At 62.1% G+C, this 57,671-nt stretch carries 19 protein-coding genes (2 of these 19 cut by a window edge); 8 read left to right on the top strand and 11 right to left on the bottom strand.

Annotation, left to right across the window (positions count from 1 at the left end):
- Positions 1–777, top strand: the 3' portion of a protein-coding gene (locus ACIF4X_RS04640) for an NADP-dependent oxidoreductase (RefSeq protein WP_397481137.1). The gene continues 222 nt to the left of window position 1, outside the view; only the last 777 of its 999 coding nucleotides appear in the window; the start codon falls outside the window, past its left edge; its stop codon occupies positions 775–777.
- A 541-nt stretch (positions 778–1,318) separates the two neighbouring features.
- On the opposite strand, the gene ACIF4X_RS04645 is transcribed toward ACIF4X_RS04640, so the two are convergent.
- Both ACIF4X_RS04645 and ACIF4X_RS04650 read right to left on the bottom strand, forming a co-directional pair.
- A complete protein-coding gene (locus tag ACIF4X_RS04645; protein WP_397481138.1) occupies positions 1,319–3,445 on the bottom strand; it encodes a TonB-dependent siderophore receptor in 2,127 nt (708 codons plus the stop codon).
- Between the two features lie 165 nt (positions 3,446–3,610).
- Positions 3,611–4,195 (bottom strand): TetR/AcrR family transcriptional regulator, encoded by a 585-nt coding sequence (locus tag ACIF4X_RS04650; RefSeq protein ID WP_397481139.1) that lies wholly within the window; start codon positions 4,193–4,195, stop codon positions 3,611–3,613.
- A gap of 212 nt (positions 4,196–4,407) precedes the next feature.
- Between ACIF4X_RS04650 and ACIF4X_RS04655 the strand changes: the two genes are divergently transcribed.
- The 4 genes from ACIF4X_RS04655 to ACIF4X_RS04670 all read left to right on the top strand — a co-directional run bounded on the left by ACIF4X_RS04655 (position 4,408) and on the right by ACIF4X_RS04670 (position 10,724).
- Positions 4,408–5,085, top strand: coding sequence for a type 1 glutamine amidotransferase domain-containing protein (locus ACIF4X_RS04655; protein ID WP_397481140.1), 678 nt, complete (start codon positions 4,408–4,410; stop codon positions 5,083–5,085).
- Positions 5,086–5,189: 104 nt separating this feature from the next.
- Positions 5,190–6,314 (top strand): alkene reductase, encoded by a 1,125-nt coding sequence (locus ACIF4X_RS04660; RefSeq protein ID WP_397481141.1) that lies wholly within the window; start codon positions 5,190–5,192, stop codon positions 6,312–6,314.
- Between the two features lie 280 nt (positions 6,315–6,594).
- Positions 6,595–8,133: a cryptochrome/photolyase family protein gene (locus ACIF4X_RS04665; RefSeq protein ID WP_397481142.1), complete on the top strand. Its 1,539-nt coding sequence runs from the start codon at positions 6,595–6,597 to the stop codon at positions 8,131–8,133.
- Between the two features lie 128 nt (positions 8,134–8,261).
- The gene (locus tag ACIF4X_RS04670; RefSeq protein ID WP_397481143.1) at positions 8,262–10,724 is read left to right on the top strand and encodes a PAS domain-containing protein; all 2,463 of its coding nucleotides are present in this window, start codon (positions 8,262–8,264) and stop codon (positions 10,722–10,724) included.
- On the opposite strand, the gene ACIF4X_RS04675 is transcribed toward ACIF4X_RS04670, so the two are convergent.
- Positions 10,686–12,233 (bottom strand): diguanylate cyclase, encoded by a 1,548-nt coding sequence (locus tag ACIF4X_RS04675; protein ID WP_397481144.1) that lies wholly within the window; start codon positions 12,231–12,233, stop codon positions 10,686–10,688. The two genes, ACIF4X_RS04670 and ACIF4X_RS04675, sit on opposite strands and share 39 nt — an antisense overlap.
- 266 nt (positions 12,234–12,499) lie before the next feature.
- On the opposite strand from ACIF4X_RS04675, the gene ACIF4X_RS04680 reads away from it, so the two are divergent.
- Both ACIF4X_RS04680 and ACIF4X_RS04685 read left to right on the top strand, forming a co-directional pair.
- On the top strand, positions 12,500–13,756 hold the full coding sequence (locus tag ACIF4X_RS04680; RefSeq protein WP_397481189.1) for an MFS transporter: 1,257 nt from the start codon (positions 12,500–12,502) through the stop codon (positions 13,754–13,756).
- 179 nt (positions 13,757–13,935) lie between these two features.
- Positions 13,936–14,958, top strand: a complete 1,023-nt coding sequence (locus ACIF4X_RS04685) for an alpha/beta hydrolase (protein ID WP_397481145.1) — start codon at positions 13,936–13,938, stop codon at positions 14,956–14,958.
- An 86-nt stretch (positions 14,959–15,044) separates the two neighbouring features.
- Here ACIF4X_RS04685 and ycaC read toward each other — a convergent pair whose 3' ends face one another.
- The gene (ycaC, locus tag ACIF4X_RS04690; protein WP_397481146.1) at positions 15,045–15,677 is read right to left on the bottom strand and encodes an isochorismate family cysteine hydrolase YcaC; all 633 of its coding nucleotides are present in this window, start codon (positions 15,675–15,677) and stop codon (positions 15,045–15,047) included.
- A 319-nt stretch (positions 15,678–15,996) separates the two neighbouring features.
- Between ycaC and ACIF4X_RS04695 the strand changes: the two genes are divergently transcribed.
- Positions 15,997–16,743 (top strand): helix-turn-helix transcriptional regulator, encoded by a 747-nt coding sequence (locus ACIF4X_RS04695; protein ID WP_397481147.1) that lies wholly within the window; start codon positions 15,997–15,999, stop codon positions 16,741–16,743.
- A 201-nt stretch (positions 16,744–16,944) separates the two neighbouring features.
- Here ACIF4X_RS04695 and ACIF4X_RS04700 read toward each other — a convergent pair whose 3' ends face one another.
- From ACIF4X_RS04700 to ACIF4X_RS04730, 7 genes are all read right to left on the bottom strand, one after another.
- Complete coding sequence (locus tag ACIF4X_RS04700; RefSeq protein ID WP_397481148.1) at positions 16,945–17,226, bottom strand: DUF6124 family protein; 282 nt, start codon at positions 17,224–17,226, stop codon at positions 16,945–16,947.
- A gap of 59 nt (positions 17,227–17,285) precedes the next feature.
- Positions 17,286–17,651, bottom strand: coding sequence for a DUF6124 family protein (locus ACIF4X_RS04705; RefSeq protein WP_397481149.1), 366 nt, complete (start codon positions 17,649–17,651; stop codon positions 17,286–17,288).
- Positions 17,652–18,242: 591 nt separating this feature from the next.
- Complete coding sequence (locus ACIF4X_RS04710; protein ID WP_397481150.1) at positions 18,243–20,201, bottom strand: MacB family efflux pump subunit; 1,959 nt, start codon at positions 20,199–20,201, stop codon at positions 18,243–18,245.
- A gap of 2 nt (positions 20,202–20,203) precedes the next feature.
- Positions 20,204–21,352, bottom strand: coding sequence for a macrolide transporter subunit MacA (gene macA / locus ACIF4X_RS04715; protein WP_095118444.1), 1,149 nt, complete (start codon positions 21,350–21,352; stop codon positions 20,204–20,206).
- A gap of 66 nt (positions 21,353–21,418) precedes the next feature.
- Positions 21,419–39,265 (bottom strand): non-ribosomal peptide synthase/polyketide synthase, encoded by a 17,847-nt coding sequence (locus ACIF4X_RS04720; RefSeq protein ID WP_397481151.1) that lies wholly within the window; start codon positions 39,263–39,265, stop codon positions 21,419–21,421.
- Positions 39,262–52,278, bottom strand: a complete 13,017-nt coding sequence (locus ACIF4X_RS04725; RefSeq protein ID WP_397481152.1) for an amino acid adenylation domain-containing protein — start codon at positions 52,276–52,278, stop codon at positions 39,262–39,264. Before ACIF4X_RS04725 ends, ACIF4X_RS04720 begins: the two co-directional genes overlap by 4 nt.
- A gap of 246 nt (positions 52,279–52,524) precedes the next feature.
- A protein-coding gene (locus ACIF4X_RS04730) for an amino acid adenylation domain-containing protein (RefSeq protein ID WP_397481153.1) crosses the window boundary here: on the bottom strand, positions 52,525–57,671 show its 3' portion. 1,264 nt of this gene lie beyond the right edge of the window; the window shows 5,147 of its 6,411 coding nt (coding positions 1,265–6,411); its start codon lies beyond the right edge, outside the window — the gene reads right to left on this strand; the stop codon is at positions 52,525–52,527.

A 57,671-nucleotide genomic window follows, 5' to 3' on the forward strand; every position in this document is an offset into this window, starting at 1 on the left:
GCAGCAGTCAAGGGTTTCAAGCCCGGCGACGCGGTGTATGCGCGCGTGCCCGAACAGCGAATCGGCACGTTCGCCGAGCGAATCGCCGTCGACCAAAACGCGGTGGCCTTGAAGCCCTCCAATCTCAACATGGAGCAAGCCGCCGCTATCCCTTTGGTTGCCCTGACAGCCTGGCAAGCGCTGGTCGACATCGCCCGTTTGCAAAAGGGCCAAAAGATCTTGATTCACGCCGGTTCCGGCGGTGTCGGCACCATCGCCATTCAACTGGCCAAACACCTCGGTGCTTTTGTCGCGACCACCACCAGCACCGCGAATGTCGAGTGGGTTAAAGCGTTGGGCGCTGACGTGGTGATTGATTACAAGCACCAGCAATTCGAGCATGAACTGCGCGAATACGACGTGGTGCTGAACAGCCTTGGCGCTGACGTTCTGGAGAACTCGCTCAAGGTACTCAAACCGGGCGGCCAGCTGATTTCCATTTCAGGCCCGCCAACCGCAGAGTTCGCCAAGGCGCAAGGATTAGCCTGGCCACTGCGGCAAGTCATGCGTTTGTTGAGCCTGAGTATTCGGCGCAAGGCGCGCAAGCAGGATGTCCGTTACAGCTTTCTGTTCATGCGGGCGAACGGTGCACAACTGCAAGAAATCGCCACCCTCATCGAGGCCGGCCACATCACGCCGGTGCTGGACCGCACCTTCGCCTTCGAGTCAGCGGGCCAAGCCCTGACTTACGTCGAACAGGGCCGTGCGAAAGGCAAGGTAATCGTGCAGATCAAATAGTTGCCTGCCTGTAATCATCTGGCGAAAGAACCATGGATAACGTTGTCTGCGACACCGACAAGCCCCCCGCCGACGAACCGCAAGACACGGAGAACAAACACCCTCCTGAACCCGCGAACCACGTGACACCCGACCCCAAGCAGCACAAGGCAATACTTGGCGTTGTTCCGATCGTATGGCGGCCCTTGATGCTTGAGCCCTAAGTGTTCAACGCGCATGGGTGAGATGATGGTGGCGAGTTTGCTGGAAAGCTTTGCCGGCAAGACGCCGCAGGGTTGTGTCACTGGCTAAGTGGCGGGTGCCGAAACAGCTGCCCTCACCCTAGCCCTCTCCCCCAGGAGAGGGAACCGATTGGGGGATATTGGCGATAAGCGCCGACCTGCAATAGCTCCTGTGAATGCAATACCGCCAAGCATTGCGGATGGACCCGTAATCGACGCGAGCTGTCAGGTCGATGCATAACGCAAGACACCTCGGTCGGCTCCCTCTCCCCCGGGAGAGGGCTGGGGTGAGGGGCCGCCGTTGTAGCGTCGAGCTCGGCTTACAAGGTGTAGGAAATCCCCACCTGCACCGTTCTCGGCGCACCCGGATAGGCGTAGACATTACCGAACGCGCCCTCTTCATAATCCCGATCAAACAGATTCTTCACGTCAAGATTGAGCCGCACCTTCTCGTTGACCTTATAGAAGCCGAGTAAATCGACAACCGTGTAGCTGTCCATCGAGAACGCGGTATTGGCGGTTTGCCCGGCGCGTTCGTCGACATACTTGAGTCCGGTGCCCAGGCCCAGGCCTTTGAGCGCACCGTCCTGAAACTCGTAGACGTTGAGCAGGCTGAAGCTGTTTTGCGGAATATTCATCAGACGCGTGCCCGAGCGGATCACGTTGTCCTTGGTCACTTCGGCATCCACGTAGGCGTAGCCGCCGATAACGCGCCATTCTGGCGTGAGGTTGCCGGCGACGTTCAGATCGAAACCACGGCTGCGCACCTCCCCGGCTGCCACACTGAAGATCGAGTCCACCGGGTCGGTGGTCAGCACGTTGCGTTTTTCGATCTGATAGATCGCCGCATCGACGCTCAACTGATGATCCAGCGCTTCCCACTTGATGCCCATTTCATAGGACTTGCCTTTCTCCGGCGCAAAGCCTCCGCCCACTCGGCTCGCGCCGGTGTTGGGCTTGAACGAGCGCGCAGTGTCCGCATAAACCGCCAGCGTGTCGGTCAGGTCGTAGGTCACGCCGAGGCGCGGGGTCACCGCGTTGTCGCTGGCCTGCCAGTTTTTGCCGCCCGGCACGTAGGTTTCATAGTCGTGTTCGAAACGCTCGAAACGCGCCCCGGCCAGAACCTTCAGGCGCTCGGTCAACGCCACCTGATCCTGCACGAACGCGGCGTAGGTCTTGAGGTTTTCCTTGTCGTGGGTCGGCGTGCGGGTCAGTGCCGGGCGCGGCTGGCCGTAGACCGGATCGAAGATGTCGATCGGGTAGGCGCCGACCGCGCCGCTGGAGCGCTGAATGATCGACTTGTAGTCGTAATCTTCGTATTCGATACCGGTCAGCAAGGTGTGCTGCAAGCCACCGGTGCTGAAATGCCCGGTCAGATTGAGCTGAGTGTCCTTATCGGTCCACTCCAGTTTGCGGTAGTTGAAGTTACGCCCCAGGGTTCGACCGTCAGCGGCAATGCCGTTGGCTTCGATCGCATTGCCCTCAAGCGAGCCGTCGAGCCACTGAAAACCTCCGCCCAGCGTCCAGTCATCATTGAGCAGATGTTCGAAGCGCAGTTGCGCCATGTTGTTGTCGTTGTGCAATTTGCCGGCGTCTTTTTCGCCGAAAAACGTGTCGCGCGAGGCGGTGCCTATCTGCTTGGCGTAACGCGTCACGCCGCGATCCAGAGGATGATTGTTGCGCATGAAATCACCCTCGAAGATCACCCGGGTGGTATCGCTGGCCTGCCAGGTCAGCACTGGCGTGATGCCGTAGCGTTCGGTCTCGACGTGATCGCGGAAGGTATCGCCGCCCTCGCCCACCACGTTCAATCGATAGGCCAGGCGCCCCTCTTCGTCCAGTGGGCCCGAGGCGTCCAGCGTGCCGCGCTTCATGCCTTGATCATTCAACTGACTGCCGAGGGTGACCGTGCGCTCGGCCAACGGCTGCTTGGAAACAACGTTGAAGGTGCCGCCGGGATCGCCACGGCCGTACAGCATCGTCGCCGGCCCGCGCAGCACTTCCAGACGCTCAATGGTGTTGGCGTCGGGCATGTTCGGGTAGCCGCGATTGATCGGGAAACCGTTGCGGTAGAACTCGCCGGTGGTGAAGCCGCGCACGGTGAATGTGGTCAGGCCCTGCCCGCCGAAATTGTTCGCCCGACCGACGCCGCCGGCATAATCCAGCGCGTCTTGCAGACGGGTGGCGCCGAGGTCTTCGATCGCATCCTTGGTCACTACGCTGATCGATTGCGGGGTTTCATGAATCGAGGTGTCGGTACGGGTGGCACTGGCCGAACGTGTCGCGCGATAACCCTGCACCGGGCCGTCGGCCCGTTCGTAATCCGCCGTGCCGACCACGTCGGTTGCGTCCAGTTCAAGTGCTGCGGATGTTGAATCGGCCTGTTCGGCCCATGAGGAAGAAGACAACGCTTGCAGCACACACACGGAAAGCAGAGTACGACGCATGAAATGAGAACCTTACGAATAGGCCAGAACGAAGGGCAAAACCGCCAGCAAAGCGCCGGCGATGGTATACCAAGCGTTCCGTTATTGAAACTTATTCCCATTCGTATGTTTAACCGACCGAATGCCGGCAGGCAGGTCACCTATTACGTCGCACAAAAACCCGGTTCAAACGTGCAAAAGCTGTTTCGTCATCGCCATCGAGGTCTCCAGCGATTGCCCGGTACGCTGCAATTTGTTCAGCAAACTGGCGCCCAACCAGAGCTGATACAGGGTTTCCGCCAGATGTCGGGCATCACCCTGAGGCAGGCTGTTTTCGGCCTGGCCCTGCTCGATGCACAGGCTGATACGCGCCACCACTTGCTCGGCACCATCGCGCAAGGTGAGGCGCATCGACTCCGACAGATCAGCCACTTCGGCGCTGAGCTTGACCACCAGACACTCATCGCCGTGGCCTTCGAGAGTGCAGCGGTTCTGCCAGCCCTGCCAGTAATCCATCAGCCGCTCATAGGCGCTCAGCCCCGGCAGCGTCAGGCGTCGCTCCATGTCGGCGAGGTAGCCGACGAAGTAATCCGCCAGCAATGCCTGGCCGTACAACTCTTTGGATTTGAAGTAATGATAGAACGAACCCTTGGGCACACCGGCGGTTTGCAGGATTTCGTTGAGGCCGACACTGGTGAAGCCCTTCTCGGCCATCATCCGGTGGCCGGTGTCGAGCAGGTGTTGGCGGGTGTCGTCGTAGGTCGCTTTCATGGGGCGCAAGTTACCAGGCAATAGACCAGTCGTATATTGGGAGGAACGGAAGTTTGCCACACCTGTCGATGAAAAACCGCAGGATAAAAAATTACTAGACGACTGGTCTAATTGGAATCTATGCTGCGCCCCGACAAACGTTTTCTGACCGGTGTGGCCGATGTGCGAATCCTTCGCCCAATCGAAGACACCTGATCGACTCAAGGTGCTCTATGAAAATCCTGATGGTTTTGACTTCCCACGATCAACTCGGCAACACCGGCAAGAAAACCGGCTTCTGGCTGGAGGAGTTCGCCGCGCCCTACTACGCCTTCAAGGACGCTGGCGCCGAGGTCACGCTGGTTTCGCCGGCCGGTGGTCAGCCGCCGCTGGACCCGAAAAGCGATGAGCCCGATGCCCAGACGGCCGAGACCGATCGTTTCCGCAAGGACCCGACCGCACAGCAGGCACTCGCCAACACCGGGCGCTTGGCCGATGTCAGCGCCGATGATTTCGATGCGGTGTTTTACCCGGGCGGCCACGGCCCGCTGTGGGACCTGGCCGAAGACAAGCAGTCGATCGCGTTGATCGAAGCGTTTGACCGCGCTAACAAGCCCCACGGTTTTGTCTGCCATGCGCCGGGTGTGTTGCGTCACGCCCTCACCGCTGACGGCAAACCGCTGGTCCAGCATCGCCAGGTCACTGGTTTCACCAACGCCGAAGAAGAGGCCGTTGGCCTGACGGACGTGGTGCCGTTCCTGATCGAGGACGAATTCCAGCGCCTCGGCGGTTATTACTCGAAAGTCGCTGACTGGCAGGTTCATGTGGTCGCCGATGGGCAACTGGTCACAGGCCAGAACCCTGCCAGCTCCGCCGCTGTCGCCGAGAAACTGCTGAAGATGCTGGGCTAAAACCCACGCACACCCCTTCCAGACGCCGGGTGCTTCTTGCCCGGCGTTATTTTTTCACCCAATCAATAGTCGACTGGTCTAATAAACCAGGAACAAGGTCACTCATGAACAACAACCCTTTCTTTACCCCCGCCAAACTCGGCCATCACACCCTGAAAAACCGTATCGTCCTGCCGCCCCTCACCCGCCAGCGCAGCACCCAGCCGGGCAATATCGCCAATGAGCTGATGGCCGAGTATTACCAACAGCGCGCCGGCGCCGGGTTGCTGGTCACCGAAGGCACGCAGATCGAACCCCGTGGCCAGGGTTATGCGTGGACGCCGGGCATTCATACGCCTGAGCAAATCGCCGGATGGCGCAAAGTCACCGAGGCGGTGCATGCCGTGGACGGGGTGATTTTCGCCCAGTTGTGGCACGTCGGCCGCGTCTCCCACACCGCATTGCAACCCGACGGCGCGGCGCCGGTTTCGGCCTCCGCCGTGGCTACAGACCGGGTCAGCGTGTTTATCGAAACCGCACCCGGCGCCGGTGAACTGGTTCCGCCGTCGGCACCTCGTGCGCTGAGCACCGATGAAGTTCAGGAACTGGTGCAGCTTTATATCCAGGCCGCACGCAACGCCATGGACGCGGGTTTCGATGGCATCGAATTGCACTGCGCCAACGGTTATCTGGTCAACCAGTTCATCTCGGCTCACAGCAACCTGCGCGACGATCAGTACGGTGGTTCGCTGCACAATCGCCTGCGCTTTCTCAAGGAAGTGGTCGCCGGCGTCGCCGAGTGCATCGGCAAGGAAAAAGTCGGCGTGCGTTTTGCCCCGTTGTTCACCACCACCGATGAAGCACGCACCTACCTGGGCATGGTCGAGGAAGATCCGCACACCACCTATATCGAAGCGATCAAAGTGCTACAGGACGTGGGCATTGCCTATCTGTCCATCGCCGAAGCCGACTGGGACAACGCGCCAGCGATGCCACAAACGTTCCGTCAGGCTGTGCGCGACACTTTCAGCGGAGCGATCATTTATGCCGGGCGCTACACCGCGCAATCCGGTGCGCAACTGCTCGCTTCCGGGCTGGCAGACTTCGTCGCTTTCGGCCGCCTGTTCATGGCCAACCCCGATCTGCCGGCGCGGATTGCCAATGACTGGCCGTTGAATGCGTTGAACCCGGCGACGGTGTATGGCGGCAACGCCGAAGGCTATACCGACTACCCCGTTTATCCCGGCTAACTCCCTCCCCGCAGCGTAAAGCGCTTCCGAAACAGCGGGAGCGTTCATCCGAGTCGGAGTGCAAGCCCTTGTGGGAGCGAACCTGCTCGCGAAAGCGGCGGGTCAGTCACCCACAATGTTGAATGTGACGACGCCTTCGCGAGCAGGCTCGCTCCCACAGGGGGATGTGAATATTCACCGCACAAAAACCTATACAAAAACTAAAATACGTACAACTATCTGGACTTAACATTTAAACGTCCACGCGGCAGCCTGCTGCTCACTACGCTGAATCCGTGAAATGAACAAAACCCATCGGCTGTGCCTCGTTCTGGGCGACCAGTTATCGTTTGATCTGGCTTCATTGGCAGGTCTGGATCGCGAACATGATCGTGTGCTGCTGGTCGAGGTCATGGAAGAAGCCAGCCACGTTGCTCATCATCCGCAAAAAATCGCCTTGATCTTCAGCGCCATGCGTCACTTCGCTCAGGCACTGAAAGACCTGGGCATCCCTGTGCAGTACGTGACCCTCGACGATCCGCAGAACAGCGGCTCGGTGCCCGGCGAATTAAAGCGCTGGCAGGCGTTGCTGCAGGCGAACGAGGTGCACCTGACCGAATGCGGCGACTGGCGTCTTGAGCAATCACTGAAGGACTGTGGTGTGCCGATCCACTGGCACGCCGACAACCGCTTCCTGTGCAGCCGCGACGAATTCCGCGCTTGGGCCGCTGGCAAAAAGCAGTTGCGCATGGAGTTCTTCTATCGCGAAATGCGCCGCAAAAGCGGCCTGCTGCTCAATGGTGACGGCACGCCGGTCGGCGGCGCGTGGAACTTTGATGCCGACAATCGCGAAGCCCTGCCCAAATCCGTGAAGGCGCCCTACCCGGCTGGTTTTACTAACGATGCAATCACCCTCGAAGTCCTCGCACTGGTCAAGCAACGCTTCGCCAGTCACTACGGCAGTCTGGATGACTTCAACTATCCGGTGACCCACGCCGATGCCCAGACACTGTGGGCGTATTTTATCGACTACGGGCTGGCGGGCTTCGGCGATTATCAGGACGCCATGGCCAGCGACGAACCGTTTCTGTTCCATGCCCGCATCAGCGCGGCGCTCAATATTGGCTTGCTGGATCTACGCCAACTCTGCAGTGATGTGGAGTCTGCCTACTGGTCCGGCAGTATTGCCCTGAATGCCGCCGAAGGCTTCATCCGGCAACTGATCGGCTGGCGTGAATACGTCCGTGGCGTCTACTGGCTGCACATGCCGGAGTACGCCGAGGGCAATGCCTTCGGTAATACGCGGCGCTTGCCTGAGTTTTACTGGACCGGCACAACGCAGATGAACTGCATGCGCCAAGCCATTGGCCAGAGCCTGAAACACGCCTACGCCCATCACATTCAGCGCCTGATGGTGACGGGCAATTTCGCCCTGCTCGCCGGCATCGCGCCGAGTCAGATCTGTGAGTGGTATCTGGCCATTTACATGGACGCGTTCGACTGGGTCGAGCTGCCTAATACCCTCGGCATGGTCATGCACGCCGATGGCGGGTACCTCGGCTCCAAGCCTTATTGCGCCAGCGGCCAGTACATCAACCGGATGTCCGACTACTGTCGCGACTGTGCTTACTCGGTGCGCGAAACTACGGCTGACAACGCTTGCCCGTTCAATGCCTTGTACTGGCATTTTCTGATGCGCCACGGTGACCTTCTGCGCGGCAATCAGCGCATGGGCATGATGTACAAAAACCTTGATCGCATGCCGCAGGAAAAACAGCAGGCTTTGTGGCAACGCGGGCAAGGGCTGCTCGACAGACTGGATCGCGGCGAGTCGCTATGAAAACGCGTAAGCCCTTGGCTCGTGTGCAACTTAACCATGACGCCCCGGGTCAATGGCTGACAAAGCTTGCGAAGTCGATGGCTTCAAACTCGCCAATTGAACGCAGACTCACAATCAACGCATGAAGGGTGGACATCCTGAAACAGCTTAATCGCGAGGAGCTTGAGTCTGAGGTCACGCGCCTGCGTCTGGCCGTCAAGGCGACCTGCGACGCCGTCTGGGACTGGGATCTGAAAACCAACCAGGTCATCTGGAACGACTCGCTGCAACAGGCGTATGGCTACGCGTCAGCAGCCATCGAGCCGACGTGTGACTGGCGGTTTGCGCAGATTCACACGCAGGATCGCGCGCGCGTGACAACCTCGATTCGCTCGGCGATTGACGGCTCCGGGACGACCTGGAGCGCCGAGTACCGGTTCCTCTGCCACGATGGTTCCTACGCCGAAGTGCTGGATCGCGGGCACCTGATTCGTAATGCCGATGGCCAGGCCGAACGCATGATCGGTGCGATGCTCGACCTGACCCGTTCGCGTAGCGCCGAAACCGCACTGCGCCAGAGTGAAGAGCGCTTCAGCACCATTCTGGAGACCATCGAGGCCGCGTTCGCCATCGTCAAAGTCAAATTCGACGCCGACGACCACCCCATCGACTATTGCTTCGTCGAGGCCAACCCGGCGTTCGAGCGTCAGGCCGGGGTCAACCTGCGGGGCAAATGGGTCACCGAGTTTGCGCCCAATCTGGAGAAGTTCTGGTTCGAAACCTACGGCCATGTGGCCAAGACCGGCGAGCCGGCCAACTTCGAGAACTACGCCAATACCTTCGAACGCTGGTTCGATGTGCGCGCCGTGCGTGTCGGCGACCCGGCCGATCGGCAGATTGCGATCTTCTTCAGCGATGTCACCGAACGCCGCGACGCGCAAGAACGCTTGCGCGTCAGCGAGGCGGTCGCCCGGGAAAACGTCGAGCGGGTTCAGCTCGCCCTGGCCGCCGGCGCCATTATCGGCACCTGGCACTGGCACCTGCCCAGCGATCGTTTCAGCGTCGATGAAGCCTTCGCACGGGTGTTCGATCTCGATCCGGCCTGGGGTCTCGACGGTCTGAGCCTGGAGCAAGTGGTGATGAGCGTTCACCCGGACGACAGGGAAGGACTCACAACTGCCATCAACGAAGTCAAAGCCCGCGGCGGTGCCTATTCGCACCAGTACCGAGTGCGCGGCGCGGCTGGCAAATACACCTGGATTGAAGCGAACGGCCGCGTCGAGTGCGCCGAAGACGGCACACCTTTACGCTTTCCCGGTGTGCTCATCGATGTCGAAGAGCGGCGCAACGTCGAAGCCGAGCGCGACCGGGTCACCGCCGCATTGAAGGCGCTCAACGACACACTGGAACAAAGGGTCTCGGCGCGCACCTCCGAGCTGATGCAGGCCGAAGAAAAATTGCGGCAATCGCAGAAAATGGAAGCGGTCGGGCAACTCACCGGCGGCCTGGCCCATGACTTCAACAACCTGCTGGCAGGCATCTGCGCATCCCTTGAGCTGATGGACAAACGCATCGCCCAGGGTCGTCTGAACGACATCGACAAGTACATGCAAATCGCCCAGGACGCCGCCAAACGCGCTACCGCCCTGACCCACCGTCTGCTCGCCTTTTCTCGACGTCAGACCCTCGATCCACGGCCGACTGAAGTCAACGCACTGATTGCCGGCATGAGTGAACTGATCCAGCGCACCGTCGGCCCGAGCATTCGCTTGAAGACTGTCATCGCAGCCGATCTTTGGCCGGCACTGGTCGATGCCAGTCAACTGGAAAACGCCCTGCTCAACCTGTGCATCAACGCCCGCGACGCGATGCCCGATGGCGGCAGCATCACCGTCGAAACCGCCAATCGCACCCTCGATGCTGAATCAGCGCGCATACGGGAAATGCCCGAAGGGCAATACCTGTGCCTGTCGGTCGCCGACACCGGTACCGGTATGAGTGCGGAAGTGATAGCCAAGGCCTTCGACCCGTTTTTCACCACCAAACCACTGGGCCAGGGCACGGGCCTGGGGCTGTCGATGATCTACGGTTTCACCAAGCAATCCGGCGGGCAGGTACGGGTGCAATCGACCGTGGGCCAAGGCACCACCCTGTGCATTTACTTGCCCCGCCACCGGGGTGAAACGCCGCGCAGTCACGATGATGCGCAAAGCCTGACAACGCCGCATGCCAAGGCAGGCGAGACCATCCTGATAGTCGACGACGAACCCACCGTCAGGACACTGCTCAAGGATGTGCTGAGCGACCTCGGTTTCAACCTGCTCGAAGCGTCCGACAGTGTTGAAGGACTGGAGGTATTACGCTCCAGCGCCCACATCGATTTGCTCATCACCGATGTCGGCTTGCCCGGCGGCATGAATGGCCGGCAAATGGCCGATGCAGGCAGGCAGATCAGACCGAAACTGAAGACGTTGTTTATTACCGGATACGCGGAAAGCTCGGTGATCGGCAGCGGTCAACTCGGCCCGGGCATGCAGGTACTGACCAAACCCTTTGTCGTCGACACACTGGTGTCACGCGTCAGTGGTCTGCTGTCCATCGACGTCGAGTAGGCGCTGCGCTGGGGATGCCATGAACCGGTTGCGCCCTGCGGTCTTCGCTTGATACAGCGCCTGATCGGCTGACTCGATCAAACCGTGCGCAGGGTCCAGGCGTGAACCGCGCGCGGCGGCGATGCCGATGCTCAGGCTCACGCGGGCCACGGGACTGGTGGGGTGGGCAATGTTTGCTTGCTGTAAACGCTCAATGATCATCTGCGCCACCACGGCGGCACCGTCGATGTCGGTGGCGGGCATGATGACCGCGAACTCTTCGCCGCCGTAGCGCGCGACCAGGTCTGACGGTCGCCGCACACATTCATCCAGCACCCTGGCGACGGCTTGCAGGCAGGCGTCGCCGGCAACGTGCCCGAGCGCATCGTTGAAGCGCTTGAAATAGTCGATATCGATCATCAACAAGGCCAGCGACGAGCCGTCGCGCTGTGCCCGCCGCGCCTCTGTGGCCAGGGTCTGATCAAAGCAACGCCGATTCGCCAGACCGGTCAGCGCATCCTTCATGGCCAACAGTTCCAGCTGTCGATTGGAACCGAGCAATTGCTGCTGAGCGATGCGCAGTTCACCTTCCACCTGGGTCCGGCGCCGGATATCGAGGATCAAGCACCAGCCGATCAGACCGGTGAGCCCCAACAGCCCCGCCACCACCACCGCCGACAGCAGTGCTTCGGTTCGCCAGGCCGTGAGCGCTTCACGCTTGCCGATGGCGACCGTGGTGATCAGTGGCAACTTTTCACTTTTGCGGAAGGCGTAGAGGCGTTCGACGCCATCCAGACTGGAGGTATAAGACGCGGTGCCGACCGATTGATCGACCAGGTATTTAGCGTAAATCGGCGACTTGGAAAAGTTGCGGCCCATGTCCTGCTCGCGGAAGGGATAGCGCACCAGCAACGTACCGTCGGTATAGGACAAGCCGATCGCCCCGTCCTGGCCGATGTCGAGTTTGCCGAACAGGCGCAGAAAGTTTTCCACGCCCAGCGTCACGGCCACGACCCCGGCAAACTCGCCGCGATCATCATTGAAACGCCGGCTGACGGTGATCACCCACTCCTGATTGGAGCGGCTGCGGATCGGTGGCCCGATAAAGGGTTCGCGGCTCGGGTCGTCGCGATGATGAATGAAATAGGCCCGATCGCTGCTGTTGGCGCCCACCGGAATCGGCCGGTTCGACGACATCAGCCAATGACCTTGGCGGTCATAAATGGTGATACCGCTCAGCTGTGGCATCAGCGGTTGCTGGCGGTTGACGAGCGCACTCAGGCGCTGGATCTGCGCGGGGCCACTGCCCTCGGTTTCGAGGCGTTCGACCAGCCCGAGCAACAGCAGCGAACTTTGCCGGACAATGCCCTCGGAATAGGTCTCGAGTGCCTGGGTCAGGTTCAACCCGTGCACGTTGACTTCCTCCAGCGCGCGATCGCGCGAAGACAGCACTTTCCAGATGGTCAGCGACGCCAGAGAGCAGCCGATGACCAGCAGCAAGAGGATGACGAGGTGGGTATCACGCTTCACGAAAGTACCTAATGGAAAGTCCGGTTTCCGGTTCCGGCCGTTACTGATTCAAGGCAATAACAGCGGTCGTATGTCCTCGACCGGCGCAAGGATACAAGTAGCGCGTTGAACGCGCAGCAACCGTGTGACGGAACGTCGTATTCAGGCTCTGGGCGATGTTCCGCAACGACACCGCCGCGGCCTGCAACTTATATTCACGGCCGCAGGTCATTAGGAATGCTGAGGTTGAATCCATCCGCAGACCTCGAATAATGAAGACACTGCCCGTGACCGCAGATCTGGATCGCCGCAATAATCTGTCACTGGACAGCCTCAACTTTTTCCTCGCCGATGTGCGCGACGGTCTCGGCCCCTATCTGGCCATCTACCTGTTGGCGGTGCATCACTGGGAGCCGGCGAGCATTGGTCTGGTGATGACCATCGCCGGGGTCGCCGCGCTGATTACCCAGACACCCGCAGGCGCCTGGGTCGACAACAGCCGGCGCAAGCGTGCGCTGATTGCGATCGCGGCCCTGCTGGTGACCGGCAGTTGTCTGCTGCTGCCCTTCGTAACGTCGTTCACGTGGGTGGCGTTGACGCAAACCCTCAGTGCGATGGCCGCCTCGATATTCGCCCCGGCCATTTGTGCGATTACCTTGGGCATGACCGGGCCGCGAGCGTTTACGCGCCGAACCGGACGCAACGAAACCTTTAATCATGCCGGCAATGCCTGCGCCGCCCTCCTCGCCGGTGTGTTCGCGTATCTGTTCGGCCCGGTGGCGGTGTTTTATCTGATGGCAGCCATGGCCCTGGCCAGTGTCATCGCCATCGCCTGCGTTTCGCCAGCCGCCATCGACCATGATTTGGCGCGCGGACTGGATCCGGCGGACGCCGGGCATCGTCAGCCTTCCGGTTTGTCGGTGCTGCTGAGCAACCGGCCGCTGTTGCTGTTCGCCATTTGCTGTGCGCTGTTCCACCTCGCCAATGCGGCGATGTTGCCGCTGGTGAGCCAAAAACTTGCGCAAGCCAATTTGCAGATGGCCACCCCGCTGACCTCGGCCTGCATCGTCGCGGCGCAACTGGTGATGGTGCCGGCGGCATTGCTGGTCGGAGCGAAAGCCGATGTGTGGGGACGTAAACCGCTGCTGCTGGCCGGTTTTCTGATCCTGCCCTTACGCGGTGTGCTCTATACGCTGTCGGACGATGCCTATTGGCTGGTCGCGGTGCAGCTGCTCGACGGCGTCGGCGCGGGCCTGTTCGGCGCCTTGTTTCCGATCATGGTCAAAGACCTCACGCAGGGCACCGGACACTTCAACGTCAGCCTCGGCGCACTGACGACGGCCTTCGGGCTGGGCGCGGCGCTGAGTAACGGCCTCGCCGGGTTCGTCGTGCAAGAGGCCGGTTACAGCGCAGCGTTTCTGACCCTGGCGGCTATTGCGGCGGTGGCGGTTGTGTTGCTCGGGATCGGGGTACCGGAAACTCAGCGCAGTGGCCGTCAGGCTGAACCCGGCGTGATCGAGGCCAGCGCTGATTCCTCAGCGTAATCCAATCTCATCCCTGCCCTCTGATCGCCGCCATATCGTGTCTGCGCGGCGTTGAAAATCCAGATTCAGTGGATCAGGCAAGCAATCCAGAGGAATGCACTACGGCGCTGAAGCGCTGATCGAGAGAATGTTCGTGCACAGGCTCAGACGAACAAACCCTCAATCGCAAGGACATTCCAGTGAAAGGTTTTTGCTTGGCCTTCGGGCTGCTCTTCAGTACTTTTTCAGCCATGGGAGCCGATATGTCGAACGGCGCAGACAACTTTTACACCAGCGATAAAGTGACCGTGGAAAAGGTCACCTTCAAGAATCAGTACGGGATGAAGGTCGCAGGCAATCTGTTCAGCCTGAAGAACCTCGACCCCCAGTCAAAAAATGCCGCGATCATCGTCGGCCACCCGATGGGCGCGGTGAAAGAGCAAAGCGCCAATCTCTACGCGACCAAAATGGCCGAACAAGGCTTCGTCACGCTGTCGTTCGACTTGTCCTTCTGGGGCGAAAGCGAGGGCCTGCCACGCCAGTCGGTTGCGCCGGACATTTATGCCGAAGACTTCAGCGCGGCGGTGGACTTTCTCGGCACTCGCCCACTGGTCGATCGCGAGCGCATCGGCGTCATCGGTATTTGCGGCAGCGGCAGCTTCGCCATCAGCGCCGCCAAGATCGACCCACGTTTGAAAGCGATTGCCACCGTCAGCATGTACGACATGGGCGCCGCCAACCGCAACGGCCTCAAGCATTCGCTCACGCTAGCGCAACGCCAATCCATCATTGAACAGACGGCGCAGCAGCGTAACGCGCAGTCCTGGGGCGGCCCGGTCCGCTACACCGGCGGCACACCGCTCAAACTCACCGGCAACGCCGTGGGTGACGAGTTCTACGATTTCTACCGCACCCCGCGTGGTCAGGTCACTCCGGCCGGCGCTTCGCCGCAGACCACTACCATGCCGACGCTGATCAGCAATGTGAAGTTCATGAACTTCTACCCGTTCAATGACATCGAGAGCATCTCCCCGCGCCCGCTGCTGTTCATTGCCGGTGCTCAGGCGCACTCCCGCGAGTTCAGTGAAGACGCATACCAGCGCGCGGCCGAGCCCAAAGAGCTGCTGATCATTCCAGGGGCCGGCCATGTCGACTTGTACGACCGGGTCAACCTGATTCCCTTCGCCAAATTGACCGAGTTCTTCAGCCATAACCTGAAGTAACGCCATCGCAACGCTGCCAGCGCTTTAAAGCGCAGACACGACAAAAGCCTGCTTTTCAGGGCAGGCTTTTGTTCGGTCGCGCAGGCTTACTTTTGCTGAGCGGTCAACGCCGAGTAGCTATTCATCAGGTTGCGGTAGTTAGGGATCCGCTGCGACAGCAAGTTACCCAGCCCTTCAATATCGTTGCGCCAGTCGCGGTGCAGCTCACACGCCACCGAGAACCAGTTCATCAACTGTGCGCCGGCCTGCGTCATGCGGCTCCACGCGGCTTGTTGCACAGTGGTGTTGAAGGTGCCGGACGCATCAGTCACCACAAACACCTCAAACCCTTCCGCCAGCGCCGACAAGGTCGGGAACGCTACGCAGACATCCGTCACTACACCGGCAATGATGATCTGCTTGCGACCGGTGGCTTTGATCGCCTTCACAAAATCTTCGTTGTCCCAGGCGTTGATCTGGCCTGGACGAGCGATGTACGGCGCATCCGGGAACATCTCTTTCAGCTCCGGTACCAGCGGGCCGTTCGGGCCTTGTTCGAAACTGGTGGTAAGGATGGTCGGCAGTTCGAAGAACTTCGCCAGATCAGCCAGGGCCAGCACGTTGTTCTTGAACTCGTTCGGCGAGAAGTCCTGCACCAGCGAAATCAGACCGGTCTGGTGGTCGACCAGCAGCACGATGGCGTCGTCTTTGTTCAGGCGGTTGTAGGTTGGAGTGGTCATGGTCTGCTTCCCTTTTGAGTTTTTGAAGTTGTTGATGCGTTCAAGTTGTGTACAGGTTACTGACGCATCGAAAAGGGATAAATCGGTTGAAACGCGTTTCACCGTCAACCTGAACAGGACAATTCAGCGACGACATTCTCTTCGTTCCCACATTGAAGCCAGCAACGTCGGGGTTATTAGCTAATAACACCTTCATTAAACCGTCTCTCAAACGTTGTACTAGGATAGGATCCAAGTCTGCGGTATTTCGTCGACCAAGGAGATCGTCGACAGGACTGCAGACGTTTTTGAATTAACGCCTCTCAGGGATGACACGCATATGAACTCACACTTGTTCCCCCACATCGGTAAAGTCATCGCAAGCACCGGCAGCCGGCACTTTCCGCGCATGTTGCATGACCTGATCCTGACGCAACTGGCGGTAGACGCCACGCACATCCGGCAGATGCGCGTCGAACCGGTGGGCCGCGCCTCGAGTCGCAATGAGCCGGAGCCGCTGAAAGAGCCGGCGCTGCTCGCCGAAACGGTGTTTTCCGAACACAGTGCGGCGGCCCACCATTTACAGAATCCGCCGGCCGCGACCAGCGCTGACGCCTCGCAACTGCACCTGACCCGGCGCAAGGACGGCTACCGCTACGTGATTTCGGTGTATCGCAACGATGAGTCGCAGCGTTTTTCCGCGCAGGAGCGTAGCCTGTTGCAGGACATCTCCCCGGTGCTGCTGCCGATGGTGGAAAAACATATCAATGCCCTGCAACCGGCCAGCCTTGAACCCGAAAACCCGACCGAGGCCACCGAAGGCAGCGGTCTGGAAACCTTGCGCCTGCGCTTCGACGAACGCCTGGTGCAACTGGGCCTGAGCCTGTCCAACCGTGAAACTGAAGTGTGCGTCGGCCTGCTCGCCGGCCGCACGGCGCCGGAGCTGGCCGAACAGTTGGCGTTGAAGGTCAACACCGTCGAAAGCTATCTGAAACGGGCGGCGATCAAGTTGGGTATCAGCGGTCGGCATTCGTTGATGCGCTGGATGTATTCGCCGTTGGAGGCGTTGGCGTCGAGTGCGGCTTGATACACCGGGACAGTGAGTGTTTCGGTTTTTTGGGTGTATCAGTGAGATCTCCCCCCCTCACCCCAGCCCTCTCCCCCAAGGGGGCGAGGGGGAAAGGGAGCCGATCTTTGAGCTTTTCAAAACCTGAGTTCGACTCGGTATCTCACGTCGGTGCATCTCGACAGAACCCCGCGATCAGTCCCCTCTCCCTCCGGGAGAGGGTTAGGGTGAGGGCAATCCCGCGACGTGCTCCAATGCCTGATTCACCGCCAATTCCCCCAACATCACCACTTGCGCAATACCCAGCAAGGTATTGCGATGCGGCCCCTCCAGCATCCCGGCAAAATCAGCAAGCATGACCGAGGCCGAGGCCAGCGATTCACAGGCGTTTGCCAGCAGGGATTCGGAATCGGTTTGCGGATTGACCCGGAACATAGCGTTGGGCGTGTAGGGCGTGGCCATGATGCTGGCCGCAGTGACCGGCGGATCGGGTGTCTTTGACATTCGCACAAACTCCTTCTGCGCAGCGAGGGAGCAGGCTCCCTCACGCGGCTGTTTCGCAATTAGTTGGGCAAGCGCTGGTTGTCGAGGACGCGACTGACCACCAGTTCACTCAACATGATCACCTGTTGCAGGATCAGCATTTTCTTGCGGTGAGGGCTGTCGACCGAGTCGGCAAGGTCGCGGGCCATGTCACTGGCCGATGACAACGATTCGTAGGCTTCAACGAGCAGGGTTTCGTCATCTACGGTGGGGTCGATCAGGTAGATCTTGCCGGTTTTGCGGGTGGGCTTTGAGGTTTTGAGCGCGGAAGGATTGAGGTAGAAATTGATCGCCCGTTCTGTGGCCTCTTTGATGTTTTGAGGTTCGAGCGCGGCGTCGTAGGGGATTGGATCGGTATCTGCTGGGTTGGGTGTGGCTTTGAACATAGATAAAGTCTCGTATCGAAATTAACCGGAGCCATCACTTTCGCTACCAAACGAAGGTGGCGGCCATGCGCGGGTTGGTAGACCGGTCGATACGGAAACCCGGCGCTCATGAATGAGCCCCACGCATGTCCACCATATAAAACGCAGCCGCAAAAAGAGACTGCATAAGGTGGCGCCATACGGCGGTACCGAAGCGGGCTACCAAACCCGATCACTGATTTGCAGTGACAGGCAAACGATATATCCCGACCCATAGCCGCGTAAGCCGGCGGATTCTGGCGTACGCGTAGGTAACGACGCAAGGTGTTGTAGGCGGTATGACGTAACGGTTCGTGTAATTTAAACGCGCTCACGGCGTGGTGTTTATTGATGGAAATTCTGGATGGCGGTGGTTCGAGGTTTTGCGGTGTGTCAGTGGGATTTACCCCCTCACCCCAGCCCTCTCCCCCAAGGGGGCGAGGGGGAAAGGGAGCCGATCTTTGTGCTGTTCAAAACCTGAGTTCGGCTCGGTATTTCAGGTCGGCGTATCTCCAGCAAACACTGCGGTCAGTCCCCTCTCCCTCTGGGAGAGGGTTAGGGTGAGGGTCGCTTTTAATCCCGCGCCAACGCCTCAATCGGATCAAGCCGCGAAGCATTCCGCGCCGGCACAAACCCAAACACAATGCCGATCAACGTCGAACACACCACCGCCGTCAGCACCGACGCCAGCGAAAACACCATCTCCCACTCCTTGATAAACACCGAAAACAAATGCCCGATCGCATACGACAGGGAAATCCCGATCGCCCCGCCCAACAGGCACACCATCACCGCCTCCACCAGAAACTGCTGACGAATGTCCGACTGCCGCGCGCCCACTGCCATGCGAATGCCAATCTCGCGGGTGCGTTCGGTCACCGACACCAGCATGATGTTCATCACCCCGATACCACCCACCACCAACGAAATCACCGCAATCAGCGACAGCAGCAACGCCAGCGAACGGCTGGTTTTCTGCACCGTCTGCAAGACGCTATCGAGGTTGTTGGTGAAGAAATCCTTGGTGCCATGACGTTGCAGCAACAGTTGAGTGACGTGCTCTTCCACCACTTTGCTCGGCTGACCGTCCTTCATGCGCACGCTGATGCTGTCCAGAAAACGCTGGCCCAGCACCCGCCCGGCGGCCGTTTCGTAAGGCACCCAGACATTGAGAGTCTTGCCCGAGGCAAACAGGCTTTTATCCTGCGCGGCCACGCCGATCACCGTGCACGGCAGGTTGCCGATCAGGATCACTTGGCCCAACGGATCGACATCCTGGCCGAACAGGCGCTGCCGGGTGTTGTGATCGATGACCACCACCTGCGCCTGGCGCCGCGCATCGCTTTCGCTGAAGGGGATACCGGCGGCCATCTTGATCCCGCGCACCTTGAAGTACTGATCGCTGACGCCGTTGACCTGCGCATCCAGATCGATATTGCGATAACGCAACAACAGACTGCGGCCGATCATCGGCGTGGCGCTGTCGACGTAGTACAGCTGATTCAAAGCGGTGACATCGGCCGGCGTCAGGGTTTCGATGGCCGCTGCACGTTTGTCGCCGTAACTGCTGCCGGGATAGACATCGATGGTGTTGCTGCCAATCGCCGCGATGTCCTTGAGCACGTAGTTCTTCGCGCCCTCGCCCACCGCTGAAATCGACACCACCGAGGTGATGCCGATGACGATGCCGAGCATGGTCAGCAAAGTACGCATGCGGTGCGAGATCAACGCCACCCAGGCCATGGCGAACGCTTCTTTGAACAAACCGAGGCTGGCCACCAGGCGCCGTGACGCAGCCGCTTTCGGTGTCACCGGTTCTTCGCTGAGCAAGTGCGTGGTATCGCGTTCGTTCGCACGGTCGCTGAGGATTTCGCCGTCGCTGACTTCGATGATGCGCTCGGCGTTGGCCGCGACTTTCGGGTCGTGGGTCACCAGAATCACCGTGTGCCCCGCCGCGTGCAGCTCCAGCAGGATGCGCATCACCTCCTTGCCGCTGGCGGTGTCGAGGGCACCGGTGGGTTCGTCGGCGAGGATCACTTCACCGCCGTTCATCAACGCCCGGGCGATACTCACCCGTTGCTGCTGACCGCCGGAAAGCTGGCTCGGCCGATGCGTCAAATGCCCTTCCAGCCCCAGTCGCGCCAACAACTCGCGGGCGCGGGCATGGCGCTGAAGCTGCGGTATGCCGGCGTAAATCGCCGGCATCTCGACGTTGTGCATCGCGCTCAAATGCGGCAGCAAGTGGTAACGCTGAAAGATGAAACCAAAGTAGTCGCGGCGCAGCTCGGCCAAGGCCTGATTGTCCAGATCGCGGGTTTCCTGGCCGTTGATTCTGTAGCTGCCGGCGGTGGCGTAATCGAGGCAACCGAGAATGTTCATCAGCGTCGATTTACCGGAGCCGGAAGCGCCGATGATCGCGACCATTTCCCCGGCATGGATCGTCAGGTTGATGTTCTTCAACGCAAGAAATTCGCGGTCGCCAGCAGTGAAACTGCGGGTGATGCCGGTGAGCTGTAACAGTGGCTCGGTCATGCTCAGGCCCCCGCTACATTGGTCAGCGGATCACCGATGACCACGCGATCACCTTCAGCCAGACCATCATTGATCTGCACTTTGACGTTGTTGTTGATCCCGGTCTGCACGTTGCGCGACTGCGCGTGGCCCTTGGCGTCGAGCACCCGTACCGGAAAACTGCCATCGGCATTGCGCGGGCCGAGCGCCGCGACCGGCACGGTCAGCACAGCCTTGGCGGTGTCGAGGATAATGCGCACCTGCGCGGTCATCGATATGCGCAAACGATGGTCGGGGTTCGGCACCTCGAACAAGGCGTTGTAGAACACCGCGCTGCTTTGCTTCGGCGTACCGGCGGGCGGTGTTTCAAGAAAGTTCTGTGGCGCCGGGTCCGTGCCGCGCAATTTCGCGTAGTAGCGTTTGTCCTCGCCAAGAATGGTGAAATACACCTCCTGCCCCGGCGCAATGTGGATCACATCGGCTTCGGACACCTGCGCCTTGACCGTCATGGTGTCCAGGTCCGCCAGTTTCAGCAGGACTGGCGCCAGTTGGCTGGCGATCACCGTCTGGCCTTCCTGTGTCACCACGCCGACCACGTCGCCATCGATCGGCGCGACGATGCGCGTGTACGCCAGATTGACCTTGGCCGTGTCGATCTGGATATGCGCACTTTTGATCTGCGCATCCAGCGACATCAGATTGGCCTGCTGCACCTGATAGTCAGACTCGGCGGTTTCAAAATCCTGACGGGAGATCGAGGCGTCATCCTGCAGGTTCTTGTAGCGCTCATAGATTGCCTTGGTCTGCCTGAGCTGGGCTTGCGTGGCGCGTTTTTGCGCTTGCAGGTTTTCCTCATCAACCTGAGCCTGACGCAGGGTGTTCTGCAACACCAGCGGATCGATTTCCGCCAGCCACTGGCCCTTCTTTACCTTGTCGCCGACCTTGACCTTGAGCGACTTCAATTGCCCGGACACCTGCGCACCGACGTCCACTTGTTTAATGCCTTCGAGCAACCCGGTGGCCAGCACCGCGTTTTCAATATCACTGCGTTCAACCGGCGCGGTCAGGTATTGCGGCGCCTCGGCCGGTGCCTGCACCGCGTAGAACGCCAATCCCGCTACTGCCACTAACGCCAGACCCATACCGACTTTGCGCAACTTCGACTTTTCCATAAATAACCACAAGTCCGTTCAGGGGTGAGCCCGGCCAGCGGCCGGGCTCTGGTAGATAAACAACAATCAGGACAGCACTTGGCCGGCCGGCACTTTCAGGCCGTCATGCCACCACGCCGCGAGACTGAAGACGTTGGGCGCCTTGAGAATCGTGAAGTGGTTGCCCGGCCCGTACCACACCGCCAGATCCGCAACCTGGCGCTGCCAGCCTTCGACCATCGCCGCTTGCTCGCGCTGATTGCCCCACGCATCCAGCGTCGGGTCATCGACCAGCGCCAGCCGTACCGGCCCGGTGTAGGCCCGTTGCGGTTGATAGACCGTGCGCAGCGCTGTGGCGAAGGTGCGGACCGGGCCGTGCATGGCCTGCGCTGACGAACGCGCAGACAACACACCGGCGCGCACCATGCCCTCGTGCAACAGGCGCATTTGCGTGGTGTCGTCAGCCTCGGCGAACGCCAGCGGATCGATGCCCAACGACTTGCCGCTGGACAGTTGCAGCGTCTCGATCAAGCGTTCCAGTGCGGCGGTCGTCGTGTACGGCTTGCCCGCCGTACCGTTGCCGCCGGGAGATTCGCTGTCGATCAAGGTCAACGACGCTACCTCACGCCCGGTCGCCTGCAACTGCGCCGCCATGGCATGCGCGACCCAACCGCCGAACGAATGGCCGATCAGGTGCACCGGGCCTTGCGGATACAGTTGCTCGACAGCTTGCAGATAACACGCCGCTGCCGCTTCTACCTGACTGTGCGGTACGCCGCTGCCATCAAGCCCGCGGGGTTGCAGACCGTAGATTGGCCACTCCGGGCCGAGCGCTTCGGTCAGATGAATGAACCCGGTGACACTGTCGCCCGCCCCCGGCACGCAAAAGACCGGCGCATGTCCGGCGTGCCCGCTCTGGATCGTCAACACGGGCTGATAAGCCTGTGGTTGCGGGGCCTGCGCCGTTGCCATGGCCTGACTCAAGGCCTGGCCGAGTGCCTGGATATCCGGACTTTTCATCATGCTGCGGTGATCACCCGGCACATCGATGCAGCGCAGCAAACCTGTACCAACCTTGTTCTCCCAACCACGGGTCGGACTCGGTTGTGCCTGCCCCGGCATCAATCCCTGCGCGCGGAACAAGTGCACTGGCTGACTGGCCGGGCTGACCCGGTAATGCGCCAGCGCCAGACCATGAGCGGCCTCGCGATCAAAGTAACTCCAGGCCTGCGCCGCCGTCAGTGCGGCCAGTTCCGGGTCGGGCAATTGCTGTTCGCAGCAGCGCTGGAACAGTTCATCGAACGCGATGAGTTCGACTTCAGCCTCAAGCTTCTCTACGCCGGCCAACGCTGGCAGCCCTTCTGCACCCCGCATCTGCGAACGCGCGCGGCAGTGTTCAAGCAATTGACGCTTGTCGCGCTGCTCGCCGCTCCAGCGGGTTTTATCCTGACTGGCCGGATGCGGCGCGTAGGTATCAAGCAGACCAACAAACGCCACGGCCTCATCTAGACCGAGCAATTGCTGCGCGATTTCATACGCCAGCAAACCACCAAACGACCACCCGGCCAGACGATACGGCCCATGCGGCTGCACCGAGCGGATAATCCCGACCATCCGCGTGGCCATGCACTCAAGGGTGCGCAGTTGCGGCTGCCCCAGCGGCACGCCGGGCAAACCGTAAATCGGAAACTGCCCCTCGATGTGCATCCCCAATGCCGGGAAATAAACGTCCCGACCACTGAATTCATGGATCAGGAACAGCGCATCACCGCCCTCGCCCGGTCGCACCACGACCAGTCCTTCCGGATGTTCGGGCATACCACTGCGCTGACTGAGCAGCGCGGCCAGCGCCTCGATGCTCGGCCGCTGGAACAGCTCCGCCAGCGTCACCTGCTGCCCCGAACGTTGCAGCAGGTTGACCAAGCGAATCGCCAACAGCGAATGCCCGCCCAACTCGAAGAAGTTGTCATGGCGCCCGACCTGTTCGACCTTGAGCACCTCGCCCCAGACCTGCGCGAGCAAGCTTTCAACCTCACCTTGCGGTGCTTCGTAGCGGCGGCTGAGCACCGCGTCCAGGCCCGGTGCCGGCAGCGCCTGACGGTCGATCTTGCCGTTGGGACTCAAGGGCAAGGCGTCTAGCGCAACAAACGCGCCCGGCACCATGTACTCGGGCAACTGCTCGAGAATCAACGCGCGCAACGTGTCGATAGCAGGCACAGCATTGCCCTCGCGCACAGTGAAATACGCGATCAGACGCTCGTCGCGCATCAGCACCACCACCTCGCGCACATCCGGGTGCTGGATCAACCGCGCTTCGATTTCACCGAGTTCCAATCGCAAACCATGCAGCTTGACCTGGAAGTCGTTGCGCCCGAGGAATTCAAGATTGCCGTCAGCGCGGTAGCGCACCAGATCACCGGTGCGGTACAAGCGATCACCGTCCACGAACGGGCTGTCGATAAAGCGCTCGGCCTGCATCTGCGGCAGTCCCATATACCCTCGCGCCACGCCGACACCACCAATGTGCAACTGGCCGATGACGCCGAGCGGCACCGGTTGGTCATGCGCATCGAGCACATACAGACGGGTGTTGCAGATGGCTTTGCCGATCGGCAATTCCGACGTTGGCACCGGCATGTGCGGTTCCAGTGTCCATGCCGTGCTGTCGACCGTGGCTTCCGTCGGGCCATACACGTTATGCAGGCGCACCCACGGCAGGTGCTGGCGCACAGCAGCGGCCAGCGCCGCGGTGAGTTCGCCGCCACCACAGAAAATATCGCTGAGGCTGGTGCATTCACTGACCTCCTGCAGTTCAACAAACTGCTGCAACAGCGCCGGCACAAACTTGACCACGGTAATCCGTTGCTGACGAATCACTTGTGCCAGATACGCCGGTTCCCGATGGCCGCCCGGCCGTGCCAGCACCAGGCGCACACCGGTCGTCAGCGGCCAGAAGAACTCCCACACCGAGCCATCGAAACTGAACGGCGCTTTCTGCAACAACGCGCTCTCCGGGGTCGGCGGGCAGATCTGCGATCCCCAATGCATCAGATTGCACAAGCCACGATGTTCCAGCATCACGCCTTTTGGCGTGCCGGTCGAACCCGAGGTGTAGATCATGTAGGCCAGATTCGCAGGGTTCAGGCCAGGCACCTGCGGATTGCCCTCCGATTGCGCGTGCCAGTTGCATTGGTCAAAGTCGATCACAGCTACGTCGGTCCCGGCAAACAGCGACCGGGTGGCCGTGTGAACCAGCACCGCCACCGGCGCGCAGTCCCTGAGCATAAAGTCGAGGCGCTCCGCCGGGTAAGCCGGATCCAGCGGCACATAGGCGCCCCCGGCCTTGAGAATACCGAGCAGCCCGACCACCAGATCGAGTCCACGCTCGACGCACAGCGCCACTCGCGCATCCGGCCCCACGCCCTGTTCGCGCAGGTGATGCGCGAGACGGTTGGCACGGGCATTCAGCTCGCGATAGGTCAGGCTGTGTTCGCCCGACTGCACGGCGATCGCGTCCGGCTGACGCTGCACCTGCGCTTCGAACAGGCTTTGGACCGGTTGCTCGACCGGGCAATCGACTTGCGTCGCATTGAAGTCGTCGAGCAAGCGCTGCTGTTCATCCGCCGCAAGCAGACTGACCTGCGCCAACACCGCTTGGTCATCGGTGACCAGCGCTTTCAGCAAGCGCTGCAAGTAACCACTAAAACGCCGCACGGTCGCCTCATCGAACAACGCTGTGGCATAGCGCAGCGCGCCTCGGATGCCTTGCGGGTTTTCCCCCAGGCTCAGCGACAGGTCGAACTTCACAAAGTGATTTTCCCCGGCCAGGCCCTCCAGCGTCAGACCGCCCAATGCCAAGGCCGGCGCGACGCTGCTGTCCCAACTCACCAGGGTCTGGAACAACGGCGTGTGGGACAGGCTGCGTACCGGTCGGGTGATTTCCACCACGTGTTCGAACGGCAGATCCTGATGCGCCTGCGCGGCCAGGGTCTGGGCTTTGACCCGCGCCAGCAGCGCTGCGCCCGTCAGATCACCTGAGGTATCGATGCGCAGCGCCAGGGTGTTGACGAACATGCCGATCAGCCCTTCGATCTCGGCGCGGGTACGGTTGGCCACCGGCGAGCCAATGACCACATCGGACTGCCCGGACAGGCGCGCGAGCAACATTGCCCAGGCGCTCATAAGCACCATGTACGGCGTCACGGCGTGGCGCTGACACAACGCCTTGAGACCGGCGCTGGTCTGCGCGTCCAGCACGATCTCGACACTGCCGCCGTGATGATCCTGTTGTGCCGGACGCGGTCGGTCGGTTGGCAGGCTCAACAATGCCGGGGCGCCGGCCAGGGTCTGCTGCCAGTAATCGCTCTGGCCTTGCAACACCTCGCCGCTCAGCCAGCGCCGTTGCCACAGCGCGTAGTCGGCGTATTGCAAGGCCAACGCTGGCAGTGGATCTGCCTCGCCATGGCTGAACGCCTGATACAACGCCATCAATTCACGGGTCAGCACACCCATCGACCAGCCGTCGGAGATGATGTGGTGCATCGTCAACAAGAGCACGTGGTGCTCATCGGCCAGACGCACCAGACGTCCACGAATCAACGGGCCGTCCTGCAAATTGAACGGTCCGCGCGCTTCAGTTTCGATCAGCGCGCGCAAGGCCTCGTCGGTCTGCGGCGGTTGTCGCCAATCCTCCTCAATCAGCGGCAGGCCAGTGTCGACCGGGGCAATCAGCACCTGCGCTTCATCGTTCAATTGCGCGAAACGACTGCGCAGGGTTTCGTGACGCGCGACGATCCGCGCCAATGCCCGTTGCAGGGCCACGGCGTCGAGTCGGCCGCGCAAATGCAGGCCCAAAGGAATGTTGTAGGCGGTGTTGCCGCCGTCCATCTGCGCGAGGAACCACAAGCGTTGCTGGGCGAAGGACAACGGCAGCGCCTGATCGCGCGGCGCTGGCAGAATCTCCGGCAAGCGGCTGCGTTCGGCCTGGCTCAACACGTCGGCGACCGCCGCCAGTTCCGGGTTGGCAAACAGATCGGCCAGCGCCAGCTCCACACCCAATTGCTGGCGCACTTGGGAGAGCATGCGCATGGCCAGCAATGAATGGCCGCCGAGTTCGAAGAAGTTGTCGTGACGGCCGACCTGTTCGACCTGCAACACCTCGGCCCAGACCCGTGCCAGGCTTGCTTCCAGTGGATTGGCCGGTGCCTCGTAGACCCGACTGAGCAGCGCCTCCTGGGTTGGCGCGGGCAGCGCCTTGCGGTCAACCTTGCCGTTGTTGTTCAGCGGCAACACCTCGAGTTGCACCCACGCCGTCGGCAGCATGTATTCCGGCAGGCGGGCATGCAATTGCGCGTGCAGTCCGGCGCTGTCCAACAGTCCCGCTTGCGCCGTGTAGTACGCCACCAGACGCGGGGCGTCCTGACCGTCACGGCGCGCCAGCACCACCGCCTCCTTGATGCCCGGGCAATTCAGCAAACGGTTTTCGATTTCCCCCAGCTCGATGCGGAAACCACGGATTTTCACCTGATCGTCGTTGCGGCCGATGCAGTCGAGTTGCCCCGGTGCCAGCCAGCGCGCGAGGTCACCGGTGCGATAAAGCAACGCGCCCGGCGTCTCGCTGAACGGATCGTGGAGGAACTTCTCGGCAGTCAGATCCGGCCGGTTCAGGTAACCCAGCGCCACGCCCTGCCCGCCGATATACAGCTCCCCGGTGACGCCCATCGGCACCGGTTGCTGATACGCGTCGAGCACGTACACCTGCGTGTTGCCGATCGGCCCGCCAATCGGCACGCTTTCGGCGTTTTCGGCCACCGCTTGCACTTCGAACGTCGTGGCGTAAGTGGTGGTTTCGGTCGGGCCGTAGCAATGCACGATGCGCAATGCCGGAGCCTCAGCCAGTAGCCGCCGGAACGCCGCCGGATCCCCACGCTCGCCGCCGCACAGCAAAATCCGCAGGCCCTTGAGCGCCTGCGGGATCAGTTGCACATATTGGTTGAACAGCGCCGTGGTGACGAACAGGATCGTCGCGCCACTGGCACTCAGTTCGCGACCAAAGGCATTCGGATCGAGCAGGGTTTGATGGTCGATGATCACCACGCGACCGCCATTGAGCAGCGGCCCCCAAATATCCATGGTGCTGGCATCGAACGCCGGGTTCGAGGCGAAGACCACACGATCCTGCGCATTGAAATCGGCGTAACCGTTATTAAGCACCAAGCGGCCGATGCCCCGGTGCGGCACCATCACCCCTTTCGGTGTGCCGGTGGAACCCGAGGTGTACATGATGTACGCCTGCGTCTCCGACGACTGCACAAGATTCGGGTTGTGCGTCGGCTGGCCGTTGAGGGTCAGCGTGTCGAGGTCGATACGCGGTGCGGCGTAGTCGATGACTTCGCTGCTGAGGGTTAACAGCGCCACCGCCTGACAATCCTCGACCATGAACGCCTGACGCTCGCTCGGTGCATTGATGTCGAGTGGCACATAGGCCGCCGCACATTTGGCAATGGCCAGTTGCGCGACCAGCAGTTCCAGCGAACGTGGCAGCAGAATCGCCACGTGATCGCCCGGTTGCACGCCCTCTTCGACGATCAGGTGATGGGCCAGACGGTTGGCCTGAGCGTTCAGCTCAAAGTAGCTCAGTGACTGTGCGCCATGCACAGCCGCCACCGCTTTGGGATGCGCCGCCGCCTGCTGCTGGAAAATCCCGTGCACGGTCAGTGTTTGCGGGTAGTCACGCGCTGTGGTGTTGAAGTCGCCGAGCAAGCGCTGACGCTCATCCGCCGCCAGCAACGGCACGCTTTCCAGCACCACTTGATCACTGGCAATCATTGCTTCGAGCAGGCGCTCGAAGTAACCGATGTAACGCGCAATCGTCGGCGCTTCGAACAGCGCTGTGGCGTAGTTCAGCGTGCCACGAATCACCCCGTTGACCTCACCCAGTGTCAGCGTCAGGTCAAACTTGGCGACCTCGCCCGGGCCGGCAACGCCCTCAAGCGTCAGATCACCCAACGCCAGTTGCGGGCCGACGCTGCTGTCCCAGCTCAGCGTGGTCTGGAACAGCGGGCTATGGGCCAGGCTGCGCACCGGCCGGGTGATTTCCACCACCTGCTCGAACGGCAGATCCTGGTGCGCCTGCGCCTCAAGTGTCCGCGCCTTGACCCGTGCCAGCAACGCTTCGACGCTCGGTGCGCCCGAGGTGTCGATGCGCACGGCGAGCGTATTGACGAACATGCCGATCAAACCTTCGACTTCGGCGCGGCTGCGGTTGGCCACCGGCGCGCCGATCACTACATCGGTTTGCCCAGACAGGCGACTCATCAGCATCGCCCAGGCACTCATCAGGGTCATGAACAGGGTCACGCCGTGACGCTGGCTCAAGGTCTTCAGCCCTGCGCTCAGGCGCTGGTCCAGCAGCACTTCGACGTGGCTGCCGGCATAGTCCTGTTGTGCCGGTCGCGGGCGATCGGTGGGCAACGTCAACAAGGCCGGCGCGCCGTCAAGGGTCTGCTGCCAGTAGTCGCTTTGCCGCTGCAGCACGTCACCGCTGAGCCACTGACGTTGCCACACGGCGTAGTCGCCGTATTGCAGGGTCAATGGCGGCAGCGGATCAGGCTGACCGTGGCTGAACGCTTGATACAACGCCATCAACTCAGCGGTCAGCACGCCCATCGACCAGCCGTCAGCGACGATGTGATGCACGGTCAATAGCAGCACATGATGATCGTCGGCCAGACGCACCAGTTGTCCGCGAATCAATGGATCGTTCTGCAGATCAAAAGCAGTCGAGGTTTCCTGCGCTATCAATGTCTGCAGAGTCTGTTCGGCATGCAGCTGTTGTCGCAGGTCGTCAACGCGCAACAGTAGACCGCTATCGACCGGGATAATCGATACGTGTGCGCTGTCGTCGATACGGATGAAACGGCTGCGCAAGGTTTCGTGGCGGGCAACGATCCGTGCCAGCGCCGCTTGCAGGGCATCAACGTCGAGGTGGCCGCGCAGGCGCAAGCCGAGGGGAATGTTGTATGCCGAGTTGCCACCCGTCATCTGCGCCAGGAACCACAGGCGCTGTTGGGCGAAGGACATCGGCAACGGTTGATCACGCGGTGCCGGCACAATGTCCGATAGCACGCTACGCCCGGCGCGATTCAATACTTCAGCGACTGCGCTCAATTGCGCGTCGGCAAACAGATCACTCAGCGCCAGTTCGACGCCGAGGCGCTGACGGATCAGCGAGACCATGCGCATCGCCAACAGCGAATGACCGCCGAGTTCGAAGAAATGATCGTGACGGCCGACCTGCCCGACTTGCAGCACTTCGGCCCAGATCTGCGCCAGGGCGGTTTCCAGTTGGCCTTGCGGCGCCACGTATTCGCGAGTCGGCAGCGCGGCCAGATCCGGTTTCGGCAATGCTCGGCGATCGACCTTGCCATTGGCGGTCAGCGGCAAAGCTTCGAGCCGGACAAACGCGGCCGGCACCATGTAATCGGGCAACTGTGTCAGCAACTGTGCGCGCAACTCGCCCAGCGCCAGCGGCTCGGCCCCCGCCTGTTCGGTGAAATAGGCCACCAGTCGCGGCTGGCCGGGTTGGTCCTCGCGGGCCAGCAGCACCGCTTCGTTGATCCCGGGGAGCTCATTGAGGCGAGTCTCGATTTCGCCCAACTCAATACGCATGCCACGAATTTTCACCTGGTCGTCGTTACGCCCCAGGTAGTCGAGCGAGCCGTCTTCGCGCCAACGGGCAAGGTCACCGGTGCGGTACATGCGCGCATTCGGCAAGGGGTTGAACGGGTCGCGCAGGAAGCGCTCGGCGGTCAGATCGGCGCGGTTCAGATAACCCCGGGCCACGCCCGCGCCACCGACGTACAACTCGCCCATGACGCCCATGGGCACCGGGCGTTGCTGCTCGTCGAGCAAGTAGACCGCCGCGTTCGCCACCGGTTGGCCGATGTGCAACGCCGTGCCGACGTCGATACGCCCGGAAGTGGCGACCACGGTGGCCTCGGTAGGGCCGTAGTTGTTGATCACGGCGAAGCGCTGGTCGCGGTTGAACTGGCGCAAGCGGTCGCCACCAATCAGCAAGGTGCGCAAAGTCGGGTGATCGAGGTTCTGGCTGAATGCGTATTCGGCAATCGGCGTTGGCAGGAAGCTCACCTCCAGCGGTTGCCCGCGCCACCACTCGAGCAATGCGTCGATGTCTTCACTGCCGTCATGGGTCGGTGCCAGGTGTAAGGTCGCGCCCACACACAGCGCCGGCCAGACTTCCCAGGCCATCGCATCGAAACCAAATCCGGCAAGGCTTGAGGTGTGGCTGCCGGCACATAAATCGAACGCATCACAGTGCCAGTCGACCAGGTTGGACAGCGTCTGGTGCTCGACCATGACCCCTTTGGGCAGACCGGTCGAACCCGAGGTGTAGATCACGTACGCCAGATGCGCAGCGCTCAGACCCGGCACCGCAGGGTTGTGCTGCGCCTGCGCCGGCCATGCGCACAGGTCGATATCGATCACTGGCACGGCCAGCGCCGGTAGTCTCTCGTGCACATCGCTGTGAGTGAGCACCGCGACCGGCGCGCTGTCGCCGAGCAGATAGCTGATCCGCTCGGCAGGATGCGCCGGGTCGATCGGCACATAACCGGCGCCAGCCTTGAGAATGGCGACCAGACCGACCAGCGTATCCAGACCACGGCGGGCGACGATGGCCACACGATCATCAGGTTTCACGCCCGATTCGATCAAGTGATGCGCCAACGCATTGGCCTGACGATTGAGCTGCAGGTAAGTCAGCGGCTGCCCGGCAAACACCGCTGCCACCGCTTGTGGACGCTCGGCGACCTGCGACTCGAAGCGCTGGCCAAATGTCAGCCCACGCGGGTAATCGGCCTCGGTCGCGTTGAAGTGCACCAGCAACTGTTCACGCTCGGGTGCCGGCAGGATCGACAACCGATCAAAGCCCACATGCGGCGTGTGCTCCAGCGCCTCAAGCAACACGCTTAACGCAGCCTGCATGTACCCGCAGATACGCTGCGCATCAATGCCGGCCCCGGCCAATACTTTCAGGCTGAAACCTTCACCGAGATCGTCAACGCTGAGGGTCAGGCGATAGTTGGTATGCTCCTCGGCTGCCAGCAATTGCATGCCCTGCCACGCCGCTTGCACCTCGGCGGACACCGACCCGACCGGAGCGCTGTGACGATAGTTGAGCAGTGTGCTGAACAGCGGCGTGCCCGACGGCATCGCGCTGCACTGTTGCACCTGCGCCAGTTGCGCGTGCTCGTGAGCGAGTAGCTGACTCAGGCGTTCGTGGGTCGCCAGTGCGGCGCCTTTGACGCTATGGGCGTTCAGCTCGATGCACAGCGGCAAAGTGTTGATAAACACACCGAGCGCGCGCTCCGAGCCTTCACCGCCCTGCAATCGGCCGAGCAACACCGTGCCGAAGACCACCGCGTCGCGCCCGGACAATTGCCCCAGCACCTGCGCCCAGGCGAGGTGCATCAGGCTGGCTGCGCTGACACCCAAGCGCCGTGCTTGTTGACGTACGCTGTGGCTGAGTGTGTTTTCCAGCGTCAACCGGGCTTCTTGCGCGGGACCGTCATGGACCAGATTCTGACCATAGGGCAAGGTCGGCTCATCGATCGCACCGAGCATTTCGCGGAAGAAGCTTTCGTGCTCTTGCGCGCTCAGCCCGGCGCGGGTGTGCGCCACGTAGTTGCGATACGGCACCGGTTCGCTCAAGTGCGCGGCGTTGCCCAACAGAAACGCCTGCATCTCGTGCTGCAACACCTCAAGCGCCACGTGATCCATGACCAAATGATGGAACAGCAACAACGCCACCACGCGTTGATTGGACACGTCGCGGCTGTACACCACACGCATCAGCGGCGCCTCGGTGACGGGCATGCGGTAGTTGTCGATGCTGAAGCGGTCACGCAACCGGCTCAGCGCATCATCCGCTTCGGCATCAAGCACCAAAGACTCGCAGCTCAGCGAAGCCTGACGCCAGACCACTTGCACCGGCTCTTCAAGGCCTTCCCAGAACAGCGACGTGCGCAGAATGTCATGGCGTTCGATCACTTGTTGCAGTGCGTCGGTGAAGGCTTGCAAACGCTGTTCATCGGCAAAGGCAAACTGCGCCTGCAGCACATATGGATCGCCCTGCGCCGCCGACAGATGATGGAACAGGATACCGGTCTGCAAAGGTGCCAGCGGGTAGATGTCCTGAACATTGCGCGCACCGCCGGGGATACTCGCAACGATGCGATCAATCGTCGCTTGATCCAGCGTCACCAGTGGCAGCAAATCAGGCGTGATGCGCGCGCAACCCGCCGGAACAAGATTGGCCGGCACCGCTGCCTCAGGCTCTCCGCCCACCGCCGCTGCCAATGCGGCCAGCGTCGGTTGGCCGAACAGCACGCGAATATCCACCGACAGTCCGGCCCGGCGCATGCGCGCGACCAGATTGACCGCCAGCAGCGAGTGGCCGCCCAGCTCGAAGAAATGATCAAAGCGCCCGACCCGCTCGACCTTCAGCAACTCGGCCCAGATACCGGCAATCACGGTTTCGACTTCACCGATCGGGGCTTCGTACGCGCGGGTCAGCCGTGCAGTCTGGTCGGGGGCCGGCAAGGCCTGTCGATCCAGTTTGCCGTTGGGGCTCAGCGGCAAGGCCTGCAAATGCACAAACACGGCAGGCACCATGTAATCCGGCAAATGCTTGAGCAGTTGGCTGCGCAGCTGTTCGATGTCCAGCGGTCCGCCGCTGTAATACGCCACCAACCGTTGATCGCCCGGCACGTCTTCACGAGCGAGCACCACCGCTTCGCGCACGCCGTCGATGTGCGCCAGATGCGCCTGGATCTCGCCCAGTTCGATACGCAAACCACGGATCTTGACCTGATCGTCGTTGCGCCCCAGATACTCGATGCTGCCATCGGCCAGATACCGTGCGACGTCGCCGGTGCGGTACAAACGCGCGCCAGCCTGATCGCAGAACGGATCGTCGAGAAAGCGTTCGGCCGTCAGCTCAGGTCGATGCAGATAACCCCGCGCCACTTGCACACCGCCCAGATACATCTCACCAACCACACCCAATGGCACCGGTTGCTGATGAGCATCGAGGATATACACGTGGGTATTGCACAGTGGTTTGCCAATCGGCGGCGCGCCTTGCGGTACCGGCGAATGCGGTTCCAGCGTCCACACGGTGCTGTCGACGGTGGCTTCGGTCGGGCCATAAACGTTGTGCAAGCGCACCTGCGGCAGACGTTCGCGGACGCTGCGCACCAGCGCGGCAGTCAGCTCACCGCCGCCACAGAACACATCGGAAAGACTGCTGCACTCGCCGACCTCTTCCACGTCAAGGAATTGCTGCAACAGCGCCGGCACAAACTGGATGACGCTCACCTGTTGCTCACGAATCAGTTGCACCAGCGCGGCCGGATCGCGGTGATCGTCCGGGCCGGCGAGAACCAGGCGCATGCCGCAACTCAACGGCCAGAACAGCTCCCACACTGAGGCGTCGAAACTGAACGGGGTTTTCTGCAACAGCGCGGCGCCGGTAGAAAGCGGGCACAGCCCGGCGCTCCAGTGCAGCAGATTGCCCAGGTTGCGGTGCTCGACCATCACGCCCTTTGGCGTGCCGGTGGAGCCGGAGGTGTAAATCACATAGGCCAGATTCGCCGCGCTCAAGTCCGGCACCTGCGGATTGCACTGCGCAAGGTCTTGCCAGGTGCACTGGTCGAAATCGACCCGCACGCCCGCCCACTCGCCGATCAGCGCACGCGTCGGCGCATGCACCAGCACCGCCACGGGCGCGCTGTCCTCAAGCATGTAGGCCAGACGTTCGGCGGGATAACCCGGGTCGAGCGGCACATAAGCGCCGCCAGCCTTGAGAATTGCCAGCAGACCGACCAGCAACTGCGGCCCACGCTCGACGCAGATCGCCACCCGCGAATCGCTGCCCACGCCACACTGGCGCAGGTGATGGGCGAGTTGGTTGGCGCGGCGGTTCAACTCGGCGTAACTCAAACGCAATTCACCGGCCACCACGGCATCCGCGTCTGGCGTGCGCAACACCTGCGTCTCGAAGCGACCATGAACGGTCTGCTCAAGATCGTGGGTGACCGTGGTTGCGTTCAGATCGACCAGCAGGTGCTGACGCTCGTCATCCGCCAACAACGCCACGTGTTCAAGCACCGCTTGATCATTGTTGACCATCGCCTGCAACAGCCGCTGGAAGTAGCCGACGTAACGCTCGATGGTCGACTCATCGAACAAGGCGATGGCGTACTCCAGCACACCGCGAATCCCGCCCGGCGCGTCTGCCAGCGTCAGCGACGCATCGAATTTGGCAAAGTGGCTCGGCTCGGCGACGCTTTCCAGCGTCAGCTCGCCCAGGCTCAGGCTGCCACCGTGGCCGCTGTCCCAACTGAACATCGCTTGAAACAACGGGCTGTGCGCCATGCTGCGCGCAGGCTTGGTGATTTCCACCACTTGCTCGAAGGGTAAATCCTGATGCGCCTGCGCTTCTAACGTTCGCGCCTTGACCCGCGCCAACAGCGCCTCAGTGCTCAACTCGCCCGAGGTATCGATTCGCAAGGCCAGCGTGTTGACGAACATTCCGATCAGGCCTTCGATCTCGGCGCGGGTTCGGTTGGCCACCGGCGAACCGATGACCACTTCCGATTGCCCGGACAAACGACTCAACAGACTCGCCCAGGCACTGAGCATGAGCATGTACATCGTCACGCCGTGACGCTGGGCCAAAGCCTTGAGCCCGGCGCTCAGGCGTTCGTCGAGCAGCACCTCGACGGTGTTGCCGGCGTAATCCTGCTGTGCCGGCCGCACGCGGTCAGTCGGCAGCGTCAACAGCGCCGGAGCGCCCGCCAAAGTCTGTTGCCAGTATTCACTTTGGCGCTGCAACACCTCACCACTGAGCCAGCGTCGTTGCCACACCGCGTAGTCGCTGTATTGCAACGCCAGGGGCGGCAGCGGATCCGGCTGACCGTGGCTGAACGCCTGATACAACGCCATCAGCTCACGGGTCAGAACCCCCATCGACCAGCCATCGGAGATGATGTGGTGAAGGGTCAGCAACAACACGTGATGATCGTCGGCCAGGCGCACCAACCGACCACGAATCAGCGCATCGTCCTGTAAGTCGAACGGCCCCGAGGCTTCGCCTTGAATCAGCGCCTGCAAGGTTTCATCGGGTTGCGGGTGCTGGCGCAGGTCTTCAACGCGTAGCAGCAGACCGCTGTCGATCGGCGCGATCAGCACTTGCGCCTCGTCATTGAACTGGGCGAAACGGCTGCGCAGGGTTTCATGCCGCGCAACGATGCGCGCCAAGGCTTGTTGCAGGGCCGGTTCATTCAGCTGCCCACGCAGGCGCAAGCCGATGGGAATGTTGTACGCGGTGTTGGCGCCTTCCATTTGTGCGAGAAACCACAAGCGCTGCTGAGCGAACGACAACGGCAAGGCGCCGTCACGGGCCACCGCAACTATTTCCGGTTGCGTGCTGCGCCCCGCTTGCGCCACCGCCTCGGCAACCGCAGCCAGTTCGGCGTTGGCAAACAGATCGCCCAGCGCCAGTTCCACGCCAAGACGCTGGCGAACCTGGGACACCATGCGCATGGCCAACAGCGAATGGCCGCCGAGTTCGAAGAAATGATCCTGGCGCCCTACTCGCTCGACCTGCAGCACCTGCGCCCAGATCTGCGCCAAGGCGCTTTCCAGTTCGTTGTGCGGGGCCTCGTATTCGCGGGTGAACAGTGCCGCACGCTCGGGTTTCGGCAGGGCCTTGCGGTCGACCTTGCCATTGGCGGTCAACGGTAGTGCGTCGAGTCTGACGAAGGCCACCGGCACCATGTACTCCGGCAACTGAGTCAACAGGTGCGCGCGTAACTCGGCCACCGCCAGCGGTTCGACCTGACTCTGCTCGGTGAAATACGCCACCAGGCGTGGCTGGCCGGGTTCATCTTCGCGCGCCAGCAACACGGCTTCCTGAATGCCGGGCAACTGATTGAGGCGGGTTTCGATTTCGCCGAGTTCGATGCGCACGCCGCGGATTTTCACCTGATCGTCGTTACGCCCCAAGTACTCGATCGTTCCGTCGGCGCGCCAACGTGCGAGGTCACCGGTGCGGTACATGCGCGCATTCGGGAAGGCGCTGAACGGGTCCTGGAGGAAGCGTTCGGCGCTCAGGTCGGCACGGTTCAAATAGCCGCGAGCGACCCCGGCGCCGCCAACATACAACTCGCCCATGACGCCAATCGGCACCGGACGCTGCTGTTCATCCAGCAGGTACACCGTGGCATTGGTCACCGGTTTGCCGATATGCAAGGCATCGCCTGCCTCGATTCGTCCAGAGGTGGCGACCACGGTGGCCTCGGTCGGACCGTAGTTGTTGATCACGTCGAATTGCTGGTTGCGGCTGAACTGGCGCAAGCGGTCGCCACCGATCAGCAGCGTGCGCAGCGTCGGGTGTTCAAGGTTCTGGCTGAACGCATATTCGGCGACCGGTGTCGGCAGGAAACTCACGTCCAGTGGCTGCGCGCGCCACCAGTCGAGCAGTGCATCGATGTCCTCGCTGCCCTCGTGCGTCGGTGCCAGATGCAGGGTCGCGCCGGCACACAACGCTGGCCAGACTTCCCAGGCCATGGCGTCGAAACCGAACCCGGCAAGGCTGGAGGTGTGGCGACCGGCGCACAGATCAAACGCAGAGCAATGCCAGTCGACCAGATTCGACAAGGTGCGGTGTTCGACCATCACGCCTTTGGGCAGGCCGGTGGAGCCAGAGGTGTAGATCACGTAGGCCAGATGGGCGGCGGTCAGGCCTGGCACGTGCGGATCAGAAGTTTCGCTGAGCGGCCAGGTCAGCGGGTCGAGATCGATCACCGGCACCGCCAGCGCCGGCAAGCGCCCACGCAGATTGTTTTGGGTCAGCACGGCGACGGGGGCGCTGTCGCTGAGCAAGTAGTGCAGACGCTCGGCCGGGTGCGCCGGGTCGACCGGCACATAACCGGCGCCGGCCTTGAGAATGGCGACCAGCCCGACCAGCGTATCGAGGCCACGGCGGGCGACGATGGCGACGCGATCATCAGGCTTCACCCCAAGCGCGATCAGGTGATGGGCCAAGGCGTTGGCATGCCGGTTGAGTTCGGCATAACTCAATTGCTCACCCAAGAACTGTGCTGCCAGCGCTTCTGGTCGCTGCGCCACTTGCGCCTCGAAACGTTGGGCAATGGTCAACGTTGCCGGGTAGTCGGCGTGAGTGGCATTGAACGCCAACAGCACCTGCTCTCGTTCGGCCGCCGGCAGAATCGGCAACTGGTTGATTGCGGTATCGGGCGCCTGCTCCAGCGCCAGCACCAGACTTTCCAGGGCGCAGTGCAAGTAAGCGCAGATGCGCTGTGGATCGACCTCGGTGGTGGCCAGCAAGGTCAGGCTGAAGGCATCGCCGAAATCATCGACGCTCAGGGTCAGCGGATAATTGGTGCGTTCTTCGGAACTGATCGTGCTGATGCCGTCCCAGGCCGCCAGGGTCTCGGCACTCGCCGTCGCCGCCGTGTGGCTGTGACGGTAATTGAGCAAGGCACTGAACAACGGCGTCGGCGCGACCACACCGCTGCACCGCTGCGCCAGCGCCAGCGGCGCGTGTTCGTGGCGCATCAATGTGGTCAGGCGTTTGTGGGTCGCCTCCACCGCCGCACGCACGCCCCGCGCATCGACATCGACCCGCAACGGCAAGGTGTTGATGAAAATCCCCAGCGCCCGCTCGGTGGCTTCGGCGCCCTGCATGCGCCCCATCAGCACCGTTCCGAACACCACGTTTTGTTTACCGGTGAGCGCCGCCAATACCTGCGCCCAGCCCAGATGAAACAGGCTCGCGGCACTCACACCGAGCTGCCGCGCCTGCGCCCGCAGACGCTGGCCAAGCAACGGGTTGATCGGCTGGCTCAGCTCGGCGATGCCGAGGCCGTCGCCCTGCACATCCTGCAAACCGTACGGTAGCGTCGGCTCGACAATGTCAGCGAGCATCTCGCGGAAAAACCCCTCGTGCTCGGCTTCGCTGATGCCCAGCCGCGCTTGCGCCACGTAATTACGAAACGGCACCGGCCGGCCGAGCGATTGATCCTCACCGGTGAGGCAGGCGAGCAGTTCGTGGCGCACCACGTCCAGCGCCGAGTGGTCCAGCGCCATGTGATGGAAGAGTAATGTTGCGACCACGCGCTGGCCGTCCTCATCCCATGCATAGGCCAGACGCATCATCGGTGCGTGCTTGACGTCGAGACGGAAATGCCGCGCATCGAAGCGCTCGTGCAATTGCTGCAGCACAGCGTTTTCGCTGTCGTGCACCACGACTTCTTCCATCGGCAGCTGCGCTTGTCGCCAGACCACTTGCAGCGGCACGTCCAGCCCCTCCCAATGCACCGCCGTGCGCAAGATGTCATGGCGATCGATGACTTTTTGCAACGCTTGCGCAAACGCGTTCAAACGCTCACGGCTGCTGAACGCAAAGTACGATTGCATGACGTAGGGATCGCCCTGCTCATTGCTCGCGTGGTGATAGAGAATGCCTTCCTGCAAGGGCGCCAAGGGATAGATGTCCTGCACATTGGCGGCACCGCCCGGTACGTCGGCGATCAAGCGGTCAAGGGTCGCCTGATCCACTTCGGCCAGGGTCACCATCGCTGGCGTGATGTGCGTGGTGCCTGGGAGAATACCGTTGGCCGGCACATCGATCTGGCCGACGCGGCTGGCCGAGTATTGCCCGGCCTTGATCAGTTCGATCAGCGCCGCTTTATGCTCGCGCAGCGCCGCCAGCAGCACCGGATCGCTCAATGCCTGCTTGTTGCCGTTGACGCGCAGTTGCTCATCGGTCACCGCCAACTGAATGTCTTTTGTCTTCAGGCTTGCCAACAGTTCGAGCACATTCACAGGACGATCTCCATTCTTTCGGTAATTGCGGCGTAGCCGGCCAGGGTCGGTTGTTCGAACAACGCCCTGACATCGGCTTCCATGCCTTCCTGACGTAACCGGCCGATCAGGCTGACCGCCAGTAATGAGTGACCACCCAACTCAAAGAAATGGTCGTGGCGCCCTACCCGCTCGACGTTGAGCAGCTCGGCCCAGAGCCGTGCGAGAGTGATTTCGACGTCGCCGACCGGGGCTTCGTATTCGCGTGTTTTCAGCGCTTGCTGATCCGGCGCCGGCAGCGCCTTGCGGTCGAGTTTGCCGTTGGGGCTCAGCGGCAAGGCGTCGAGATACACGAACACGGCGGGCACCATGTAGTCCGGCAAATGCTCGAGTAAATGACTGCGCAGCAGGTCGATGTCCAGCCGTTCGCCGGTGTAATAGGCGACCAGTCGTTTGTCGCCGGGCACGTCTTCACGGGCGACCACCACGGCCTCCTGCACACCGTCGATCTGGGTCAGGCGCGCCTGAATTTCACCCAGTTCAATACGCAGACCACGGATCTTCACCTGATCATCATTGCGGCCCAGGTATTCGATGTTGCCGTCCGCCAGATAGCGGGCGACGTCACCGGTGCGATACATCCGCCCATTCACCTGGAACGGGTCGTCGAGGAAGCGCTCGGCACTCAGCTCAGGCCGGTTCAGATAACCCCGCGCAACCTGCACGCCGCCGATATACAACTCACCGACCACGCCTTGCGGCACCGGTTGTTGTTGCGCATTGAGGATGTACATCCGGGTGTTGGCAATCGGTTTGCCGATTGGCGTGTTGTCCGGCGTCTGCTCGATCGAGCCGGCGCAATCCCACGCCGTGACGTCGACGGCCGCTTCGGTCGGACCGTACAGGTTATGCAACTCGCTGCCCGTTAACTGAAGTTTGAAACGCCGCACCAGGCTGCCCGGCAACGCCTCGCCGCTGCACATCACCTGCCGCAGGCCATCGCAGCGTGTGGTGTCGCTGTTAGCAAGAAACACATCGAGCATCGACGGCACAAAGTGCAGCGTGGTGATGCGTTCGGCCTCGATGACGTCCGTGAGGTATTGCGGGTCCTTGTGTCCGCCGGGCCGCGCCATGACCAGTCGCGCGCCGGTCATCAGCGGCCAGAAGAACTCCCACACCGACACATCGAAGCTGAATGGGGTTTTCTGCAATACCGAATCGGCGGCGGTCAGGCGATAGGCGTCCTGCATCCACAGCAAGCGGTTGACCACACCGGCATGTTCGTTGACCACGCCTTTCGGTTGGCCGGTCGAGCCGGAGGTGTAGATCACGTAAGCGCTGTGCTGAGGTGTCAGCGCCGGGATTTGCGGATTGTCGGCGGACAAGGATTGCCAGCTGTTCTGGTCAAGATCGACCACTGCCGCCGTGATATCTCCCAGCAACTCGCTGGTAGCCCCGTGCACCAGCACCACGGCCGGCGCGCTGTCCTCGAGCATGTAAGCGAGGCGCTCCGGCGGATAGGCCGGATCGAGCGGCACATAACCAGCGCCGGCCTTGTTGATCGCCAGCAGGCCGATGACCATTTCCAGGCTGCGTTCGACGCAGATCGCCACCCGCGAATCCACCTGCACACCGAGGCTGATCAAGTGCCGGGCCAAGCGGTTGGCGCGATCGTTCAGTTGCGTGTAGCTCAATGCTTGGTCGCCGGCGACAACGGCCACAGCCTGTGGCGTACGCTGCACCTGCGCCTCGAACAAGCCGTGCAGAGTCTGCTGCAGGTCGTAATCGACGTCGGTGGCATTGAGGCCGAACAACAATGCCTGCCGCTCCTCGTCCGGCAACACCGTCAGACGATTGCACGGTTGCTGTGGCGTGTGCTCCAACGCTTCAACCAGCGCGACCAGCGCGTTCTCCATGTACTGGCCAATACGTGCGGCACCGATGCGCGACGGCGTCATCACTGTCAGTTCAAAACCGCTGCCCAAATCGTCGACGTTGAGGGTCAACGGGTAATTGGTGCGCTCCTCGCCGGCAAGGGATTCGATGCCCTGCCAGGATTCACGCTTGGCGTTCTGACGGGCCTCGCTGTCGCTATGCCGGTAATTGAGCATCGCGCTGAACAGTGGCGACGGCGCCGCGACACCACTGCAACGCTGGGCCAGCGCCAGCGAAGCATGTTCATGCGCCAACAGCGCACTGAGCCGCGCATGGGTCGCCTTGACCCCGGCGCGCACGTTGCTTTCGTCAACCTCCACACGCAACGGCAAGGTGTTGATGAACATGCCCAACCCGCGATCCGCGCCAGCGCCGCCCTGCATGCGGCCCAGCAGCACCGTGCCGAACACCACCCGCTCCTGACCGGACGTTGCCGCCAGCACCCGCGCCCAGGCGAGATGGAACAGACTGGCGACGCTCACACCGAGCAAGCGCGCCTGACTGCGCAGTCGCTGCGCCACCACGGCGGGCAGCGGCTGGCAGACCTCCTCGATGTCATTACCGTCGCCATGCACATCCCGCAGGCCGAACGGCAGGGTCGGTTCGTCGATGTCGCCGAGCATCTCGCGAAAGAATGCTTCGTGCTCTTGTTCGCTGACGCCAAGGCGGGTCTGCGCAACATAATTGCGGTACGGCACAGCGGCGACCGGCAACCGTTCATCGCCGCGCAAAATGGCCTGCATTTCTTCACTGACCACTGCCAGCGCGGTGTGGTCCATGGCGATGTGGTGGAACAACAGCATGGCAACCACGCGCTGATGGTCCGGATCAAGGGCATATACCAAACGCAGCAGCGGTGCCTGATCAAGCTCCAGACGACAATGCCGCGCATCGAAGCGCGTGCGCAGCTGTTCGATGGCTTCACCCTGCGCAGGTTCCAGCGCCACGACCTGTACCGGCAGCTCGGCAAGACGCCAGACCACTTGCACCGGCGCCGGCAAGCCTTGCCAGGCCACGGAAGTGCGCAGGATGTCGTGGCGCGTCATGACCTGACGCAACGCCGCAGCGAACCCTTGAAAACGCTCGAGGCTGTCGAACGCCAGACACGATTGCAGCAGGTACGGATCGCCCTGCGCGGCGCTGAGGTGGTGATACAGAATCCCTTCCTGCAACGGCGCCAGCGGATAAATGTCCTGCACATTGGCCGCGCCACCCGGCACCGTGGCGACAATGCGCTCGATGCTGGCCTGATCCAGTTGCACCAGTGGCAGCATGTCCGGGGTGATGTGCGTGCAATCGGCCGCAATCAGATTGTCTGGAACTGCAACCTCGCGACCACTGCCCACCGCCGCCGCCAGTGCGGCCAAGGTCGGCTGGCTGAACAACACACGTACGTCGGTGCTCAGATCGGCCTGACGCATGCGTTCGATCAGCGTCACCGCCAGCAACGAATGCCCGCCCAGTTCAAAGAAGTTGTCGTGGCGACCGACCTGCTCGACCTTGAGCACGTCAGACCATATCTGCGCCAGGGCGATTTCCACCGCGCCTTGCGGCGCGGCATATTCGCGACTCAGCCACGCTGTTTGATCCGGCGCCGGCAACGCCTTGCGGTCGAGTTTGCCGTTGGCGGTCAGCGGCAGTGCTGGCAGGCGCACGTAAGCGGCGGGCACCAGCGCGTGCGGTAACTGCGCCTGCAGATGACGGCGCAAATCCTCGATCTCGACGTTCAGGCGTTCGGTAAACCACGCCAGCAACTGGCCGTCGCGCACCAGCACCACGCAGTCCTGCACGGCCTCGTGACGGCTCAACGCCGCTTCGATTTCCCCCAGTTCGATGCGCACGCCGCGTAGTTTGACTTGATCATCGTTGCGCCCCAGGTATTCGACGTTGCCGTCGGCGAGCCAGCGTGCGAGGTCGCCGGTGCGGTACATGCGCGCCTGCGGTTCGTCGCTGAACGGGTCGTCGAGGAAGCGTTCGGCAGTCAGCTCGGGGCGATGCAGATAACCGCGCGCCACACCCGCACCGCCGACATACAATTCGCCGGCGACGCCGACCGGTACAGGTCGCTGCTGATCGTCGAGCAGGTAAATCTTCGCGTTGGCGATCGGCCGGCCGATGTGCAGCACCTGCCCGGCCTCGACCGCGCCGGAGGTGGCAACCACCGTGGCTTCGGTCGGGCCGTAGTTATTGATCACCGCAAAGGTCTGCTCGCGGGGGAACTGGCGCAGTTTGTCGCCACCGATCAACAGCGTGCGCAAGGTCAGGTGCCCGAGGTCACGACTGAACGCATATTCGGCGACGGGCGTCGGCAGGAAACTCACCTGCAACGGCTGCGCGCGCCACCATTCCAGCAACTCATCCAGATGCTCGTTGCTCACCGACTCCGGCGGCAAGTGCAGAGTCGCACCGACACACAGCGCCGGCCAGACCTCCCACGCCATGGCATCGAAACCGCAGCCGGCGACGCTCGATGTGTGGCTGCCGGCGCGCAGGTCAAAGGCCTCGCAGTGCCAGTGCATCAGGTTTTCCAGTGTTCCGTGTTCGACCATCACGCCTTTCGGCTGGCCGGTGGAGCCGGAGGTGTAGATCACGTAGGCCAGATGCGCCGTGGTCAGCGTCAGTAATTGCGGATTGCTCTCGGACAAGTGCTGCCAAGTGGGATGGTCCAGATCAATCAATGGCACGGCGCCGAGCAAATCAGCCGTCGCAGCCTGCGCCAGCACCGCCATCGGCGCGCTGTCCTGCAGCAGGTAGGCGATGCGTTCCGCCGGGTACGCCGGATCGACCGGCACATAACCGGCGCCGGCCTTAAGGATCGCCAGCAACGCGACGAGCATGTCCGGGCTGCGGCGCAGGCACACGGCGATGCGGTCATCGGGCTGCACGCCGAGCCCGAGCAAGTGATGGGCCAGACGATTGGCGCGCTGATTGAGCTGCGCGTAGGTCAGTTGCCGGGCGCCTTGAACCACTGCCAGTGCATCTGGTTGCTGCTCGGCCTGAGCCTCGACCAGGCGGTGAATCGTCGCGCCACGCGGATAAGCCGCTGAGTGCTGATTGAAGCCGACCAGCAAATGCTCGTATTCCGCCACCGAAAGCACCGGCAAACGGTTGAGCGGACGTTGCGGTGCCTCCTCCAGTGCCGTCACCAGATGTTCGAGTGCGGTGTGCATGTAACTGCAAATCCGTTGCGCACCGATCTCGGCGACTGCCAGCACGTCGAGGGCAAAGCCTTCGCCCAGGTCATCCACCGACAAGGTCAGCGGATAATTGCTGCGCTCCTCGCCACCGAGCATGCGCACGCCCTGCCAGATACCCTGGCCGTCGTGCGGCTGCTGCTCGGCAGCGCTGTGTCGATAGTTGAGCAAGGCGCTGAACAGCGGCGTCGAACCGGCCATGCCACTGCACCGCTGGGCCAGCGCCAACGAAGCATGTTCATGGCCCAATAGCGCCGTCAGCCGCGCATGGGTGGCTTTCACCCCGGCGCGCACGCCTTCAGCGAGATCGACGCGCAGTGGCAAGGTATTGATGAACACCCCCAGCGTGCGGTCGGCGCCTTCGCCGCCCTGCATGCGCCCCATCAACACAGTGCCGAACACCAGGTCGCGGCGCCCGGAGACCACGCCCAACACCTGCGCCCAGGCCATGTGCATCAGGCTCGCCGGGCTGACGCTTAACTGCCGTGCCTGTTCACGCAGGCGCAGATTGAGTGCGGCATCGACCGGGTGCAGCGCTTCTTCGATGCCACGCCCGTCGCCCTGAACATCCTGCAGCCCGAAGGGCAAGGTCGGCTCGTCGATATCGCCAAGCATCTCGCGAAAGAACGCCTCGTGTTCCTGTTCGTCGGCGCCCAAGCGGGCCTGCGCGACGTAATTGCGGTACGGCATCGGCGGCGTCAGCGTGTCGAGCTGATCGAACATCAGCGCGTGCATTTCCCGACCGATCACGTCCATGGCGGTGTGGTCGAGAATCGAGTGATGGAACAGCACGATCGCGACCACTTGCTGCTGCAACGGATCTTCGGCGTAGACCATGCGGATCAGCGGTGCCTGATTCAGGTCGAGACGGAAATGCCGGGCATCGAAACGCGCGTGCAGCTGTTCGAGGATATCGCCGTCCTGTGGATCAAGCGGCACTTGCTGCACGACCATCTGCGCCTCGCGCCAGACCACTTGCTGCGGGCTGGGCAAGCCTTCCCACACCACGCTGGTGCGCAGAATGTCGTGGCGTGCGATGACCTGCTGCAAGTGCTCGGCGAAGCTGTGCAGACGTTCAAGACTGTCGAAGGCCAGACGCGACTGCAGCAGGTACGGATCGCCCTGCTCGGCACTGAGGTGGTGATAGAGAATGCCTTCCTGCAGGGGGGCCAGCGGATAGATGTCCTGCACATTCGCAGCGCCGCCCGGCACCGTGGCGACGATGCGCTCGATGCTGGCCTGATCCAGCGTGGTCAGGGTCAGCATGTCGGGGGTGATGCGCGTGCAATCGGCCGCAATCAGATTGGCCGGTACGTCGATTTCCCGGCCACTGCCCAAGGCTCGCGCCAGTGCGGCCAGGCTCGGCTGGTTGAACAGCACGCGCACATCGGCGCTCAGACCGACCTGACGCATACGCTCGATCAGGCTCACCGCCAACAGCGAATGGCCGCCGAGTTCGAAGAAATTGTCGTGACGGCCGATTTGTTCGATGTTGAGTACGTCGGCCCAGATCTGCGCCAACGCGATCTCGACCGGGCCTTGCGGCGCTGCATATTCACGGCTGAGCCAGGCGTCCTGATCCGGTTCGGGCAGGACCTTGCGGTCGAGTTTGCCGTGGGCGGTCAGTGGCAGGCTGTCCAGGCGCACGTAAGCCGCCGGCACCAAAGTGTCGGGCAGTCGAGCTTGCAGATGCTGGTGCAAGTCGCCGCTTTCGACCGATTTGATTTCGGTGAACCAGGCGACCAAACGTCCGTCACGCACCAGCACCACGCATTCGCGAACCGCGTCGTGAGCGCTCAGCGCCGCTTCGATTTCCCCGAGTTCAATGCGCACGCCGCGCAGTTTGACCTGATCATCGTTACGCCCGAGGTATTCGATATTGCCGTCAGCCAGCCAGCGCGCGAGGTCACCGGTGCGGTACATCCGCGCGTGCGGCTCGTCGCTGAACGGGTCGTCGAGGAACTGCGCAGCGGTCAAATCCGGGCGATTCAGATAGCCGCGTGCAACCCCGGCGCCACCGACATACAACTCGCCCTGCACACCGCTCGGCACGGGCTGTTGCTGGCGATCCAATAGATAAATCCGCGCATTGGCGATTGGCCGGCCGATGTGCAAAATCCGACCGGGTTCGATGCGCCCGGAAGTCGCCACCACCGTGGCTTCGGTCGGGCCGTAGTTATTGATTACGTCGAACGTCTGGTCACGCGGGAATTGACGCAGCTTGTCGCCGCCGATCAGCAGCGTACGCAGGGTCGGATGGCCCAGCTCGCGACTGAACGCGTATTCGGCCACCGGGGTCGGCAGAAAGCTCACTTGCAACGGCTGCGAACGCCACCATTCGAGCAGTTCATCGAGGTGTTCGTTGCCGATCGCAGGCGGAGGCAGATGCACGGTCGCGCCGACGCACAACGCTGGCCAGACCTCCCAGGCCATGGCATCGAAACCACAACCGGCGACGCTGGCGGTGTGGCTACCGGCGTGCAGGTCAAAGGCTTCTGCGTGCCAGTGCACAAGGTTTTCCAGGGTACGGTGCTCGACCATCACGCCTTTCGGCTGCCCGGTAGAACCCGAGGTGTAGATCACGTAGGCCAGATTTTCCGGGGTCAGGCTTGGCCGCAACGGATTGTCGTCGGGCAAGTGCTGCCAGTCGCTGGCGTCCAGATCGATCACCGGTACCCTGCCGAGCAGCTCGCGCGTCAACGCCTGCGCCAGCACCGCGATCGGGTCGCTGTCCTGCAACAGGTAGGCGATGCGTTCAGCCGGGTAATCCGGATCAATCGGCACGTAACCCGCGCCGGCTTTGAGAATCGCCAGCATCGCAACGAGCATGTCCGGCCCGCGACGAAGGCACAACGCGACTCGGTCATCGGTTTGCACGCCGAGGCCGATAAGGTGATGGGCGAGGCGATTGGCGCGCTGATTCAGTTCGCGGTAACGGATCTGTTGCCCGCCCTGCGCCACCGCCAGCGCCTCGGGATGTGCCAGGACTTGCGCTTCGAACAAGCGCTGCACGGTTTGCGCGGGCGGGTATTCACGACCGCTGATATTGAAGCCGACCAGCACCCGTTGACGCTCGCCCGGCGATACGATGGTCAGTTGCTGCAACGGCGCCGTCGGCGTGTACTCCAGCGCCGTGACCAGACTGTGCAAGGCCGTTTGCAAGTAATCGCAGACCCGTGCGCCATCAACCTGCGGCACCGCTTGCACGCTCAAGCGGAAACCTTCGCCGAGGTCGTCGACACTGACCACCAGCGGATAATTACTGCGCTCGCGCGAGCTAAGAATCTGCACACCGTCCCACGTCAAAGCGGCCGACTCCGGCGCACTGTGCCGGTAATTGAGCAAGGTGCTGAACAGCGTCTGCGCACCGCCAACACCGCTGCAACGCTGGGCCAGCGCCAACGACGCCTGCTCATGGCCGAGCAACTGCGCCAGACGCGCATGCGTGACACGCACGCCGTGTTCTACTGCATCAGCACCGACGCTGACGCGTAACGGCAAGGTGTTGATGAACATGCCCAGCGCCCGATCAGCGCCCTCACCACCTTGCATCCGGCCGAGCAATACGGTGCCGAACACCACGTCCTGCTGGCCGGAAACCTGTGCCAGCACCTGAGCCCAGGCCTGGTGCACCAGACTCGCCACGCTGACACCCAACCGCCGTGCCTGCTCGCGCAGACGTTGGCCGAGGCCGGCGTCCAGTTCGGCATGACTGTCGAGGATGGCGCTGCCGTCGCCATGGACGTCTTGCAAACCGAAGGCCACCGTCGGTTCGTCGATGTCGGCGAGCATCTCGCGGAAGAACGTCTCATGCGCCTGATCATCGGCGCCGAGCCGCGCCTGCGCGACAAAGTGGCGGTATTGCACCGGCGGCGGCAGGTCGCTGCTGCGACCGAGCATGACGTCGTTCATTTCCGCGACCAGCACCTCCAGCGCGGTGTGATCGAGAACGATATGGTGCAACAGAAGAATGCCGATCCAGCGCTGGTGCGGCTGATCTTCGGTGTAGACAAAGCGCATCAGCGGCGCGCGATTGAGGTCCAGGCGATAGTGCCGTGGATCGAAACGCGCCTGCATCTGCTCGAGCACGTCGCCGTCGAGTTCGTCGGCATCGACGCGTTCCAGCGCCAGCGGCGCCTCGCGCCAGACCACTTGTACCGCCTCTTCAAGCCCCTCCCAGAAGATGCCAGTGCGCAGAATGTCATGGCGCGCGATCACACCGTTCAAGGCGCGGACGAAGGTTTTGATCTGCGCCAGACCGTCGAAAGCAAATTGCGCCTGCAACACATACGGATCGCCGGCGCTGGTCGCCAGATGGTGATAGAGAATCCCCGCCTGCAACGGCGCCAGACCATAGATGTCCTGCACATTGGCGATGCCACCGGGCACAGATGCAACGACGCGGTCGATCGCGGCTTGATCGAGATTGGCCAGCGGCAGCATCGCCGGAGTAATGCGCGTGCAACCCGGTTCGATCTGGTTGGCGGGAACGACAATGCCGCGTTCGCTGCTCAAAGTCGCCGCCAGTGCCGCCACAGTCGGCTGCCCGAACAGCACGCGCACGTCACAATGCAGATCCTGTTGGCGCATGCGTTCGATCAGCTTCACTGCCAACAGCGAATGACCGCCGAGTTCGAAGAAATTGTCATGACGGCCGACCTGCTCGACACCGAGCAAGGTTTGCCAGAGCCCGGCGATCAGGTTTTCCACGGCGCCAACCGGCGCTTCGAAACCACGCCTGGCGAATGCATCACTGTCCGGTGCCGGCAAGGCTTTGCGGTCGAGCTTGCCGTTGGTGGTCAGCGGGAAGGCCTCCAGGCGCACAAACGCGCTTGGCACCATGTAGTCAGCCAGCGTGGCCAGCAAATGATCGCGCAATTGCGCCACGTCAGGCGCGGCGCTTTCGTCAGCCAGCCAGTAGGCAACCAGACGCTGATCACCGGGGCTGTCCTCACGGGCGATGACCACGGCTTCACGCACGCCTTCGCAGGCGGACAGGCGCGCTTCGATTTCGCCCAGTTCGATGCGGAAACCGCGAATCTTCACCTGATCGTCGTTACGGCCCAGGTATTCGAGACTGCCATCGGCGGCCCAGCGTGCAAGGTCGCCGGTTTTATACAGTCGCGAATCAGCGTTGTCGCCGAACGGATCATTGATAAAACGCTCGGCGGTCAATGCCTCGCGATTCAGATAACCGCGCGCCACACCCGCGCCACCGACGTACAACTCGCCAATCACCCCGGCTGGAACCGGTTCGCGCTGCGCATCGAGGACATACAGTTGCAGGTCGGGAATGCGCACACCAATCGGACTGATGCCGAGCAACTGGGCGTCGGCGGCTTGCAGCGGTCGATACGTCACGTGCACCGTGGTTTCGGTGATGCCATACATGTTCACCAGCCGCGTTCCGGCATTGCCGACCCGCGCATACCACGGTTTGAGCAGGCCCGGCTCCAGCGCTTCGCCACCGAAAATCACTTCCCGCAGCGAGTGCTGCAACGGACTGCGACCCTGGGCGGCGATCAGTTGGCGGAACGCGCTCGGCGTCTGGTTGAGCACGGTCACGCCGGTCTGGCAGAGCAATGCATAGCAGTCGTCCGGCGAGCGGCTGACGGCTTGCGGGACCAGCAGCAATTGCCCGCCGAACGCCAGGGCGCCCCAGATTTCCCAGACCGAGAAGTCGAACGCGAAGGAATGGAACAGCACACCAATGTCCTGTTGGTTGAACTGAAACCAGTCCTGAGTGGCAGAAAACAGCCGCGCCACGTTGCGGTGCTCGACCATCACGCCTTTGGGCAAACCGGTGGAACCGGAGGTGTAGATCACGTAGGCCAGATGCGCGGGGGTCAGTTCGGGAATCTGCGGATTGCTGTCGAGTTCGGCTTTGAGGTGAGTGCTGTCGAGGTCGATTTGCGGCACATCGAGTTCAGCCACGCGATCACGCGTTGCGGCCTGCATCAGCACCGCTGCCGGGGCGCTGTCCTGCAAGGTGAAGCTGATTCTGTCGAGCGGATAGGCCGGATCGATCGGCACGTAACCGGCGCCCGCCTTGAGCACGCCGATCAGGCCGATGAGCATTTGCGGGCCGCGCTCGACGCAGATTGCCACGCGGTCATCCGGGCGGATGTTCAGGGCAAGCAGATGATGCGCAACCTGATTGGCGCGGCGGTTGAGCTCGCCGTAGCTGAGCGTCTGCCCGTCGAAAATCAGCGCTGTGGTGTCTGGTCTAGCCTGCGCGTGGGCTTCGAATTGCTGATGGATCATTGGGGTTTCGGGGAACTGCGCCAGCGGCAAATTGACGCCGCGCAGCAGGTGTTCACGTTCGCTCGCCGGGAGGATGCGCAGCGTTTGCAGCGGCACATCGGCGCCGGTTTGCAGGGCCGTGAGCAGACTCTCCAGCGCCGTGTTCAGGTAAGCCGCCATGCGCCCGGCACCCAGCGCCGCATCCGCCAGCGCGGTGATGCGCAAATCGGCGCCGAGGTCATCGATATTGATGGTCAGCGGATAGTTGGTGCGCTCGCGGGCACCCAGCACCTGCACGCCGGGGGCAATGTCGACCACGTCCGCGACTTCTTCGACGCTGCTGTGCCGGTAGTTGAGGATCGCGCTGAACAGCGGCGTCGGCACCGCGACGGCGCTGCAGCGTTGGGCCAGGGCCAGCGAAGCCTGCTCGTGCGCCAGCAAAGCGGTCAGGCGCTGATGGGTCGCCCGCACGCCGGCACGCACGCTTTGTTCGCCGACATCAACGCGCAGCGGCAAGGTATTGATGAACATCCCCAACGCCTGCTCACCGCCCTCGCCCGCGTCCATGCGCCCCAGCAATACGGTGCCGAACACCACTGCCGTGCGCCCGGACAATTGCCCCAACACCCGCGCCAAGGCCAGATGCGTCAGGCTCGCGACACTCACGCCGAGCTGCCGCGCCTGCTCGCGCAACTGCCGGCTCAAGCGGCTGTCGAGCATCAGCGAGGCTTCCTCGATGGCGTGGCCATCGCCCTGCACATCCTGCAAACCACACGGCAGCGTCGGCTCGGCGATGTCGGCGAGCATGTCGCGGAAAAACGCTTCCTGCGCCTGCTCATTACCGGCATTGCGCGCCATCGCCAAGTGATCGCGATACGGCACGGCCGCAGGCACTTGCGCGGTCTGCCCGAGCAGACTGGCCTGAATTTCCCGGCGCAGCACGTCCAGCGCGACGTGATCCATGATCATGTGATGAAACAGCAACAGCGCAACCACGCGGCCCTGAGCAGGATCCTGCGCATAGACCAGGCGCAACAGCGGCGCTTGCTGCATGTCGAGACGGAAGTGTTGCGGGTCGTGGCGTGCGAGCAACTGCGTGAGCACGTCGGCACCGCTGTCGACAGGGATTTCCTCACACACCAGCGGCGCCTCGCGCCAGACCACTTGCACCGCTTCGTCGAGGTATTCCCAGACGAACGAGGTGCGCAGAATGTCGTGGCGCTTGATTACCCAGCGCAGCGCGTCGGCGAAGGCGTCCAGGCGTTCCTGGCTGTCGAACACGAAGCGCGCCTGCGAGATGTAAGGGTCACCGGCAGCGGCCGAGAGATGGTGATAGAGCATGCCCTCCTGCAACGCGGACAACGGATAAATGTCCTGCACGTTGGCCGCGCCGCCCGGCACCGTGGCAACGATGCGGTCAAGGGTGTCCTGATTCAGCTTCACCAGCGGCAGCATGTCCGGGGTGATGCGAAAGGCCGGGCTCAACCAGTCGCCGCCGTGTCGGGCGACCAGTTCCAGCAGTTGCGTCTTGTGCGCCGCGAGGCTGTCCCACAACGCGTCATCCAGCGCGTCGTCGCTGCCCAGAATGACCAGGTCTTCATCTTCCTGTTGAAGGCGGATCGCATGGGTGGAAATGGCAGCCATCAGTTCGCTGAAATGCATGAGGTAACCTGCTGTAAATACGGAAAAAAGGAGCGCGCAGCAGCGAGTCCGTGCACGCGGCGCGCAGCCTGGAAAAACTAAAACATCGAGGCGTGGGTGTCTGACATGGGAAGCGGGGACAAGCCGCCCTGCCCGCTGTTCGCCTCTGTAGGAGCTGCCGAAGGCTGCGATCTTTTGATTTTGCCTTTAAAAACAAGATCAACAGATCGCAGCCTTCGGCAGCTCCTACAGGGTTTGTGTGCGTTGTTAGAGCCGGCGCTTGCGGTTGAGGTTGGGGATGGTGGTCTGGGCGATCTCGACGTGCCTGGCCTGCCGCGAGGTCTGTGCCGCCAGCGCGGCCAGCGTCGGCTGGCTGAACAGTGTCCGCGCATCAACATGCAGCCCGGCCAGACGCATGCGCGCAACCAGACTGACCGCCAGCAACGAATGCCCGCCCAGCTCGAAGAAGTTGTCGTGACGCCCTACCTGCTCGACCTTGAGCACCTGCGCCCAGATCTGCGCCAAGGCACTTTCCACGTCGCCTTCGGGGGCCTCGTAAGGACGGCTGAGCAGCGCTTCCGCCCCCGGTTCCGGCAATGCCTTGCGGTCGATTTTGTCGTTGGGCGTCAACGGCAACGCCGCCAGCATCACGTAGGCGCCGGGCACCATGAACTCCGGCAACCGCGCCAACACATGCGTACGCAACGCCTCAAGCGTCGGTTCAGGCGACTCGGCACGCACGCTGTAATAAGCCACCAGCCGCTCATCGCGCACCAGCACCACCGCCTCGCGGAGAGCCGGGTGTTCAAGCAGGCGCGCTTCAATCTCGCCCAGCTCAAGGCGAACCCCGCGCAGCTTGACCTGAAAGTCATTGCGACCGAGAAACTCAAGATTGCCGTCAGCGCCGTAACGCACCAGATCGCCGGTACGATACAAGCGATCACCGGCCACGAACGGACTGTCGATAAAGCGTTCGGCCTGCAATTGCGGCAGTCCCCAATAACCCCTCGCCACGCCCACCCCGCCAATGTGCAAATGCCCGCTGACGCCAAACGGCACCGGTTGATCGCCGGCATTGAGCACATACAGCCGCGTGTTGCTCAGCGCCTTGCCGATCGGCACCAGTGTCGGCGGCAGCGGTTCGCCGGGTTCCAGCGTCCAGCCGCTGCTGTCGACCGTGGTTTCGGTCGGTCCGTAGACGTTGTGCAGGCGCACCCACGGCAGGCGTTCGCGCACTTGCCGGGCCAGGGCCACGGTCAACTCGCCGCCACCGTTAAGCACGTCGGTGAGGCTGGTGCACAGACTGACATCGTCCTGTTCGATGAACTGCTGCAACAACGCCGGCACGAACTTGACCACCGTGATGTTCTGCTCGCGAATCACTTGCGTGACATAAGCCGAATCGCGATTGCCATCGGCCCGCGCCAGCACCAGGCGCATGCCCGAGCACAGTGGCCAGAAGATTTCCCATACCGAACTGTCGAAACTGTACGGGGCCTTTTGCAGCAACGCCCCGTGTTCGCCGGGCGGCGCCAATTGCGAACCCCAGTGCACCATGTTGCAGGCACTGCGGTGCTCGATCATCACGCCTTTCGGCGTGCCGGTAGAGCCGGAGGTGTAGATCATATAGGCCAGATTAGCCGCGCCGAGACCGGGTACCTGCGGATTGTCGTGCGGCTGGTCCTGCCAGGCGCCGAGGTCGAGATCGATCAGCGGCACACCGGGGTCGCCGAGCAGATCGCGCGTCGCCGCGTGCACCAGCAGCGCGACCGGGGCGCTGTCCTGCATCATGTAGTTCAGCCGTTGCAGCGGATAATCCGGATCGAGCGGCACATAAGCACCGCCCGCCTTGAGAATACCCAGCAGACCGATCACCAGTTCAGGCCCGCGCTCGACACAGATCGCCACCCGCGAATCCGGCTGCACGCCCAACCCGCGCAGATGATGGGCCAAGCGGTTGGCCTGCTCGTTCAGCTCGCGATAGGTCAGATGCCGCTGAGCAAATTGCACGGCGACGGCATCCGGCTTACACCGAACCTGTTGCTCGAACAACGTGTGAAGCGGCTGCTCCATCGGACAGTCGACTGCTGTCGCGTTGAACTCGATCAGCAGCCGTTGCAGCTCCTCTTCCGGCAACAATGGCAGACGATTCAACGGCTGCTGCGGTGTGTTCTCCAGCGCCTCGACCAAACCGCTCAAGGCCGCTTGCACGTAGCCGCCAATCCGCTGCGCACCAATGCTCGACAAGGTTCGGGTGGTTAGACGCAAGCCTGTGCCGAGGTCATCGACACTCAGGGTAAACGGGTAATTGGTGCGTTCCTCGTTGGCCAGGGTTTCGATGCCTTGCCAGGTTTGCCGGGAGTTCTTTTGCTCGACGTCATCGCTGTGCCGATAGTTGAGCAAGGCGCTGAACAGCGGCGCCGGCGCGGCGACGCCACTGCAACGTTGAGCCAGTGCCAAAGAGGCGTGTTCATGGGCGAGTAAAGCGGTCAGGCGCGCATGGGTGGACTTCACCGCTGTACGGGCGCCCTCGCCCACATCGACCCGCAGCGGCAAGGTGTTGATGAACACGCCCAGCGCCCGGTCGGCACCCGCGCCGCCCTGCATGCGCCCCATCAGCACCGTGCCGAATACCACGCTTTGCTGGCCGGATGTCGCCGCCAGTACTTGCGCCCAGGCGAGGTGAATCAGGCTGGCGACACTCACGCCGGCCAGACGCGCCTGCACCTGCAAGCGCTGATAGAGATCGCTCGCCAGCGCCTGCTCGGCTTCTTCGATGTTGCTGCCGTCGCCCTGCACGTTCTGCAACGCGAACGGCAAGGTCGGCTCGTCGATGTCGCCGAGCATCTGGCGGAAAAACGCTTCATGCTCCTGCTCACTGACACCCAGTCGCGTCTGCGCCACATAGTTGCGGTATGGCACCGGTGCCGCCAGCGGTTCGGCGCTCCCGGACAGGCTGGCGTGGATTTCTTCGCGCATGGCCTCCAGTGCGATGTGGTCCATCGCCAGGTGATGGAACAGCAAGATGCCGACCACCCGGTTATGCGCGGGATCATGGGCAACCATCAAGCGCAGCAGCGGCGCCTGACTGACATCGAGGCGATAACGCCGCGCATCGAAGCGCTCGTGCAACTGATCGATGATTGCGCCGTCAGCAGGGTCAAGTTCGACTTTCTGCACCGGCAAAATGGCCTCGCGCCAAACGACCTGAACCGGTGACGCCAGCCCTTCCCAAACCACCGCCGTACGCAGGATGTCGTGCCGTGCGATGACCTCGCGCAGCGCAGTGGCAAAGGCCTCGACCCGCTCGAAGCTGTCGAACGCCAGCAGTGATTGCAGCAGGTACGGATCGCCCTGCGCAGCGGTGATGTGGTGATAGAGAATGCCTTCCTGCAACGGCGCCAAGGGGTAGATGTCCTGCACATTGGCGGCACCGCCCGGCACTGTTGCGACGATGCACTCGATCATCGCCTGATCCAGTTGCACCAGTGGCAACAGGTCCGGCGTGATGTGCGTGCAATCGGCGGCAATGCGATTGGCCGGCACTTCGACTTCGCGGCCACTGCCCTCGGCCGCCGCCAATGCGGCCAATGTCGGTTGACTGAACAGCACGCGAACGTCGCTGCTCATGCCAATCTGGCGCATGCGTTCGATCAGGCTGACAGCCAACAACGAATGGCCGCCCAGTTCGAAAAAGTGGTCGTGACGCCCTACCCGTTCGACTTGCAAGACCTCGGCCCAGATCTGCGCCAAAGCGATTTCGACGTCACCGTGTGGCGCCTCGTACTCACGATGGATCAATGCCTCCGGCCCCGGTGCTGGCAAGGCCTGGCGATCAAGCTTGCCGTTGGCCGTCAGCGGCAAACTCGTCAGACGGACGTAAGCGGCGGGCAACAGGGTAGCCGGCAAACGCGCTGTCAGGTGCGCGTGCAGTTGCAGGATGTCCAGCGCTTCACGCTCGGTGAACCATGCCAACAGTTGACCGTCGCGCACCAGCACAACGGCTTCCTGCACCGCGTCATGGCTGGCCAGTGCCGCTTCGATTTCACCCAGTTCGACACGCACACCACGGACTTTCACCTGGTCATCGTTGCGACCGATGTACTCAAGATTGCCGTCGGCGCGCCAACGGGCGAGGTCGCCGGTGCGGTACATGCGCGCGTCCGGCTGCGCACTGAACGGATCGTCGATAAAGCGTTCGGCGGTCAGCTCCGGGCGATTCAGATAACCCCGGGCAACCCCGGCGCCGCCGACATACAGCTCGCCGATGATGCCGATCGGCACCGGGCGCTGCTGATCATCGAGCAGGTAAGCCGTGGCATTGCTCACGGGTTTGCCGATGTGCAACGCCTGCCCTGGAGTGATCAGCCCGGAGGTGGCGACCACCGTCGCTTCGGTCGGGCCATAGTTGTTGACCACCGCAAAACCCTGCGCGCGGTTGAACTGGCGCAGACGATCGCCGCCAATCAGCAAGGTGCGCAAGGTCGGGTGATCGAGTTGTTTGCTGAAGGCATATTCGGCAATCGGCGTTGGCAGGAAGCTGACATCCAGCGGCTGCGCACACCACCAGGCGAGCAGCGCATCGATGTCTTCACTGCCTTCGCTTGCGGGCGACAAGTGCAGCGTTGCGCCGGCACACAACGCCGGCCAGACCTCCCACGCCATCGCGTCGAAACCGAACCCGGCAAGACTCGACGTGTGCTGCCCGGGGCTGAGCCCGAACGCAGCACAATGCCAGTCGACCAGATTGCCCAGCGTGCGATGTTCAACCATTACGCCCTTGGGCAACCCGGTCGAGCCGGAGGTGTAAATCACATAGGCGAGATTGGTCGTGTTCAACCCCGGCACGTAGGGATCGGTCAAGTGGTCGAGCGACCACTCCCGGCGATCAAGTTCAATCACTGGAAGCGCTGTGGCGGGCAGGCGATCACGCAAATCACTTTGCGTCAGCAGCGCCACCGGAGCACTGTCGCTGAGTAGATAACTCAGGCGCTCGGGCGGATGTGCCGGGTCAATCGGCACATAAGCGGCGCCAGCCTTGAGAATTGCCAGCAGCCCGACCAATGTCTCCAGGCCCCTGCGTGCGACGATTGCCACCCGGTCATCCGGCCGTACACCGAGGCCCAGCAGATGATGGGCCAATGCATTGGCTTGTTTGTTCAGCTCGGCGTAAGTCAGCAACCGCCCCTGATAAGTGGCGACCACAGCGTCCGGTTGTTCGGCCACCTGCGACGCGAATCGCTGATGAATCAGCTGACCTTGCGGATAACTGACTCGGGTGTCGTTCCACTCGTTCAACCGGGCGAGTTCTGCCGGGCTATTGAGGTTGAAATCGGCGATAGCCCGTTCCGGACATTCCAGTCCTTGTTTGAGGATCAGCAACAAGCACTCGGTAAACGACACGATCTCATCGG

The organism is Pseudomonas sp. NPDC085632, from assembly GCF_044541255.1.
In the GTDB taxonomy this organism is placed as follows: Bacteria; Pseudomonadota; Gammaproteobacteria; order Pseudomonadales; family Pseudomonadaceae; genus Aquipseudomonas.

Bases quoted from the DNA above. Each gene is read 5' to 3' on its own strand.
- ACIF4X_RS04700 (WP_397481148.1), bottom strand. From the start codon at position 17,226: ATGTCAAAGACACCCGATCCGCCGGTCACTGCGGCCAGCATCATGGCC.
- ycaC (WP_397481146.1), bottom strand. From the start codon at position 15,677: ATGACCACTCCAACCTACAACCGCCTGAACAAAGACGACGCCATCGTG.
- ACIF4X_RS04725 (WP_397481152.1), bottom strand. From the start codon at position 52,278: ATGCATTTCAGCGAACTGATGGCTGCCATTTCCACCCATGCGATCCGC.
- ACIF4X_RS04705 (WP_397481149.1), bottom strand. From the start codon at position 17,651: ATGTTCAAAGCCACACCCAACCCAGCAGATACCGATCCAATCCCCTAC.
- ACIF4X_RS04695 (WP_397481147.1), top strand. From the start codon at position 15,997: ATGAACTCACACTTGTTCCCCCACATCGGTAAAGTCATCGCAAGCACC.
- ACIF4X_RS04645 (WP_397481138.1), bottom strand. From the start codon at position 3,445: ATGCGTCGTACTCTGCTTTCCGTGTGTGTGCTGCAAGCGTTGTCTTCT.
- ACIF4X_RS04665 (WP_397481142.1), top strand. From the start codon at position 6,595: ATGAACAAAACCCATCGGCTGTGCCTCGTTCTGGGCGACCAGTTATCG.
- macA (WP_095118444.1), bottom strand. From the start codon at position 21,352: ATGGAAAAGTCGAAGTTGCGCAAAGTCGGTATGGGTCTGGCGTTAGTG.
- ACIF4X_RS04650 (WP_397481139.1), bottom strand. From the start codon at position 4,195: ATGAAAGCGACCTACGACGACACCCGCCAACACCTGCTCGACACCGGC.
- ACIF4X_RS04710 (WP_397481150.1), bottom strand. From the start codon at position 20,201: ATGACCGAGCCACTGTTACAGCTCACCGGCATCACCCGCAGTTTCACT.
- ACIF4X_RS04660 (WP_397481141.1), top strand. From the start codon at position 5,190: ATGAACAACAACCCTTTCTTTACCCCCGCCAAACTCGGCCATCACACC.
- ACIF4X_RS04655 (WP_397481140.1), top strand. From the start codon at position 4,408: ATGAAAATCCTGATGGTTTTGACTTCCCACGATCAACTCGGCAACACC.